Source organism: Sphingobacterium paludis, from assembly GCF_004364125.1.
Taxonomy (GTDB): domain Bacteria; phylum Bacteroidota; class Bacteroidia; order Sphingobacteriales; family Sphingobacteriaceae; genus Sphingobacterium; species Sphingobacterium paludis.
The window spans coordinates 1-57,671 of record NZ_SNZV01000015.1 but is presented as its reverse complement, the minus strand read 5'-3'; the positions used below and the strand labels follow the sequence as shown (position 1 = coordinate 57,671).

Here is a 57,671-nt window from a genome sequence, read left to right as displayed (position 1 = left end):
GATTAAATAACATTAGAAATGTGTAAACCTATAATAGGACGAGTCAATGAAGCAAGCGGAAGTTGGGCAGTAGCCCTACTTTCTGCCCCTTTGCAATACAAATAGGGTTTCTAGTATCCTCCGGGGATACTATTGAGGTTTAATAACAGCCTTGAATGCGATATTGGTATATTGGGAAGTATACACGTCTCAACTTTTTGCCCAAATGGAGGTCTAAGAAGCTTTAATCCGGAGTAGCCTACATTTCAAATGAAAAATCATATTCTAACAAAGCTGAAGGATGTACTTCAAGTCCTCTCGCTAGCTCAATGATAGTAGACAGTTGAACATTAAACTTACCATTTTCGATCTTGGAGATATTACTATCGTCAAGATTACATTTCGACGCAACCACCCTTAAAGAGTACTTTTTTGAGTCTCTAATTGATCGGATATGGCTTCCAAAATCGGCTTTTATTTTATTGTAATCCCGTTCCATGATATCAAGGATGAAGATGCACAGATAAAAAACATTTTTTGCGGTTATATACTACCGCATTTATAATAATTTTACTATATTAGCGAAATGGAGTACTAATATTGATGCTTCGTATTTAATGTTACATCCAAGGCACTTGGAAATCGGCACTTGCGCTGAAAATGTAGGAACCTTTCTGAACAGCAAGATGCGAGAGTTCGGTGCCCATTTCATATCTTTGAAAAAAGATTTGATGGGCCCCTCTTGTATGTTGTTCAGCCTTCCTACAGGCTTCAGCGCATATTAAGAGGGATGCCCATCACCATTTTATGAGATGCACCTTCCCGCTTCATGTCGGTTTCAAGTCCATAACGTACCGATATGTATCTATCAAAAAAACAACTTTACAAAAACCTCATAAAATCCCCAGAATAACTTCTGCCACTATTTTCTATGCACCATTGATAGATCACAACGAACCCTTGCATAGAGAAACCTAACCCTTCGTTCATCTACTAAGACCTAAAAAATAATGCGAAAATCACGCACAGGGGAATGCTATGCTCTTTTGGCAAGCAGCGAAAACCCTTTATATAAAAATATACACATCACCAAATTCAGGACCCTACAAGCGTCAGCTTGGGTTCTTACAGCTATTTTTTGTTTGTTGTTTTCAGTTCTAGCGAGCGCCCAGAGTACCGCTCACCAAACCTCGGGAAATGGGCCGCTAGATAATAAAACGTTGTCTGTTGGCGACAGTGTTCCAGAGGAGCTATGGAATATGGCTTTGGAAGTTGTCAACCACCCATCGGGCAAGCAAACAATAAAACTCGGCGACTTCTCTAACAAAAAAATGATCATACTAGATTTCTGGGCGACATGGTGCGTGCCCTGCATACGATCATTGCACCATTTAGATAGCATCCAGCATGAATTAAAAAACGAGCTTCAAATAATCCCGGTAAGCGCGCAGAAAAAAAAGACCATCGTGCCCTTTTTATCCAATCGAAAGATCAGCTTGATTTCGGTAGTATCCGACTCACTTTTAATTCAATATTTCCCGCATCTCACCGTACCGCATCACGTCTGGATTGAAAACGGTGTAGTGACCGCCATAACGCATGACGCCTATTCATCGAGAGCTAATATTTCCTCCCGTCTTAAGGAACAGGCCGTTAAAACCCTTCCAAAGCATGAATCAACATTATCATACCTTGATAGCGTTCCTGGCAATGGGCTGAGACCCGCCTTGCTTTCGGGCAGCTTTTATCCAAGAATAGATAGGCTGGCTGGAAGTGTATCGCGGGGCAAAAGCTATATATATGCAGAGAATGCAACAGTTGAGCGGCTCTTAACCCTCGCTTTTTTGCACTCAAGCGGCCTCATCGGAACCAAGATTATTTGGGATATCGACACCGCCCTGCGCAAAAACCTTACGGGTGAGGAAATGGAGCTTACCGGTGAGGTGGACGCTGATCAAGCCGTAATGGAATGGCTGGAAAACTTTCAGTATTGCTACCTGCTCAAGCTCGCCGATCCTCCCCCACATAGATCCATGCTCAGTAAACTGATGCAGGATGATGTACGTCGCCTGATAGCCTACCGCTACGGACTTTCTGCGGAGATTATCCAAAGCGAAGAAGGCAAAAGACTTCGGGTATTTAAAGAGGAGGGGCAGCAATGAGGGCACTAGTAATTCTACTATCGCTGTTTTGGGCAGCAGACAGCTTCGGTCAGCGAAGCATCCTAGTGAGCATAAGCGCCATAGATGGCCATAGCGGAAAGGAAATCCCCGACGCATCGCTTATTAAGGTGCACGGCGGTGTTAGTGCGCGCATTGCCTTTGGAGAACCTGTCGAGATGATGCTTGGGGACAGCATACGAATAACCCACCTAAACTACAAAACAGGCAGGTGGATTGTCGATAGCTCATTTGAAAGTGGTAAAAAGGAGCTCCGTTTAGAGCCCCGCTCCAACATGCTTGAAGCCGTAGCCGTTTCCACGGGCTACCAAAACTTGGAAAAGCGCCGGATGACCGGAAGCGCGGTGACGGTAGATAGGGCTTCGCTAGAGAGAAACGTTGGCACCAATGTGATAGATCGCTTAGAGGGACTTGCGAGCGGACTTACATTCAACAGGGCAACGAGCAGCTCAGCGGAGTCACAGCACCGCCCGGAACTGCGCGTAAGGGGAATAAATACGATACACTCCTCTTCTAGCCCACTAATTATATTGGATGACTTCCCCTATGAGGGTGATCTATCTTCTATTGACCCATCATCTATAGAATCTGTGTCAGTGCTAAAAGACGCCTCGGCAGCAGCCATATGGGGGGCAAAGGCGGGAAATGGCGTCATCGTCATTAATACCCGACGGGGCGTTGCCGGAACACCCGTGCAACTCGAATTCAGCTCCAACCTATCGCTGCGCAACCGTCCGGACCTATTGTACTCCAGAAACTATCTCCAGAGCAGCGCGATTATGGAACTGGAAGAACAGCGATTTGCTAGTGGCGCCTATGTGGAGCGGGACTGGACTCCCCTGCCCGCCTTTGTCGAACTGCTGATCGACCGGCGTGATGGCAGGATCAGTGAAGAAACATTTGGCGAGGCGAAGGATCAAATGCTGCGAACCGATCTACGCAGGGAGGCCAGCGAGCACCTTTACCGCACAGGTTTACTTCAACAGTATGCGCTAAATATGAGCGGAGGATCGCATAATGTTGCCTATAACCTCAATATCGCCCATGATAGCGAGCGCTATCACGTTGTAGGCAACGACCGGCGGCGGCTGAAACTATCCTCGTCCAGCACCTTTCAGCTCTCTTCGAGACTGAAACTGCATACAGGTATCAATCTAGCAAGCGTTGGCGAGCATGACAACGGACGCACCATGTCCGGACTATCGCTGGGCACGCTTACCGTATCACCCTACACGCGCCTTGCCGGCGATCAGGGTAACAGCCTTCCTATGGTTTCCCTGTACCGGCTTGCCTATACGCGCCGGGCTGTCGAGAACGGATTATTTGACTGGGATTACCGGCCGCTGGAGGAAACCCGTCTGGCCAACAACCAAAATAGCGCATTTAATCTACGGGGAAACGCTGAACTAAGCTACAAGATAGCAAGAGGATTATCTGTGAAAGCGCAATATGGCTACCAGCGAGACCGTAACGACCGGGAATCGCTATTCTCTAGGGAGTCATTCTACGTGCGCGATATGGTAAACCGCTTTACGCAGGCAGATGGCTCAAGGATCGTACCTCATGGTGCCATTTTTGAAACCTCGGGCGCCACCTACACGGGCCGCTACGGCCGCGCACAGATCGATTACAATGGTAACTTTGCCGTCGATCACTCCCTATCGGCGCTAGCTGGAGCGGAGCGGCGCGAGGAAACCACGCTCTACCGACCCGCGCAACGGCTTTTCGACTACGACCCGCTCACGCGCTCGGGAAGAATGGACATGGATTACCTCAGCACTTTTCCCACCCGGCCGCGCCTATCTGCAAAGATACCGGCTACCGATGGAAATTACCGGCGTGTGGTGGACCGCTTCATATCTTATTATGCTACGGTCAACTATAGCTACCGAGATCGGTATACCTTCTCCGGGAGCCTGCGATGGGACGCATCAAACCTGTTTGGCATAAAAACTAATGATAAGGGCGTTCCACTCTGGTCGGCGGGCGCCTCTTGGGAAATTAGCAAAGAGGACTTTTTTACCAGCAAAAGGGTCGACTATCTTCGCTTGCGTGCCTCCTATGGAGCCAATGGTAACGTGAATAACCTAGTAAGCGTATATCCTGTTGTTATTTTCTCGCAAGACTACGAGACGGGCCTAAGAAGTGGAGCGCTACGTTCAACGGGCAATCCCGGACTACGATGGGAGACCATTAGAAATCTGAGTCTTGGCGCTGACTTTAGGCTCAAGGGAAATTATCTGCAGGGCAGCATCGAATGGTACCGTAAAGCGGCCAGCGATCTGATCGGGTACGACATCATCGATCCAACCACAGGCGTATTTGAGACCAGTGGGAGGTTTGAGATCGATAACCGGATAAACTACGGAAACATGCTTACTAGCGGAGTGGACATCGAACTTCGAAGCCAGTTTTCTACCGGGTCGGTAAAGTGGAACATCGGCTATTTGCTGAATTACACGGCCAATCGGATCACTAGATATAATGTGCTGAAATCCTCCACCATTCAGAACTATTTTACTATTGGGATGGCGCCTCCGAAGGAAGGTCGTACCGCTGACGCGATATATGGCTTGCCGTGGCATGGCCTTGATCCACTTACGGGCGATCCGCAAGTGATGATCGATGGTCAGATGAGCAAGCAGTATGCCCAGTACCTTAATGCCCTTTCGGTAGAGGATCTGATCTTTCAGGGATCTTCGGTACCGCTGCTAACCAGCTCGCTTTTTCCCAGCGTGTCCTGGCGGGGAATCGATCTGACCTTCAATATACTCTATAGCGGCAAGTTTTATTTTAGAAGAAGCGGGATAAACTACAATACACTTTTGAGCGGAGGTACCGGCCACGTTGATTATTATGACCGGTGGATGCAGCCCGGAGATCAGGAGCATACCGATGTACCCAGTATGCCTGCATCGACCAACCTGTCGCGCGACCGGGTGTATGTGAATAGCGAGACCCTGCTAGAAAGAGGCGATCATATCAGGTTAAAGGACATCACCCTCGCTTACGAACTTGCGCGTATATGGAACGCAAAAGGCATCCGTGGGGCACGGTTCTTTGTAAACATGAACAATGTGGGCATATTATGGCGGGCCAACAGCTACGGGATTGATCCACAAGTGCCCAATGCCACCTACCCTGCCCCGCGAATAATGAGTATCGGACTTAAATTAAAACTTTAATGAAAACAAAATTAACCAATCACGTTACGATCATATTGGTTTTCTCACTCTTGCAGGCCTGTAACGATGCAGACTTCCTGGAAGAAAAAAGGGATAGCAATCAGGTGATCCCCCAGACTCTGGAAGATTACAGGGCGCTTATGTACAACAGCCAGCGCATCAATCAGGAGTCGGCGCTGCTGCTCGCTCAGGTTGGCACCGATGAGTACAGTATCAGTGATGTTCGCTGGAATAACATGAGCCAGGTCTATGAGAAAAACGGATCCATCTGGGCGAGCGACATCTTCGAGGGTACGGAAAGTCTGGACTGGAACTTTGGGTATAGGAAAGTGCTATACTGCAATGTGGTGTTAGAAGGAATATCCCGTCTGGAGAGTCAGGGGGCAGAATCTTCCCAAGCAGCTGGTGAACTCAAGGGGACAGCGCTATTTCACCGGGCGCTCGCCTTTTACGAGCTTGCTCAGCTGTTTTGCGACACCTATACAGAAGCTTCCGCAGAATCTACGGCGGGCATCCCGCTAAGGCTAGAATCCGACATAAATATGGTAAGCAGTAGAGCGAGCGTGCGGCAGACCTACGAGCAGATCACTGCTGACCTTTCGCTTGCTGAAAGCTACCTACCTGTTAGCCAAGCGATAAAAGAGCATCCCACCAAAAGGGCCGCTCTTGCCCTTCTAGCAAGAGTCTACTTGCAAATGGGAAAATTTGAGCAGGCACTTGCTGCCGCAGAGCGCGTGCTGCAGCAGGGTGATGATCCGCTGGATTTCAGCAATCTTGAAATCTCTCCAAACTTTATGTTTGATTATCGGGGAGCAAACAATCCAGATGTTATCTTTTACAACGCGCACGGGCAGCTATCGATAGAAAGTCCGTCCAACACATCGGTTAATCCCGAGCGATATGCGGAGTATGAAGATGGGGACCTTCGAAAGCAGGCGTTCTTTCTGTTACGCGAGGACGGCAGCATAGAATACCGGGGCTCGTACACTGGTGGCGTGCGCTCTTTCACGGGCCTAACTATCGGGGAAACTTTATTGATTGCAGCAGAGGCTAGCAGCAGGACAGGACAGTTTTCCAGAACTAGAAGTTACCTTAGCGTCCTGCTGGAAGCAAGGTATATCCCGCAGGCAATGCCTCAGCTCGATACCCTAAGCGAAGAAGATCTGCTTCTCTGCATCACGCAGCAGCGGAAGAAGGAACTTTTCAAACGTGGAATATACTGGTCGGATTTAAAACGGTTGAACCGAGATGGAACATGGCGCATCACGTTACGTCGCGTTATCGGTAGCCTGGAATATACCATACCACCGAACGATCCCCGTTATGTCTATCCTATACCCGAGCAGGTTATACGCATAAGCGGGATAGCGCAGAATAATAGGGAGTAAAAAGAAGCCCCTGTAACCATTTCGCTACAGGGGCTAAAGTTTAGTTGGATCGGTAACTTTCACCAGTTACCTCCAGCTTACCATCATTCTGCATTTGCAGGGCATCGTTCACTGTAGCTGGAAATTCTTCCCCCTGGGGAATATCCAACCGGATAGCGCAATGATCTCCCGAGACTGCTGGACAGGAAGATGGTGCATTGGGGTTCGGTGTCGTGTTGATGGTCTGGCCATCTGTTCCTACCGAGTACCAGTTTTCAACCAGTTTATCGCTGCTTGTCGAAAATGACATCAGCCCGAAGCTGGAAATTGCTATGGCGACCGCTGCGATCGGCAATAGCTTTGCTAATTCTACTTTTTTCATGATTTTGATTTTTAACGTTTAACGTATATATGTTTATCGCGCTGTGAGGTCAGCGCAGAACCCGTGTAGGGATCACCCCCGGTAATCACTCCACGATGCATATGTTTATGTAAATAGTATCCAAGCACGCTTATTGCAAGAAAAAAAATATTGAACCAGAAATGCCAGAACCAACCCAATTGGGAAATCAGCGTGCCGCAGGAGCACGGAACGCCATCCTTTGAAAGCAGTAGGGCATTCCAATATAGTTTGTGAATATCGCCAGAGTTATTGCCGAGGCAAGAAAGCCTTGCCTGGTGTAGCGTGGAACGATCAGTAGGACAACTATGATCAGTTCAACGGCAGGCAGAAGATAGGTAAGCACATTTGCGAGCGCTGTGGAGAAAGGCTGCTTATGTAATCCATCTACAAAAAAACTAAAATTAAGTATCTTGTCTATCGCTGCGGGTATCCAAAGCAGGAGCAATAAAAAAGCAAGAGCGACGATTATAGTTTCTGTCTTCATAATCTTGAGATTTGAATGTCCATCCATCTTATAAAACCAAAAGTACGTCCGCTTATAGAAGTTCTGGGGGGCAGCTTTGGCCTTCGCAGGGGGGCATTTAAGGATTAATTTCGCCTTCGTATCCGCAGAAGGAAAGATGTAGCGCTATGCCACTTGCGTCTTTGGTAATACGCGAAGATCTACCAAGCTATGATCCGGAAAGATCGTTACGGAACTGCTGTGGAGACTTTCCGCTAATCTTGAAAAATGTGCGCCTGAATGATCTTACATCATTGAAACTAAACTGAAGGCTCACCTTCCATATGGGAACGCCCGAGCGGATCATATTTTGTGAAAGGCCGATCAGATAGCTAACTGCATACTGCCGGATTGACTTTCCAAAACGAGCCTTAAAAAGGCGGTTTAGACTTTGCATGGTATAAGGCAGTACATCGGTCAGCACATTAGTGCAGAATTTAGCGCCAGTTTTTCTCACCTCCATCTCCAGTAAATCTTTGGCAATATCTGTATAATAGATGTAGTCCTTTTGCGCGCCGTACTGTATATCGACCTTTCTTTTGGATAGCTTTACGATTTCCTTTAGCTGCTCCAATATCGAAATCTGATGATCTAGGCTACCTTGCTTTAGACTTTGGCAGAGTTCACGGATGTAAAGCGATGAGATTGGTCCGAGTGCAAAGTCCAAACTTGCTCTGGCCAGTGGGCCATCCGCTTTATAAGCTTGCAGCAGCGGTTGTAGAAAGTCAAAATCTTTATCCGCGCCATCATCGAACACGCCAATATCAAAATAAAACACGAACAGGCGCGTCTTTCCGGCCGGGAGATGCAATAAATAATCGCCTGCTGGCGCATATAGATAGGCAGCCCTGCGGGAGTTAACGCTTACAATCTGCGCGCTGGAAACATCGCTCAAACCAATAGCGCTTTCAGCTTGTAACACGTATAGCGCGTAAATTTCCTTTCGAGATACGTGCATCTGGAGCCGCATGGCCGAGGTCGATAGAATTTCATAGTAGTGCAGGTAAGCAAGTCTTCCTTTGAATTCCTGTTCAACGCAGCTCACGCTCGCATTCTTTCGATACCGCAGGACACCTTGCTTGAATCGAAACTTTGGAAACCAAGACTTGCCCGGCATATTTTCCGCCGCCGGACCAAACGCTTGATCAAATGCTATGTGTAGACTTTTTCGCAAAATGTTTCTCTAGAATTTCTCCATGGACTGATGTGATTGCTTTAGCGTTGCTTCATATAAGTAAGGCAAGTTTATAACTGATCGCTTTACTATCGATGCCCTTCAGTCTAAAGCTCTGCAGCATTGCGATTTGCCCACGCAGGATATTTTCGCTATAAACGGGCGGACGACCGCCCCCGCCTCGCTGAAAAACCGGTGCATTCCAGAGGTTTGATCCGACTATAGCAAAGCTAGTGATAAGACAGCTTGAGCTGACTGACACTTTTGGTAATTCTTACTGTCATTTTTAATCATTTTTTAGGGATGATCCTTCCAACCTTTTGTTTGCTTTTAGGTACTAGCAATAAAATTCTTAAAGGAGAACGACAGGATTAATTGAGCGTTGATGGAATGGAAAAGAATTTAGATGAGTTTAGATACTCTTTTTTTTAATCAGCTTCGACGCTGATTAGAGAGAGTATTTCTTAGTGTTACAATAGCAATTAAACCAAGGCACTCATGGTGCCATAGCGCGTCTTAAGCTTTAAAATAAGTATTAAAGATGCTCCAACATAGCGATGCATCATTCTCACAGTTAACATTGCGTTTGATCGCTCTTGACCTATTGGACAGACGTGCGATACTCAGCTAGCAGATCATTTCACCGGCGAAACACGGCCTCATGCAACACCGATTGTTAAACCATATGGCAGGGGTCGGCTTGGGCCGCTTAGTATTGACTCATAAATATTCGCAGCCTCAAGATTGTTTACAGGTGCAATCCACGATAAAATTTACAGGTCATTTAAAAAAAACTAAACATGTTACGAATTCTTCGCTACATCAGAAGAAAGTAAATCATCGACGCCTACCCCGAAATACGCCGACATGTTAACCAAGAGTTCAAACGGTGGTTCGGCCTGTCCATATTCATACTTGGAATATCGCGCACGCGTGATCCCCAGCGCTTTTGCCAAACCCTGTTGGGATTACCCTTTTCTTGCCCTCAGATATTTTACGTTATCAACCCAATACAACGTTGTCCTAAAAATGGAAAGCAATATTACTAATAGATTTAGTATTTCAAATTAGATTTGTAAAAATATGACAAAGGAGGTAATGATGGATAGAGCAATAGTACATATGGACATGGACACGTTTTTTGTGTCCTGCGAACGCTTAAAAAACAGCAAACTGAACGGTGGCAGGACACACCTTACCGTCCGCAAATATCTAAATATCAATAAAATAAAAAAATATCTAAAGAACCGCTCACCTGTTTATTCTCATTTACTTTGATAGATGATTGATCAAATTTAATGAAGTCCATAAATAAAAAGAAGGATTTTAATGAATTTTAGATAATCACATTATATCTGAAAAACGACCGATTGTTGATACTAATAGTAAAATAGTGGCCAATACAAAAGGGAAATAAGAGGTTCGCGGGAGCGTATCTGAATAAATGCTTCGTTTGTGAGGCCCTTCAATGTTTTTCGATGTGTTTAACGGGCATCAATTCCATTTCTCTGTTCTGAACTTTTAATACTTTCATTTCGGTGTTCTACCGGCCAATTCAAAAGACATAAAAAAGGTTGTTCAAACTTCTTTGCTTAATCAACCCCAAGCCACCAATTGTACTTCCGATCCAGATACGCCTTCAGTCCTTTTTGGACGATCGCTTCCCACAGCTTTTTGCGTTTCCCTTCTGAGAGCCTCGGATGCAACCCTTCATACCCAATCTTCGCGGTAATGTTCATATCCGCCACATCCAAAAAGTGGGAAGGTTCCGATCGGTATAGTTGGAAATTGCGATCGGCTCCTGTTTTGCACGTTCTAGATAACGCACTTCATCTGTCACCCGCCAGGCGTAAGACAGGTAAAATATCCTCAAGAGAGCCTCCCTAGGCTGCCAGAAGAGGCGGATGCCTACTATCAAACGTTCTCTACAAGAGGCTCTCAGAATACTTTCTCACACTCTTTCAATATTGCGGCATGCACGACCGAACGATAAAGGTCACCTTGGAAGCCCCCACGGAATTTTGCAAGCTACTGATCGTAAAGGATCAATCGCGGGTGCTCCCGCCGCTTTACGGTACGCTACTGCGCCTAGAGCTCCGTAAAGAGCACCAGGCATAAGCCCTGGAGTAAAAAAAAACGAACAATACACGTATTTTCATAGCCACAAAGGATTACATCCTGTAGCGTTTGATACTTAGCACCACACTTTTGCCTGCATCATTTACCGAATTTAGATAAACAAAGGCTCTATACTTGCGATCAGCAGTCTCCACCCAGACACCAGACTGTGCTTTCATATTTATAGCGTAATTCGGTGCTGCCTGCAGATCAATATTTATGAAATCTTCCTCATCCAGATACACAAATGTATTGTTACCCGTCACGTTCGGCTCAAGCTGTATGTCACGTATGTTCCAAGCCTTGAAGATCTTTGCATCCCGGCCGACACCCGTAGGCAGGGTTAGCCCTGGCCGGTAGATCGCATCGGTGGCCGGAGCAATCAGCGCATGGGCAAATGTGATGCCTGGAATGGTCCTATGTAGGTAAACCAGGTCTATCGCATCGGGGCGGGAGGCCGCTTCCGCAGCGGTGTAGGCCTTCATATCCTCGATTGAGATAAAGCTCCGCTGTCCATCGGCAACACCGATGTTCAGAGCCCGCTCCATGCGGCGAATCTTGTATGGACCCATGTTGTAGGATACTGTCTGCCCATTGCTGCTGGTTGCCGAAAAGACGAAAGAGACCTCTTTATCCACGGACTCGAGAGAAGGCCGGTAGTAGAACCTTAGGGTGGCCGCATTAGTATCTACGCTGAAATTGACCTTGGTCCTCAACCCTTCGTTTGTGGATGGATCCGTGACAATTACCCCTATATCCTGGCCATTGTCATTCGTATGGTAGGAGCGATGGTCTATGTAGGTTTCCCCAGCCCCGGCGATCGATGCCTCCACCTGCGCAGAGACAAGCTTTCCCTCACCTTTCTGGATCGCAATGGCATACATAAATTCAATATCCACGCCCAGCATATTCGGGCCGTTTGACTTCTTTATACAGTCATTCTGTAATCCGCTCTCGGGCAAGGGCACCTGATATTCTTCCTCCTTACATCCAACTATGAACACAATCGCAAGTGCCAATACCACAGATCTATAAGATAATATACTAAACATAATTACTGATCGTTAAAAATTAAAATATTAAGGTGTCGGTTGCTGTACGGTAAGGTTTACCGTATAGGTTTTACGAATTTTCCGATCTCCAGAAATAACGGTCCACTGCAGGGGCGAGGAGAGGTTGGAAAAATTGACGAAACCGGTGATCTTAGGCTCCAACTTCGCATCGGTCACCAGCGAAAACTGCGGATAAAGGCGGCTTATATCGGTGCCGAAATGCACTTCGACATCTATGGTCTGTGCCACGGTATCCACCACGGCAACCTTCGTCCTGACGGTCTGGAAATCTGAGCCCAGGATCTCGAAGCTCCCTACGTAGGCGCTGGTGCGTGTTGTGATCAATAGCCCATCCTCATCTATCGGGTATTCCTTACTGCATTGCGAAAGGAAGATCGATGCCAGGATGAGCAGGAAGGTATATGCATATTTTTTCATGACTGTTAATGTTAAGGTTATCATAATGTTCTCTCTATAAAAATGGCCAGTTTTGCGTCAGCTTGGGGTTACGGTCACGCTCGGACTCCGGGATACGCAAGATATAACACTGCTGGTAGACGCGCTCGCTCGCATTCTGGAAATAGGTGGTCACACTGTTCCCCCAGCTGTTGGTCGTCGTGCGTCCCGGCCCGTAGGGCTGCCCCCAGAACGCCTCGATCTTACGCCAGCGCCGGATATCGAAAAAACGGTGCCCTTCACCGATGAGCTCAATAATCCGCTCCTGCTCGATGGCATCGAAGAAGCTCGAGCTGCTGGCATATTTTTCCGGCTTAAGTGCTGGCAGGTTTCCGCGTGCGCGGATCTTGTTTACCAGATCCACCGCATCGGCTTGCGGCCCAAAGGCCTCATTGGATGCTTCGGCATACATCAGGTAAACATCGGCTAGCCGGATCACCGGCCAGGTGTAGTTACCCTCTTCACGCCCTTGCCCAGGGTAGTTGCGCACAAATTTGCGGAACAGCAAACCTGAATTTGTGCCAGAGTTGTAGCGGATGGTGGTAAACTGTTGTCCGCCGATATTCACCACCCCCCCCTGGTTTTGGTACACCATCGGAAAGAAACGGGTAGATTGCAGCGCGGTCATACCCTGCATTACCTCGTACTCCCATAAGATCGTGGCCTTCATCCGGTAATCGCGATTGGCGTAGCTCTGTGGGTTGAGTGCGGAATTGACCCTTGTGCGCGCATCAGGCACATTATTCGGATTGAGGCGCTCCATCGCTGGCAGGAAGTCCCCGGTGATGGTCGACTGGTAACGGTCGGCAATCCAATAGGATGGAGAGATGTTGACCTCCGAGTTTTCGGTATCCCTGTTCCCAAAATCACGCATCATCTTTTCACTGAGCCCCGAGCCTATTCCCCCATGGGTAAAGCCGATCAGGTTCTCATTAGCATTGTTGGCACTTGGCAGAAACAAGTAATAATAGTTTGGAAGCTTATCGGCCTTCCCCAAAGCATCTGTTTCCCCTGGGGCACCATTACGGAACAGGGCAAGCCCAAACTCGGAAATGACCCTCTTGAAATCTACCGCTGCCGCACGGAATGCCTCATCGGCCTTCGCGCTGCTGGGCTCAAAGGTATCTAGCTCTGGCCAACCATGCTTATTCCAGCTGCCCCAGAACAGATTGACCTTTCCACGCAGCGCCAGGGCGGCAGGACGGCTCATACGGTCGGGCTGCACCGCAGCAACAGGAAGCTTCTCGATGGCATAGTCTAGGTCAGCCAAGATCCGGTTCTTTACCTCTTCAATGGGCGTACGGGCAATCTCAGCGACCTGTGCATTATCGGTAATAGTTTCATCAAGGTAGGGGACATCTCCCCACATGCTGATAAGCCTGAAATACACCAGTGCCCTCATCATCCTGGCCTCGGCAATGATTATCTCCAGGTTTTCCACCGATCCGGGATAGCGCGGCAACATCTGGTTAACATTATCAATAACGTAATTCGCCCTGTTTACCCCTCCGAACAGGAACCGGTACATGTTATCAAATGCTGAGCCATAGCCGTGAGGATTGTAATGGCCATTGGTATTTCCGGTATAATAGGCCAGCCCGGCGGTAAAAGTCCCCGAGGAGAGGCTGCTTATCGATCTGGTACGTACATACTCGCCCATACCGTCATAAAAATAGTCTTTGTTGAAAAGCGGCTTGATATTGGCATACATACCCATCAGACCGCTAGTGGCGTCGGCCTCGTTCTGCCAAAACACCTTGGCGTCCAGCTCGGTGGTTGCCTGCTGGTCCAGGAGATCCTTCACGCAGGAGGCGAAGAACACCGGTGCAGCGATAAAAAAGCAAACAGCCACTCTATATAGATTTTTCATATCCATCATTGTTAAAGGTTAATATTCAAACCCAGTGAAAACGCTTTCACCAAGGGATAGACATCGTTCATGCTGCCTGTTGATTCGGGATCCAGTCCACGGTACGAGGTAAACGTATGCAAGTTTTCCGCCGAGAAGAAGATCCTGAAGCTGTTGAGTTTTGCTCGGCTCAGCAGGGCTGAGGGAACATTGTATCCCACCTGTACATTGCGGATACGCAGGTAGCTCAGGTTGTCCAGCCAGAAGCTCGTGGTGCTCACATTAGATCCCGCACCGTTCAGGCGCGGCCATTCACCATCCCTATTCTCCACACTCCAGGGCTTCTCCCAATGGTCCCAAGAGGCGGCATAGCGGGGACCGATGTCCAGCACATTGTACTGGGTCAGCCAGAAATCCTTCCTACCGGCGGCACCCTGCAGCTGGAGGTTCAGATCAAAGCCCTTGTAGCTGAAACTCGAGTTGAGCGCAAAATTGGTATGCGGCATGCTGCGCTGCGTATTGGGGTAGGCCTTCTGGTCATTTCCATCGATACGTCCGTCGCCGTTGAGATCCAGGCGGATAAGATCGCCCGGCGCGATATCCTGCGGGGTGGCGTTGTACACATCCTGCCAGTCTTTGGCGATACCTATATCTTCGTAACTGTACAGGAAGCCATAGGGCATATCAATGAAGGTCTGCCCACGCAGAAGCTGCTGCCCCCAATTTTCCAATCTATTGCGGTTGTAGGAGGCATTGAGATTCAGCCTGTATGAAAAATCGCCCTTCTTATCGGTCCAGGTCAGATTTCCCTCGATCCCCCTGTTGCGCATCTGGCCGATATTATGGCGCGGTGCCCTGTACATACCAGAGATGTGCATGGAGATATCGAAATTCTCGGCCATACCCTTGGTCACGCGGTCATAATAGTCGAACTCTGCAGACAGCCTGTTGCTGAGTACCACGAAGTCCAGCCCGATGTTCATCACATTGGTCTTCTCCCAGCTGAAAGCGCGGTTTATCAGACGGTCATTGCCAAAGCCCCTATATATGGTCGCAGATCCTGTGGTATTCAACAGGTAATTGTACTGGGTGAGGACTTCGCGCTGTTCGTACAGGTTAGTGACGATATTATTGTTCCCCAAGCTTCCATAGCTCCCACGGAGCTTTCCGCTTTCGATCCCGATATCCTTAAGCACCTTCAGGAAGCTCTCCTCGGTAAATCGCCAACCGACAGATGCCGAAGGAAAGAAGCCCCACTGATGCCCTGGATAAAATTTTGAAGATCCATCATACCTGAAATTTGCTTCCAAAAGATATTTCTGAAAGGCGCTGTAGTTCAAGCGTCCTATGTACGAGCGTAGGCCTTCCTTCGATGAGCTGCCCGTAGCAACCTGCGTGGTCGGCAGCGCCGCATTCAACTCCTCGAGCGAGGGGTGCAGGCGGTCCAAGCGCGAGCCGAACTGATTGCGCGTATGCCAGAACTCCTCACTGTAGACGCCCAAAATGGTCATCTCATGGTCGGTCGTGATCTTCTTGTTGTAGCTCACACGTGCGCTGGCCATGGTCTTGTAATTGCTGGAGGTGGTATTCTCCACTCCGGCATTATCAAGCACATAATAGCGTCCGGTCATCCTATTTTGTTGAAAATTGTATGCTTGGTTGGGGATGTCTGCCTTTACGGTAAACTGGTCTCCATAATTCAGGGAGTAGTCAATGCTACCCTTTAATCCTTCGATAGGCTCCCAGTTCACGAAAAAAACCCCATTGAACTGCTTTTGGTTTCTCTTTGAAATCTCGTTGTTATAAACGGACAGCGGATTGAAAACCTGTATATCTTCGCCGTATGCCATTGCCCCGCCATAGTATCCCGTCACCGGATCGTAGGGCGTGATGCCCGGAACGGCAAAGCGAAGGTCATATCCGCCAGTACCGCGGCTGCCACCGGTGAAACCAGCGTCGATGGGGAATCTGTAGTCGGACCAGTCACCATTGATCTTGGCACCCACGTTGATATTCTTACGGATCTTATAGTCGTAGTTCACGCGCGCATTGTAACGCTTGAAATCGTTGCCTACCTGCAGTCCGCGTTCATCGAGCACACCAGCCGAGATATAGAAATTCGAAACATCGTTGCCCCCATTTGCCGAAATATTGTAATTCTGCTGTACCCCATCCCTGATGACAAGGTCGAACCAGTCTGTATTCGGGTAATTGAGGGGGTCGATCATGCCCAGAGCCATCCACTCCTCGATGGTACCATAGCGGTACCTGGCGTTGGCGTACGAGTTTCGCATGGACTCGCCGTTGCGGAACACCATCAGCGAGCGGGGATAATCGGCCATAAACCCGATCGCATTTGTGGGCTTCTGGGTGGCCAGGCTCATATTGAACGTCAGCGTCGGCTTTTTCCCGGCGCCGGATTTCGTGGTGATCAGGATAACGCCATTCGAAGCGCGCGATCCGTAGACCGACGAGGAGGCTGCATCTTTGAGCACCGATACGCTTTCGATGTCCTGCATGTTCAACCTGTTGATGTTCACATCGGGCATGCCATCCACCACGATCAATGGACCACTGTCCCCATTGACCGTCCCCAGCCCGCGAACAAGCAGCCGCGAGTTGTTGTTCCCCGCCATCCCGCTGGACTGGTTGACGGCAAGTCCGGGAAGAAGTCCGTTCAAGGCGGTGGAAACGTTGGAGATCGCCCTGCTGTTGATCTTCTCATCAAAGGTCACGCTGGCCACGGCCCCGGTCAGGTTGACCTTCTTTTGCGTGCCGTAGCCCACCACGACGACCTCGTCGATGGCCGATACGTCCGGACGCAGGGTAACGTTCAGCACGGTCTGCCCATCGCTAAAAGGCTGTCCGAGATCCAGAAAGCCGATATAGGTAAAATCCAGCGTACCTGTTTTCTGGGGTACATTTATGACAAAATTTCCATCGACATCACTTACCGTTGTTACGTTGCCCCCCCGAAGGCGTATGCCCACACCGGCAAGTACAGTGCCCGCCTCATCAACGACCCTACCCTGGATACGGGTAGTCTGCTGATAGGGCAGATAGGTACGCGCTGTGACCGATCGATCATCGGTCTTGCCGGGCACATCGATCTCGATGCCTGCTGCGGCAGTGTGGCTTTCATGGGCGATTAGGCCGATACTATGGAAAACAAACCACGAACCAGCACCCAACCTTCCTAGCCAGAGCTTCGTTGTTGTATACATCATATGTTTATTGAATTGGTTTATAATGGATTATTCTTCTATTTGCCCCCGTGGGCTATTCTATTCTTTTTCGGATGCCTTATACAGCCCTATCTCAGCAAGCTGGACAGGCTGTAGTGCCTGATTGATCGTTACCCTGATCTTGCGGGTCTTGGTAAGGGGTACTTTCAACAGGCGCTTGTAACCGATCGTAGTGAACTGCGCAAGCTCCTCCCATGTGCTACCGTCCCAATATTCGATAAGACCCTGGGCGCTGTGCTGCCCTTGGGCAATATTCTCCTGCAGAAGGATCCGATCAAAGGAAACCTCCTTTTTTAGGTCCGTCTCCAGGGCCTTGCCCTGGCTCAGCTCGAGGTAACTATCCAAACGCCTATCGCTCAGGGCACGGTCGACTTTGCCACTGGCCAGATCTGTCTTAAAGGTCTCATCAAGTATGGCCCGAAAAGCGTAGAGGTTCTCCACATCCTTCAGGGCGAAGTTCCCCTGCTTGTTGGGCGGTATGTTGAGCAGCAGCAGGCTATTGCGGCCCACCGAGCTGTAGTAAAGATCTACCAGATTTTTCGGAGAGCGCACCATATCATCTTCCTCGCTATGGTAAAACCAACCGGGGCGGATCGAAACATCCGTTTCCGTGGGGATCCAGAGGCTGCCTTCGGGGTCTCCGACATTCAGGTATGCCGGCGACATCTTGCCCGGCGCATCCTCGGGCCTGATGTTTATGGTTGACCACATCGTATCCCCGGCTACCCCTTTTTCATTGCCCACCCAGCGGACATCGGGACCTACGTCCGAAAATATCACCGCTGCGGGCTGCAGCTCACGCACCAGCGCCCAGTAAGCCTGAAAATCGTACTCCATATCCACCGCTTTCTTATCCTTGGCACCATCGAACCACACCTCGGCGATTTCGCCGTAGTTGGTCAATAGCTCCCTAAGCTGGCTTTTGTAAAAGGAGTTGTAGGCAGGGGTACCATAGCTGGGATGGTTCTGATCCCAGGGAGATAGATAGAATCCAAATTGTATACCATGCTTGCGGCATGCCTGCTCGATCTCCCTTACAATATCTCCCTGTCCATTTTTCCATGGGCTTTTTTTGACCGAATGGTCGGTGTAGGCCGTCGGCCAGAGGCAAAATCCATCGTGATGTTTTGCCGTAATGATTGCCATCTTGAATCCCGTCTCCTTCAGGATCCTGATCATCTTATCGGCATCGAAATCCACAGGATTGAAAATCGAGGGATCCTCGGTCCCGTCGCCCCATTCCTTCCCGGTATAGGTGTTGACCGTGAAATGTATAAAAGCGGTAGTCTCCAATTTCTGCCAATCCAGCTGCACTTTGTTGGGGACAGGAAGCTCCTGCGCCGCGGCTCCAAAGCCCAGGCTGCATAAAAGCAATGTTTTTGTTAGGTATCTTCTCATAGGTATGTTTTTCATATTGGTTAGCGCTCGTCACAACGTCCTATCCATCTAGGGCGCCAGAGTGAGCTTAAAGGCCCAGGCATGCACGCAGGGAGCCGTAGCAGGATTGATCGCCGGGGGGGTGATCCGCAACTGGCCCTTGCCCACCTTAAAACGTACCGGGATATCCGTACCTAGCATCTGCACTTTCTTCACACGCTTGCCCAACCCTGGTACGCTGATCTCCCCTTGGGGCCATTTCGTACAGATAACATAGATGTCACCGCCTTTTTTGGTGAAGTATATACCTCGGTCCTGCTGCTTGGGGCGTTCGTGCCAGGCAGTGGTCCCATAGATAGCCTCACCATTGACGGCCAGCCACTGACCTATTGCCAGCAAACGCTCCTGCATCACCACCGGTATCAAACCATCAGCATCCGGGCCGACGTTCAGCAGCAAATTGCCCCCACCGCTGACCTTCTCGATCAACAGATCGATCAACTGCTTGCCCGAAAAATAATGGGCTGTCGTCTCGAACTTATTGTAGCCATAGGAGGTACCGATCCCGCGGCTCTCTTCCCAAGGGTGCTCGATGCTGCCGCTGGTCAGCGTATCGCCTATAAGATCGTACTCCGTGGTATAATACCCGCCATGCTTACTGCGGGTCTCTTTACCCCATCTGTCGTTGATAACAATGGTGTTTTTGACCGAGGATTCATTGTACAGCCACTGCAGGAAAGTCGTACTCTTAAGCTGCTCGCTGGTATAGTCCCACTCTCCGTCGGCAAAGAATACTTCCGGACGGTAGCGCTCCACGAGGTCTTTCATCTGCGGGATCATATGGCCGCTCGCCCAAGCATCCATATCTCCTGCGCTGTAAAGTGGATTGGTCCACTCCAGCAGCGAATAGTAAAGTCCAAAGCGCAGCCCCGTGTTGCGGACAGCGGCCGATAGATCGCCAATTATATCCCTTTTTGGTCCCAGGTCCTTGCTGTTCCAGCCATTGCTCTGCGCACTCGGCCACAGACAGAACCCGTCATGGTGCTTGGAGGTAAGCACGACATATCCCGCACCTGAACTTTTGAAAAGGTCGGCCCATTTCTCAGGCTCGAAGGACTGCGCGCGGAACATAAGTGCAAAGTTGGCATAGCTTGCCCCTTCGCCATAGCGCTGTGTATGGTACGCGGTAAAAAGCTTATTTTTTTCCATTAGACGCATCAGGTAGTGCTCAGCATATTTCTCATAAACACCATCAACCTCATCTACCGGAGCGTAGGCGGGCACCGAATAAAGGCCCCAATGCACAAAAATGCCGAACTTGGCCTCTGACCACCACGCTGGTATAGGCCTAGCGTCCAGCGACCCCCAGTTCCTTTCGAACTGCTGGGCAGCACATCGGGAGGCACTCATGATGAAAACCAGCAGGGCCAGCAGTCCCAAATATTTGATCTTTATTCCCATGACAACCTTAATTTGATGCGTGATAATAGTTTTTGTATCGCAGCAGCGCCTCGACATAGTAATAATCTGCGTAGCTCAATGGCACGTCCACCTCACTGTTGTGAGGTATGGAACCGACGCTATGCATCAACAGAAAGCCCCCATTGGTGCCCTGCTTTGCGGTATAGCGATCGGTAGACAGGTTATACAGGATCCTTTCAGCTGTTTCCCTATAATATCGGGAGAGCTTGCCCTTGACCATCGTTGACATCTCCAGCAGCGCCGAGGCGGTTAATGAGGCGGTCGAGACATCGCGGTAGTCTACATATTGGGCATACTTGCTATCGTCAGGTAGATCCGGCGCATCATAATCCCAATAGGCGATCAGGTCTTTTGGCATATTGGGGTGCTTGAGCATGTAGCTGGCGATTTTTTTGGCAAATGTCAGGTACTTCCTATCGCCGGTGTCCCTGTACATCATCGTGTATCCGTACAGGCCCCATGCCTGCCCGCGGGCCCAGGCAGACTCATCAAAGGCTCCTTGATTTGTTTTTTTCTTTATGACCTTTCCGGTTTTGGGATCATAGTCCACCACATGGTAACAGCTATAATCCTTACGGTAGTGGTTCAACATGGTGGTGTTGGCGTGGATAACCGAAATATCGGCAAAGTGTCTATCACCGCTTAACCGCGAGGCGCTATTGAGAAACTCGAGGTTCATCATATTATCGATGATCACCGGGAAGTTATCGAAGTCCCAAGAACGTATCGCCTTGGTTATGGGGCTGTAGCGTGTGGCCAGCGACTCGGCTCCTTTCAGCAGGATCTCCCTGTAAGCTGCGGTATCGCCCGTGATGCGCATGGCATTTCCAAAGCTGCAGTACAACATAAAGCCCAGGTCATGGGTGGTGGTATTATACTTCTCCTTCTCCAGCAGCCTCAGTTTTTCCCTGGCCAAGTGAAGGAGCGACTCCTCACCGGAATATTCGTATAGATACAGAAGGGTGCCGGGGTAAAAACCCGATGTCCACCAGCCCGACTCGGAATCAAAATTTTTTCCCTTATCGTAAGTCTTTGGCAACATCCCCTCGGCAGAGCGCTCGGCAAGCACCTTGATCTGCTGCACGGCATGCTGCAAACTTGCATCTGCCTGCTGCAGGGTAAATTTCTCCTGCCCCTTTAGCGGACTGAACGCGTAGATGGCCGTTAGTAAAAAACAGAGGGTTATAAGATGTACTTTGTTCATGGTTTCTTCAATTTGGTATAGCTCTATATTTTCTCGGTTATTTTCTCACCTTTTCTGGGGTCAGCAATTCCGTCGTGCCGCTGCTGGGAAGCCTAAATACTTCGCCTTTTTTGTTGGTAAAATAGATGTATGATATAGACTCTTTGCGCCCATCTCCATCTGCCCAGAGTCCATAGAAGTCATTTATGGCATTATTTGGGCGGCGCAGGTAGCCGTGGTTGCGCTCACTTTTGCTGGTAAGTAGTTTTTCGCGTTTCCAGCGTTCTCCACCATCATGGCTTACCCATGCGGCGATCTCCCCGCCGGGGTTAAAGGCCTGTGGACCGGTCTCTGTTGGTCCGATGATGCGCACCCTCCACTTTCCCTCGCTATAGATGGAACCCATATCATAATTGCTGTCCGAGGAGGTGACCACGGTATTTACCCACTTGCTTGATCGCCTCCCCACGTGGAAAAGATGCCAGTCCCGGGGACCGTTCTGCGGACCGGGCTGCGGACCTTTGCTGGTAACAGATAGGATCAATGGATTTCCCTTTTCATCGAAATTAATGTCCAGCAGGTAGTTGTTAAGCTTATCGGGCGTGAAGTCCTGCACCAGGGCGATATTCTCGCGCTCGGTCAACGGACCATCGACCAGCTGCTGATCCAAGGTTCGCCAAGACTGCCCCCAGTCCGAGCTCTCCAGATAATAGAGGTTGGTACGATAGTCGAGTCCCTTCCCATTGGGGTGGAAATCAAAGGCTACACCAATCTTACCGCCTGCCAATGCGCTCACCTGATAGTGACCGCCCTCAATATTTGCCAGTACCTTCCATTCATCCCAGTTTTTACCGTCTTTACTGGTGTTGTAGCCTATCACCCGGCGGTGTTTGGCATCGTACCTAGAAAAAAGCGCCAGGAAGCCTTTATCCTTGTCATGATACACCTGAAAGTAAGAGAAGTTGGTAAACGGCTTTTTCATGCCGCCAACTATTTCTGTCGCCTCTACAAGCTCGAACTCCGCGATGTCGTATGGTCTCTTTGAGCGAGAGATATACGAGGGCCGCTCCACGCCATGCGAAGTGGAAAATATCCATACGTATCCCGATGCATCGATAGAGATTACGGGATTGTCATGTGCATCGATGGTCTTCTTATCGAGAACGATGGTGGGATTGGCTACTTTTTTTGTACGGTGGTCATAATAGGATACGCTGTGCAGCAGGGTGCTGTTGCGCTCGTCCGTGCCCCCATAACAGAAGAATGTCCTGTTGGATTCTTTGGAGTAGATTGCAAAGGGCCGGTGGTTGGCAGGATAAGTTCCGAGACCGCCACTGTACTTAAAGGCATATTCATTTCCCGTTGGCTGGATCATATACCAGATACCCCTAAATCCGTTAGCTTTCGTATTCAAAATGGTTTTAGCAGCCGGTTTTGCTTGCTGCGCAACACCAAGATAGCTAAAAAAAATTAGCAAAAATAGGGTAAAAAGGACTGGTGTAAAATGTGATTTCATAGTTTTTTAATTAGTTAGCGGCTTAGTCAAAATAGTAATCAGCCATAAAAAAAATGGAATAATTCAATTATATATTAGTTATAATCCAACCAATATGATATCTGCAAAACAGGATGACATTTTATGTCACATTTTGCTTACTAAAATGTAATTGCTTTTTATTCCTAATTTATAATTGTATATAGCGTTTAAAATATTCGATATAAAGTACTTAAATAAAATTTAAAATATCGATATACGAGTTCAACCATTATATGTACCAAATAAACACGTCATGAACCACAGAGTACCAGAGAAAGTAAAAATAGATCCGTCCGACACCAGGCAGAAGTTTAAGGAAATTAATATTAAATTATTATGTTGCAGATATTGGATATTAAACGAATGGGATTGTCTTGACCTATCGGTGCCTTTCTGGCGGATTTATTACAATTCTATCGAAGGTGCTAAAATAAGATTTCAAAATCAGCTCGTTTTGCTAAACAAAAGAACACTGGTGATCATTCCGCCAAACACAGCATTCGCGGGCTTCTTATCTGATGAGGACAGCCCTAAAACTTCGGAGAATATTGCTGGGCGGCAGTTCACGGAAACAGATGACATAGGGTCGATAGGCGCTAACTCCAAGGTGGATCACCTATTCATGCACTTCACCTTGGGATTCCCTATGGATTATGCAAAACCCGGAATCTACGCCCTGAAAAAAAATGCGGAGCAAAATATGCTGGTGGAGCAGATCATACAAACCTGCATCCAGCGGAATCACTTCAGTTTCTTTGACTGTCTAAAGATCAATGCCCTTATCAGCTCGTGCGTGCTGCAGCTAGAGAGTATCCTGCCGGAAGCGTACCCTATAGACCAGCGGATATCCTCGGTGATGAAATTTATCGAACATAACAAAAACCGGTCGCTATCAAACCAAGAATTTGCCAGCATGGTTAACATGGCCCCCAATTCTTTTGCCCGCCTTTTTAAGAACTGTACAGGAGTAACCATACAGCAGTACGTGGCAAAAAAGAAAATTGAGAATGCACTTGACCTGATACATCATAGCAACAAAAATATCGATGAAATAGCCTACGAATGCGGATTTGCTGATCGCTTCCACTTCTCGAAGTGTTTCAAGAAAAATATGCATGTAAATCCATCCTACTACAAAAAGAACCTAACGTTTATCTAAGCTATCTAATTAATGTATTTCAATCCACGACAGGATTACAAAACTACTGAGAATGCAGGGAGATTACATCACTATTCCCTACATAATTGCGTGTCCTTTTTAGGTTGATGTGCACTTGGCAGAATATCCAAAAAAACTTTTTCTAGAAATACATAATTCTAAGCATACTTAGGGTATACGAAATCTTGATATAATATTGGCCGTTTGTTGCAGTTCTTATATCATCATGTTATGTGAAATGCTATACCGAGGTTGCTAAGTTAGTCGACGTACAAAGTTTGACCTTTCTTTTTTATAGCAATTCCCTGCCAAAAAATAATCAAGTAAAAGAGAAATACATGCAACCAACTTAATACGCTCACACGTCACGGTCTATTTGAATCCATAAGCTCCTCATTGAATGATCGTTCCAACTTTGTACAGTAAATCACTGATGTAAATAGTATAATAACTATCGCATTGAAGAAGTTAAAGTTACATCTATTCATCTTTTTTCATAATTTAGTGATTGCTAAATATATAAATGTATATTGAAATGAGAAACAGCTTTCTAAGCATTATAATTTGCCTTGTTATCTCCTCGTGCGCAAAAAATGGGTCAATTGTTTCTGAGGATGCACGTATCGACATTTTAAAGATCAAGTTTAATAGAAATGGCAGCAATGTACTTCGCAAAAATGGTTTAGATACCTCAGCAATCAATGTGCAATACGTCACAAACGATATCGCTATCGATTATCCATATGCTAATGTGACCTTTCCAAAAGGGTATCGCATAGTTGAACTTAATGGCGAAAAAATTCTGGAAGTACATCTTTGCAGTGACAAGACATCCGGTGCGAAAACCCTTCTGTCATTAGTCACAGGAAGGACAGATACGATAACTTCAAATTTTTTAAAAACAGAAAATGTTGTTCGGTATTCAAAGGTTTGGTATAACGGCAACCTAGTTTTCGATTCAGAATCCGATATCAAAATAGTGCCCGACTTCATCGAAGTTGAAATATAATAGTGAATAGCAAACATCTGCACAAAAGAGGACTCTGGGCAAATTAAATTAGTTCTATCTAACTTGTCAAGCGACATGTATGTAAGGTGTTGGTTTCTCGAGCATGTATGCATTTATTACCACGTACTCTAGGCTTGTTGTGTAGCTTGATCTTATACAAAGGTCCGCCACGAGTGATGCAGAATATTACTACTACCAAAGCGAAGATTCCATACTGCCTTATCAAAAAATAGTAAAGCTAAGATCTTGCACTGAACGCAATAACTCCTCATATAATCATCTGAAAAAGGTTCGCTTAGTAAATTAGCAATGTAGCAAAAGAATGCCTCCAATCAGCTCGACAGTTAGGAGTACCGGGAGGTTTAACCTTTGCGGTGATGAATTCCAAAACTAATCAACCATTTTGCTTTTTCCATCCATGAATGCTTGATAGGTTTCAACCGCAATTCTATTGAAAGATTGCTATCTCCATAAAGTCTTTTATTACTTAAACGGCATCAACGTACCTAACATCTTATACGCTCACCGTAGAGATCAGTAATTCCGCCCAACGTTTCTATAGATGCAAAAGCCGCTTCTCTTGCCATATAGCAGCCAGTGGTTACGATCAGGGGTTATGCGCGGCATAATGCTACGCCAATCAGAGCAGCGCAGATATGAGCCTGAGATTAGTTTAAAAGAAGAGCTAAGTTTGCCGCCCGAAGGTAGCGTGCGGCAGGGTATTATCAGCAGCGAGATATCCTTAATCTCGTTAAAATTCAATAAGCGTATAGTTGGTAAAATTCAAAATAAACGCAACGCTTGCTGTATGCGTTGATCCAAAAATTTTATGCAAGCTTAGAATTTATAATGCTTTTCAAAGCATTAAGTGAGATAGATTCGGGACTATGTTTTGCAACCCGGAAGCAACCAACGGATTACTATGATAATGCAATCAAAAAAAGTACAGGATAAATTGTTAAACAATCTTGTTAACAGGGGATCAGCAAACCTTTAATGTGTACGTACCAGAACCTGCAATTTAATTGAATTTGAAAGCTTTTACAAGTTTATTCCTAATTAAAATAGCTCTCCATGTCACCATGGAGAGCATCTGCTTATGAAAATATGCCCCGGGGAGGGGCACCTCAATTGCTTAAATGTACAGCTATTATTTGGATTCAAAGGTGATGTGCATCAGTTTCAAACTAAAAAAAAAACGAACATTATTCCCCCGACCTATCATTTTTAATATTTCTTCAACACGATCCTTCCGATAAAATTCTGGAATGGCAAAGGCATTATTTTAATATAGCTAACAGGATTAAGGGTAAATCTCAAAAAAAAGTCTTCGCCGTGCTCTTCGAGGTAAAACATTGGCTTGCTAACGCAGATCCTTCACAAGTCTATTAGCTTTAACATTTTCTAGAGAAAATGCTTAAAAGCCCAAGCCAGAACGAACTTCCCCACTTAATAAGATGAATTTCGCTTCCATTGTACTTGCCGCCAGCAAATACGCCGTACCTTAAGGTGCTGATAAACGCTTTAGTCAAGATCGGGTAAGGGCTTATAATAAACCTTCATCCCGAAATGAAAAATAACTATCAGCTGTCAATATGATGTGGTCATTAAGACGAATATCGAATAGATTTCCAGCTTCACAGATCTTTGTTGTCAATTCGCGATCTGCGCCGCTCGGTTTCAATGTGCCGCTGGGATGATTATGTGCAACCACTATTGAGCAGCTTTTGCAAAGCAGCGCTGTTGAGAAAAGTATCCGCAGATCGACTACCACAGCATCAAGCCCTCCCTTGGCAACGATCTGGAATCCCAGTAGGTTGAGTTGACTCGAAAAACATAACAGGTAAAATGACTCACGGATTTCGAGATCATCTAGGTCCCAAATATTGCGAAGTAATCCTGCTACTTTCTTGGATGAATTGATACAGTGGTATTGATGATCGGCTAAAATTTCTGTTTTCTTGTAGGTCAGTGCTAGTTCATTGGCAAATGCCATTTGTTTTTTGTTCTGCGCTAGGTTGTTTGCTACATTCTTCATGAGATGAGATTTTAAAATTAAAAATTAATTAACACCCCCTCCCCACAAGCTAAGAGGTTGATTAAGCAAACAGCAACAATGGAAAATGAACGCAGTGATGGAGGTTCCATCACGGATGGATACCCATTTTACAGCAGTTGCTGTTTAGGTGTGATGGCTCAAGCCACAGTCGCGTATCAACCTGGCGAAGTAACTTTGTGTGCAATTAATGATTTGATACCCTTGCTTATCTTCTCGATCCAAGTTCTAAACATTTTGCTCAGAGAGACATTAAAGCATATTCATATATTTGTTTTTTCCACTGTAACCTCTGATTAATTTTTTTTTAAATTGGCGACGCTGAATGTATTTCTGAAGACTCTAAAAGTTCAGATGTGCTTCAAAAAAAAGGAAAGCATTAAATTCATATCCCCGTTTAAACCATACCCCTGATACATATACAATAAAAAAGTCTTAAAACATGTAAAGTACTATACAAGCTCACGATCTTACGACCACGTGCCATCGAAGCTATAAGCGTAGGGTTAGGCTAGCTTTCGGAACTTCTTCTTGATTTGAATTTAAAATACCTACGCGAAATACGTATATTTTTCATGGATTTTTTTTGGAAATCTAATTCGTTCCAGATTACTTGTACCAGCTGAGAATAAATGGTGAAAAATACGTAATGAGTAGGTAATTTATGGTCACGCTCTATATAGTAATTTTTCAAGCGTTTTTAAGGAAATATAGTGCATTGTTTTTGTAGCGAATAAGTACATCAACTAAAAACATATTATGACCAATAGAGATTTAACATGCGCAATTAAGGAAAATACTCCAATTTTAAAGAATATAGCCTTGAAATTTACCAAAGACGCTGAGGAAATACAGGAACTCGTCCAGGAAACCCTCGCTCTTTCAATGAAATTTTATGAGAAATATTTTAATAACCCTCGCCTCATCGCTTGGCTTTATGTCATCATGAAAAATGTTTACATTAATAGCTACCGAAGGAACCAGAAACGGATACGTTATGAGAACTATCAGATAAATGGATTTAAAGGTGATGGGTACTTGGAACCATCAACGCATAATCTCGCCAATAAAACCTTTCTGGAAAAAGATGTAAAAAATTTACTGAGCAAATATCCTAACGAATATTATGAGCTTTTTTTGAGATACACGGAGGGCTATAAATACAGGGAACTATCTAAGATCTATTCATTGCCTGAAGGAACTGTCAAAACGCGGATTCACCATATGCGTAAATATTTGCAAAGCCGATTATCTGCGTACAGGAATACAGCTTAGAAAAATAGTACATATCAATACAATAAAATAAGATTGACATGCTTTCAAAGCGAAGTCTATCTTGCGGTATATTAAATCTTAACTAGCATCTGTCTTGATACCTTCGTTTATCGAGACAGATGCTACGGTCTGTGATTGGAGGCTTGTGTACTTGCGCGGATTTGTTCTCGTTGGTTCCAGGACCGTTCTGCTAAATAAACATCCTAAAACACACATGCACCAGCGCTAATACCTTATCATAACCCGGCCATCCGGTTGACGGAAGTATACTATATGCTCGCGGAATGCAAATGGGGAAGCGGAGATATCGCTGGCGCCGCAGAACTCATCAATATCGTGCGTAAGAGGAATTTTACGGCTGGCGTTGATCCAGATCCGGTAACGATAGCCGATCTGGATAAATACCGCTTCCTGGACGATTGGAGCATTGAATTCTTGGGCGAAGGACGGCGGAGGACCTACTTGATCCGGTGGGATGCATTTGCTACCGAAGCTTGGTGAGATCATCAAACTTCGAGTTCGAAGCATCTACACCGCTTTCCGGTACCTACCGAAGCTATATCAGGTAACAACAGTCTCGAACAAAACCCCGGCGACTGATAATCAATTAAAATACAAAAGTTTGCCAAGCCTCAGGTCGCCTGGGGCTTTGCCTTTTTACAATCAAAAGATTTTATTCGTTTTTTGAGACAATTGCTAATGTAAATCTTCATAAATTATAGCAGTTATCAATGGCGTTAAAACAGGGTAATGCCATTGATCCCTTCTTATTTGATATTGGAAAATATTTGATCAATGTGGTTATAAAAATCTTCAGTTTCACCTATGAATATTTTTAAAATATTACCGTCTGGATCAATAATAATTTTTGTCGGAAAGGCAGTTATTTGAAATTTATGAGTTAGATCTTCTTTTTGAGAACTGTTTAGATATTGCGACCAGCTTAGCTGATTTTCAATTATTGCCGATCTCCAATTTACTTCTTCATCTTTACAAGCAATTCCAATGAAATTGATTTTATCTCCATATTTCTGAAAGTATTCTTTCATTTTTGGCATTCCGGCTATACAAGGCGCACACCATGAACCCCAAAAGTCTAGCACTGTATGTTTACCTAACAGATCTTTGGCATTAATTTGCTGTCCATTCTCACTTTTTAAATTGAAATCGGGAGCAATTAGGCCTTCTTCCAAATGTGCCTCCATTTTAAGTCGGTCATTAACCTTTGTAAGGTACTTAGAATTCAATAAATCGTGGTCGAAAAGATTGATTATATTCTCTATTTCTTTGTTATCTATACCTTGTAGGTAATTTGCTAGTATAAAAGCTCCGACTATATTGTCCGTATTCTCAAAGACGAATTCCTTAGCAACTTCCTTTTGAATATCTACAATTCTGTCATATAATTTTTTATAAATTTTTTGTTCAACGTCAGTTTTCCCTTCTACATAGCTTGAATCTATAACACTTCTTGCCATTTTAACAAGAGGGTTGAATCTACTTTTAAATTCATTATACTTGATCTGTGCTTTCCTATCTGTCATCTCCACATTCGTACTGTTTACCTCATCAAATTCGGAGTTAAAGTGCACTTCCCCGTCACCGATAAAAAAATCCTTTTTTACATATTCATTTGATTTAGTTTTAATAGCAACAATGGTAACAAGTTCTGGATGCTTCATGTCTCGTTGAAAATAAAAATCTCCATTAGTAGACATTAGGGTGTCAATTTTAATTCCATCCCCAAAGAGAATCATTAAAGAGTCGTTGGTATGGATTTTACCTTTAACATTTAAACTTTGGGCAAAGATCTCCCTGCCCATGATACATTGCAATATCATAGTTAAGATGAATAATTTTTTCATACAGATTTAGGTATTAAAAATTAATTTAAGAATGCTATTTACTTGAAATAAAATAAATAAAACAATAAATGTTTGGGCGAGTAATACGGTCTGATAGAATGAAATATTTAATGTGTGTTGTACTGATTCCGTGAGGAAATCAAATTTCCAACAACCCAAAGAAATACCAAGGACAAAAAATAGAATACTAAAAACTCGATGTTTAGCAAAATACTTATCCTTCCAATTTTTATATTCAATCCTGTTTAATAAATCTTTTTTAAAATGATCGTTAGAAATAGTCAATTTTCCTCTACTCATTATCTTGGAGAAAAAAGGATCATTTGTAAATTCTTTGGCCATATTTCTTAAAATTTTGATTTCATTAAATGATTGATAATGCTCAGCATATTTTTTCTTCCCCTATGCAGAAGGGTTTTAACATTGGATTCAGACCATCCAGTGATTTCAGTTATATTTTTTATGTTTTGTTCATCTAAATAGAATAAGCGCAAAGCTAAACTTTCATTTGAATTCAGCCTTTTCAATCCTTCCTTGATCAATATGTCTTGCTCTTCTTGTATTATAAGGTTAAACTGGTCTTCATCTAATACCTCGGTATCTAATTCTTCGTAGGTTATATTAAGATGTTTCTTTTTTTTCTTCAGATAAAGGAAAGACTCATTCACTACAATGCGGTAGAACCAAGTGCTGAATTTGGAATTGTTCCTGAAGCTTTTAATATTTTTATATGCCTTTATAAAGGCGCACTGCACAACTTCCTCAGCTTCATATTGATTTTTAAGAATTGAGCTAGCTATTGAAAATGCCATATCTTTATAGTTATCAATGATGTACTTAAAGGCATCAGAATTTCCTTCACAAATTTTCTTTATATAGATTTCCTCCATCATTCTATGGATTACTTTCTTTGAACATAATGAGCAATAATTAATGATAATGCACCACTTATACTCAGAATTCCGATCGGAATAGAGCCGGGGCCTTTTAATAGGCCATTTTTTGCTAAGAGCCCGATAACAAGCAAACCAAAACCTAAGCCGAGTACTACTATCCCCAATTTAAACCAAGGTACTCCCAGTTTCTCTTTATCTATGTAAAGACCCTTCTCAATCATGAGCATTTTTTCCTTATGTCTTGCTTTATGTGCGAAATACCAGGTTAAAAAACCAAACAATAGGAGAATGAATGTCAGGGCAATGAACATAATAAGTTTTTCCATATTACTTTTTGTAGATATGATTCCTAAATGAGGCAAAAGGTTACAGAAAATATAAAATATATCATGCACATTTAGCAGGCTTACCTAACTAGATCTCTATAAGGGATGTATTAATTATTCGATGTTGCGCGTGTCTTTCGTAGATATAACTATTTAACTTATTAAAATTATATTAACCCAGATTTTGAAGTGATCAAAAAAATTCTATTTAACGCTCATTAGCTCGGTAAGGCGGTAGACTTACTTGTTTTTGAAGCCTTCCAGTTCTTCAAACATTGAATAAATATAAAAATACGCATTAAGAAACTAAATATTCTTTAGCGTATAACCACGGACTTATTCCATTTAGGGCTGTATATGGATGGTCTGCATTGTAATCAATCTGCCACTCATAAGCAATAGGATTAACTTCTGTTAGCCAATCAAACAGGTATGCGTCTAGTACATATCCTCTAACTGTTCGATTCAGCCGTCCGATGTAAGCATTTTGAGCGGGCTTTCCAGGTTGTATATATTGCAGTTCAATTCCGTTTTCAGTACAGAAGTCAGTGAAGACCTTTGACAAAAATTCAGGACCGTGGTCTGTTCTAATTCGCCTGGGTGTAGATCTATCCATGATCAATTCCTTTATTTTTTGTACCAGTCTAACCTCCGGTATTGAATAGAATGCTTCATTTATTAATGACTCACGATTATAATTATCGATGATATTGAGCACCGCAAACCTTCTGCCAACGGCCAGCGAGTCGCTTAGAAAATCAATCAACCAAGTTTCATTAACTGATCCGGGAACGAAGAGCTTCTCTTTAATCCTTGAGGGAATGCGGCGTTTGCGTTTGATTCTGAGCTTTAAATTGATATTTCTATAAACCCGAAGTACCCTTTTTCTGTTCCACAAAAGACCTTCTAGACGTATCTTACCATAATAGGTCTGGAACCCGCGGGCAGGATAACGAGCCGCAAGATCCATTAACTTTGAAATAACCGTTTGATCGTTCTTTTTATGAACGTAGTACTACATACTACGACTCATGCAAACAATCTTACAGGCTATGTGAATACTGATCCCTCGCTCTTTCATTGCCCCATCGACCAGCTCCTTACGTTCACAAAGCTTTAGCGCTTTTTTCAATTATATCTTTTAAAATAGGGTGGTCCAAACTCAAATCTGCAAACATCCGTTTTAAACGAGCATTTTCTTTTTGTAGTACTTTAACTCTTTAAGGCGTTGCGCATCCATACCTCTGTACTTTTGCTTCCATTGGTAGAAAGTCGGGGCGGAAATACCATGTTCTCTACGGATATCCTTGGGTGCCTTGCCTAACTCGTATTCTTTGAGATATTGACGATTTGATGTTCTGAAAACTTGCTCTTTTCTCATAATATATAACGAACTAATTTGACACTTTTAATTTTGTCTGAAAAACAGGTAAGTCTACCCGGATATTGCCCATATCTTCATAGCTAAATGTTTCGGCCATTACCGCACGTTCTGAGCCGGCTCCGCTCAGCAGTCGGTTCAGGTTATCATAGCTATACACAAAAGTGCTGTTCGCAGACCCGCCGTGCCCCCAGAGCTGCCGGGCTGTATAGATGATTACAACAGGAACATTATCCGACTTAACAGGGCCAGCCTACGCTACCCAACTTCTATCCGCACGCTAAATCTTCCCCAAGAAGCCATTGAACCTTTTGGGATTCTTCTCGACATCCCCATCCCTAGTACGATATCAGATCCGATCAGGATGATAGTGGATTATCTTGACCACATATAATGGAATCAATAGTTTGTAAAACTGCGGTACAGATATATAATTTAAGTATTTTGTTTTAATAACCTTTTTCAGAAAATCAATACGATCAAATACAGATTATACAAAGCTCTTTAAACCATCTGCGTTCTGTAGGACAAGCATTTGTATCCATTCTGCAATCGGGATTCACTTCAAATTTGCTTTTAATATTTAAAGTAAGTTTTAACCTTACACTATCAAATTATGGTGGGCAACCAGCTATTTGCTCCGCAGCCATCGCAGGATTTGCTAGCATTTCTTGCAACACCGCACATGCTACATACTTCCGAATCGTCTTCGCTTTTTAATTCTTCTGCAAGCTCTTTGTCCCATTCAGGCAATATGGAAAGTCCTGGCAAAGCTTCGTCGCGCAACTTTAGACTAAAAGTTCCGTTGGCTTCTATATAGCAACGCTGCACACTTCCCAAATGACAAATTCCTTCGGATCTTAACTCTGCAAATAGGCGCTGTCTGCTGATATTTACTTTTTTTAATCCTTGAAGATTAACCACTCCATCTTGGATGAGTGTTGTGATATCACCTGTGGTAACCTTTTCCACTAAGGGGCTTTCCGTTGATAGCCAAGAACTGATCCGCTCGAAAAATACGATAACAAGTGCAATTATTATTACGGGGAGTAACCCACGGTCTGGGGCTTGCAACGGAACCCCTACAGCTCCGGCCAATGAGACCATTGCTGCCAACTCGACTTTCGAAAGCATGGAATTCATTCTGCGACCTATCAACCGAACAGAAAAGACAATAATGAGGTATATAAATGCTACCCTTACAATTACCTCTAGAAAGAAAGATGGTGGAACCTCACCAAACAAAAGCCGGGCAGTATCCCCAAAATATATTTCATCAAATTTCATATGATTGCACCAACAAAGTTAACGCCTTGACAGCTTGAGCACGGTTCTTCAGACCTAATCTCTATTACAGCGCCACAGGCCGAGCACACTATTTTTCCTTTTTCGCCCACTACTTTCAGATCATCGCACTCTTGATCCGCCTGCGGAACAATACATAGACCTGCACGAGAATCATTGAAACGTAAGATAGAAAATTGGCCGTACGGTTCCAAATAGACTCTTCGCACCAAACCTAAATTGTACACACCATCATTTCTAAGTGCCGCAAAAAGCTGTTGCTGGGATATCTTATTAGTTTTCATTGTTTCACACTGAATTATGCCGTTTTTGACAAGCATGGCTGCTTTACCATGCGTACTATCTTCAAACTTTGGGAAGATTCTCGATAGCATATTGAACCCTTTGTGAAAGAATAATGCGCAGGATAATACAACTATGCCCAGCAAGATGCCACTTTCAGGTACTTGCATGGGTACCGAGACTATCCCTCCCATTGTGATCATAATGGCAAAATCTGCCAGCGCAAGTTGCCCAGTCATACGTTTGCCCATTAAGTTTAGTACAACGATCAGCACGATGTATATGACTAGCGCCCTAATAAGTACCTCTAGTAAAAATTCAGCAGGTGCTTCGCCCAGCAGTATGCGCTTCCAGTCGGTGATGTCCAGATCGACAGTTTCTAGTTTCATGGATAAATGCTGTAAGATTATTAAAAAAACGAAACCCACTGCTCGTAGACCGATTATACTACTGGCAATGGGTTGTTCGTCATTTTGAACTATTCAAATTATTTAGTGATTTTCTACAAAGTCCTTAAGCTCTTTTAAGGCATCGTCCCATCCCTGGGAGTGCGGATGAACGCCTTCCTCCTCCGACTCATTGCTTTGGGTTACCGATATTTCAGACCCACCATCGGTATCGCTAAACTCGACATCCAGTTTATATAAGCCATCTTTAACGGGCGCATCGTTCAGATACCAATTCCACGAGTACACTAGATGTTTATTTTCTTCGATTTTTTCATATTCGCTTTTCACCATCATATCACCATCGCTACTATCCCCGTCCGAGAAATGATAGGCTACGTCATTTGAGCCTTCCGACTGATCCATCTTTATCAAAGTTTTACCCAAAGGTTTCCACCACTGTTTGAGCTGCTCAAATTCTGTCCATGCCGCAAAAACTTTTTCTGCTGAAGCGTCAAACTTCTGTGTTGCTGTAATCTTATTTTCTGCCATAGTGTAGATATTTGTTTCTAAATAAAACGTCAACTAGTTGTGTTAGTTTCAAATTATACCACTATCAGCTGAAAAAGGTATTTTAATCCACTAAAACGCGTATCTAATCTGGCAGTATGGTATTAATTCTTTACATAGATCTACCAATTGCCCTACGATTTCCCGTTTAATGTTGTTTTTGTACCGCACGTTTCGCTGCCCAGTTTGGCTGTATTTTACCTGCTGTATATCCGGTCGCCAGAGCGCTTCTTCAGCCATGGGATGCCATAGCATATTTACGTCGTGCAAACCCTCATTGTGTGTCAGAAAGATGATCTCGGTAGATAGCTGCTGCTTTGTCTTTTCGTTAATAGAATCGTTCAGCTCGGTAAGCAGCTCTCTCCAATCTTCTAACCAATTCTCGTAGTAAATGACTGGAGCAAATGAGACGTTCACCTCGTAGCCGGCTGAAGCAAAATCGTTCATCGCCTGTATGCGGTCACTTATCGGTGAAGTGCGCACGTCTACCAGTTTGGAAATCTTATGCGGCATCAGGCTAAAACGTATACGCGTTTTTTGCTGAGGATCATATCCTAGCATTTCCGGATTTACAAATTTAGTGGCAAAAGTTAATTTACCGTTGGGAATATGGGTATACAGTTGTATCAAATCTTTCACGTTGTCGCAAATGGTGGCATCAATAGAACAATCCCCGTTTTCTCCAATCTCATACACCCAATATTTCGGATCAATTTCATCGGCGGTAGGCTTGGCGCCCTGACGGCCAGCATGGCGCTCTAGATAACCCATGATCTTTTCAATGTTTACAAACGTGGTGATCGGATTGGCATACCCTTTTCGCCTGGGCACATAGCAATACGAGCAGGACATGGCGCAGCCATTGGACTGCGAAGGGGCAATCCAGTGGGAGCTTCTACTATTGGGCCGCGCCTGCAGTGCTTTTTTGGAACCAAGTATTAGTACGTTCTTTTTATTCCACAGCCAATCCTCTGCAGAACCGGAGAATCCAAACAGCTCGGGGATATCGTTGTGTGATCGTACCTCGATGCGCCTAGCGTCCGGATACTTGGAAAGGATCTCTCGCCCACGGGCAAAATCATGTATGTCTGCTTCGTGGTATATCTCGTGGATATCCACCAAACGCTCGATGGAACTTTTATGCATCATATTCTTTTAACCTATACAACCAAGCTGGACCGAAATAGTTGCAACCAAAATTTTCGGTGTAACAAATTATTTGATGGTATAGTATCATGGCCCGCCCCTGCTGTACCGATATCGTTTTGTTGGCACAAAGAAAATATCATACTTAACAAGCTAATGCCTTTTTGAAGGAGCGATATTTAACCTATTTGTCCGCAATTTGAAAATCTATGCTATTAAGGGCAAAACTCTTAATCATTGACATTAATCTTTACTTGCCACTCAATAAGCCCAGTAGATGCCGATCTGATGAAGAGTAATAAAATCTTTCATGTGTTATACCTTTAGTTTTAGTATATTTGTACACTTCACTAAGCTATTGTATTATCCAAACTCCAACGGATCTTCGTTCCCTTCCTTAAAATTTAAAATATATTGTTCGGTAAACGTGTAGTTTACACTAGTTTGCCACCTTGGGTTGTTTTTATATGCATGATGATTTGGTAAAGCATTATTTGATATGAAGAAAAAAATACTAATTTTTGAAGATGATTTGGCCACAGCCGAGCTTGCCGGCATTGTAGCCGAACAGCTGGGGTTTGAGGTCGCCTATCGAATTAGAACGGATAGCGTGCTCAGTGATGTGGCTGCTGAATCGCCGCACATTATCCTCATGGATAACTGGATTCCCGGTGATGGTGGTTTCGATTCCATACAGCTTTTGAAAAACACTCCTACAACAGCGGACATTCCGATCATATTCTATTCGGCCAATACAGATTTTGCAGGTTTAGCCCAGACCAGTATGGCTGATGCATACATAACAAAGCCGTTTGATATCACAGATCTTGAAGGTATTATCAAGCGCTTAATACCTGATAGTAATATGTAACTACGTAATCGTACATATTCCAAAACATTGCCCCAATAATCAGGTTCTATAGAATATTCATTCATGCTGTAAAACGATTATATATGCCGGAATATGCGCAGGCTTTAAGAAAGATATTCGGTACCGCACTGGACGCGTCCGTCGATGGTGTGGTTATTACCGATAATAAATTACCCGACAATCCCATTATTTATTGTAACCAGGCATTCTGTGATATTACGGGATATAGCATGGATGAGATTATTGGCCATAACTGCCGATTTCTTCAGGCCAATGACAGAAACCAAGAAGTCCGCAGAACTATTGCAGATGCTATAAAGGAAGGGAAAGCCTGTCAAGTGGACATCCGAAATTATAAAAAGGATGGTTCGCTGTTTTTTAATGAGCTGTCTATATCCCCTGTGTACGATGAAGATGGCAACATCACTCATTTTATCGGTATCCAAAACGACATTACCCGCCGAAAAGAAGCCGAGCACAGTCTAAAGCTAGAACGCGAAAATCTTGAGAAGCGTGTTAATGAGCGTACCAAAGAACTTCAGGAGCACGAAGCCTTTTTAAAAGGTATTGTTGAAACCATCCGGGAAAGCCTCATCGTACTTAATCCGGATCTTAAAATTGCACTTGTAAATAAGCATTTTGAGAAATTTTTTAAGATCAATGCCAATGAGCTTATAGATCAAAAGTTGACAGACGTACTGGAGGGATCGTGGAATATTCCAGAATTAGTCAATTTGCTGGAAAATGTCCTGCCTGAACACAATCCGTTTGAAGACTTTGAGGTGGTTCACGATTTTCCGTATATCGGTACGCGACGCCTTATCCTTAATGCTTCCCAAATAACCGTGGGCGGGGCGTACCAAAACTGGATACTTCTTGCCATGGAAGATATCACCGAGCGATATGTTATCGAGAAGAAAAAAGATGATTTTATTGCGATTGCCAGCCATGAAATGAAAACGCCAATAACGGTTGTTAAAGGCAATCTTCAACTTTTGGAAAGAATGTTGGAAAAAGGTGATATGGAAGGTTACAAGCCACGCTTACGGCAGTCTATGGATTCGATGGAAAACCTGAACCGATTAATTTCGAATTTGCTTGATACGTCCATTTTGACATCTGGATCTACTAATAAAACATCCGAAGTAATTAAAGTTATTGATATCATCGATACCCCGCTTGCTCAGGTCGGCGAGGTTTACAAAAGCCACGACTTTGTGTTGTATGGTGATACCGATCTGGAGATTCTTGGAAACAAGGACCAGCTCAGTCAGGTGATAACCAACCTGTTGATCAATGCAGCTAAGTATTCCAAGGATTCCAAGCAGGTTGTCATGCACGTAGGCAGGGTCGGTAATTTTGCTAAGATATCGGTAACTGATACAGGTATCGGCATTGCAAAGGAAAACCATAAGAGGGTCTTTGATAGATTTTATCGCGTGTCGGGTAATGACAACAACTACTTTGGAGCTGGTATAGGATTGTACATTTCACAACAGATTGTTGCTGACCACGGAGGCACTATTTGGGTAGAAAGCGAAATCGGAGAAGGTTCGGTATTTAGTATTACGCTTCCACTTTCGAAATAACCGCTACTATCAATATCACGGTGATAGTGTTCAAAATCATTGAGCACTTATGAGTCCAGGGATTTAAGAATCGCTATTGTTTTGGAATCGCGTTTACCTACGAAGTATTTATCGATGACTTCCGTAAAAGGTGTATCATTGTCACTTACATCCTCAAATAGGGTCATACACGAGCGAAGCTTGAAAGAGTCAACCATTCCAAATATGTCCTCTGCCGAACATTTTTGTAGATCAATAAAATCTGTGTTATCTCTCTCAAATTAGAGCCTAGCACCGGGTGTTTCAAAAAAGCCCTTGCTTCTAGTCCATCTTTAATGGCATAGTATTTAGCCGTATCACTACTTCCCAAACCGGTGATTTGAGGAAATACGTACCACATCCAGTGCGAGCGCTTCTTCCCATCTCGAACTTCTTTTAGAGCTTGTAAATATTCGAGATTTTGTGCCTTGAGAAACCTATCTAGATCTACCCCCATGTTCATATCAATTTGCAGCAAAATACGCAATATCGGGCGATTATATGCCTAATTATTTTCACAAATAGATCTTTAACGAATACTAATATAGCATCCTTATTTTTAAAACAGTTGACAGTGATACGTAATTTCTGTCCGTAATCGAAAAATCCCTTACGCCATACCAACCTAAGGAACACATCACTATTTTAGAACTACTCTAGGAGATGCGCAGCTACTTATAATAAGCCATACACTCTTAAGGTAGTTATCTTGAAAGCAATTTTAGTTCTTGCACTCTAGCAAAACCATACTTGATCTGCCCTCAATACGGATTTTCGAACAAGCTTCGAACTGTGTTTCTTGGTTCTCATTTGAATCATCTGTGTAAAGCTCCAGACACCAAGAGCCTGCATACTCGCTGTTTGGTAGCTGATAATCTATTGCTTCATGATGCGCATTGAAAATTAAGAAGACATGGTCGTCAGTGATCCTATTTCCTTTTTGGTCAACAGATCGAATACCCCTACCGTTTAGATAGACGGCAAGTGATTTTGCATAGCTAGCTTCCCATGCTTCGGCAGGCATAGGCTCCCCTTCAAGTAAAAACCAAACGATGTCCTCAATCCCTGTACTGCGTAGAGGATCTCCGCTGAACCACTTACGCCTGGTAAAGGTTGGATGATTCTTTCTTAGGGCAATCAGCTTTTTGGTGAATTCCAACAGATCTTGGTCTACTTCAGCCCAATTATACCAGCTTAACTCATTATCCTGACAATACACATTATTATTTCCTTGCTGCCTGCGCGCAATCTCATCTCCCCCCTAGGAGCATAGGAACTCCATGAGATAGGAAAAATGTACTAAGCAAGTTTTTGCGTTGCTTACTGCGCAGCTTTTTCACCTGTTCATCATCGGTTGGTCCTTCTATTCCACAATTCCATGAGCGATTTTGGCTCTCTCCATCGTTGTTGCCTTCTCCATTTGCCTCATTATGCTTTTCATTATAGCTCACTAGGTCATTGGTCGTAAAGCTATCGTGAGCCGCGATAAAGTCAATGCTCGCAGTAGGTGTGCGTTTATCATTTTGATACATGTCAGAGCTACCCATTATGCTTCCGGCAAATTCTGCCAGCGTATGATCAGCGCCGATCCAATAGTCGCGTACGCAATTACGGTATTTACCATTCCATTCGGCCAATAGGTTCGGAAAACTACCTACCTGATATCCCCCTTCACCGACGTCCCGTGGCTCGGCAAACAGTTTTACCTGCGAGATGATTGGATCTTGATGAATGAAATCAAAGAATGCACTGAGCTTGTCGACCCATGAAACTCTCTTGCCAATGCCGAAGCTAGATCAAAACGAAATGCATCTACGTGCATTTCCGTGATCCAATACCTCAAACTGTCCATAAAAAGTTGGAGCACATTTGGAAGGTTTGCATTTAAAATATTTCCGGTACCGGTATAATCCATGTAAAAGCGAGGATTCTCTGTAAGCCGATAGTATGAAGCATTATCAATCCCTTTGAATGAAAGCGTAGGGCCAAGGTGGTTAACTTCTGCCGTATGGTTGTATACAACATCTAGGATAACCTCGATACCGGCTTTGTGCAGCTCCTTAACCATATCTTTAAATTCACTTACCTGACCACCATTTACGCCATTAGAGCTATAGCGGATATCTGGCGCAAAAAAACCAATGAAATTATACCCCCAATAGTTTGTGAGTCCCTGGTTTTTAAGTGCTGATCAATGACAAATTGATGAACCGGCAACAACTCAATAGCAGTAATACCTAAATCCAAAAGATATTGAACGGTCGCCGGGTGTCCAATAGCAGCATAGGTTCCTCTGATTTCCTCGGGAATATCAGGATGCGTAAAAGTAAAGCCTTTGACGTGCGTTTCGTAGATAATAGCTTTATGAAGCGGAGTCTTTGGAAGCTTGACATTCTCTCAAATGTAACCGCCATCTACCACAACTGCCTTGGGAATCTGAGAGGCATTATCTTGATCATTAAAACTAAAGTCCTTTTGATCAGGGTGTACATCGTAACCGAAGTTAGCGTCGCACCATTCTACAGCTCCCGCTATTGCTTTAGCATAGGGGGTCGATCAATAGTCTGTTAGCGGTGGACCAGTGTCCGTTAGCTGGATCCTGAGGAACATTTACGCGCTAACCATAATGCTGGCCAGGCTTCAGATCTGGAATGAATGCATGCCATACGTCGTGCTTGTGAACAATCAACTCAATACGCTGCTCTTGCGCATGGCTACTGTCATCGGTAAAAAGGCGAAGTTCGACTTTAGTCGCATCGCGGCTGAATAGGGCGAAGTTAACGCCGTCAGCGGATGGTGTCGCACCCAGCGGGTATGGCGAACCTGGAGAAACCTGTGTTTTCATGAGTCGATAAGATCAAATATGATTATCAAACACCAATTGATTCAACATGGTTATGGAATGAATGCAAATGCGTACAATGATGTTCCATATAGTTATTTATACTATGAGCAAATGAGTGAATATATATCCTTTCACCTTAGCGGCCAAGTAAGAGAAAAGTATATTAATTACCACTTATTTTAATGCAGGAATTTGATTGTATTAAAAATTAAACACACTATAGTGTACATATGTATATACACCTATATATTGATGCGCTTCTACATCAATTAATCATACTTGTGATTTGGTTAAAGGAATGTCATACGCTAAATTTTGAGATGAATCAATAACTAGCTGGTTGATAGATCTTGGAGAATCGCTCTTTTGTTACGAAGTCTTTAGTTTACAGATTACCTCCGCTAAAGAACTAATTAGGAATTAGTTTGTTATTATACTAAAATCACAAAAAAATAGAATATTATGGCACTTAATTCACCAAATGAAGGAACTACAACAAAGGCTATCGAAGAACAAACTTCAAAAATACCATCTGTGGTGTTCCTGGGAGCAGCTGTTGCAGCAATGGGCGTATCCCTTACATTAAAATGTCTAGGAAAAGATAAAAATGCTTTGTTTGTCGGTCAGTGGGCTGCACCCTTTTTACTTTTAGGCATTTACAATAAGATCGTAAAGACCGAAGGTCACGATTAATTTAAACATTGGTCTTGATGCCTCAAAAGTAATTTTGAGGCTTTTTTCGTTTCATATGCTTTTTGCACGATTCAATTATCGCGCATCTCAAACATCCAACCTCGGTCATAGCTGGAATCAAACTAACGACGTCAATATCGGTTAAATACGAAATTTAAAATTTTAGTCCTCTATCAAAATTTTATTAAAAATTTAGTGTTTTCCAAGTTCTATCATAGGATAATGTTTACATTTACCCGTTAACAGAATATATGCAAAATCCTGCCGCACACAACTCCTTTACACAATTTGAAAAGGACTTCGAAGCTATAACAGTAGTTGATGCTGATAGCTTACTAGTATTATTTTCAAATCAAAAATTTGCCACTCTTTTAAATAAGCAAGTGGGCTCAATTGTTACACAAGATTGTAGAGAGGTTCTCGGATCCTTTTGGCAATTGACCGGAGAATTGATCGATGAAGTTGTGATACATCATTCCATTGTAAACAGAATAGTTAATGTACGCTCGAATATCAATAATGACTTATATACTCGCGTTCATGTTCAGTATTCTTTTCTACCTCCAGAGATGGAAGGAGCAAAATGGATTAAGGTGTCTATAGCACTATTACCAGATTGTAATGATCCTTCCAACTTTTCTAAAGATGTATACGAACCGATAAAAGAGCTTGCTTTATCAAATGCCCTTTTGACTAAACTCAACATAGAACTCATAGAAAGTCAGGAGAATTTGCAATCAGCATTTGAGGCCGGTAATATGGGGCAGTGTGGAATCAACTTTATAAATGGGGAAGTTACATTAAGTAATAGAGGGCGATCATTTTTTGGTATTCCGGAAAACATAGAAGTAACCTGGGAAACACTTCTTCAAGCAGTAAATAAGGAATATCACGAAATAGTTAACAACGCATTCTCAGATGCTATTTCTAAGGGAAAGTCTGTTGATAGTACATATTCCATTACTCATCTAATTTCAAAAGAGACCAGGTGGATTAGAGTAAAAGCAAATGTTCATCTTAATCCAAACGGAGATCCTATAAAATTATTTGGGCTGGTGATGGATATTACGGAAGAGAAGAATGACGAGCAGCGTAAAAATGATTTTATCACGATGGTCAGTCACGAGCTTAAAACTCCGCTTACTGTATTACAAGCATATATTCAGATTATACAACGTAGGCTACAGGATAAAACCGATAAGTCAGTTCAAGAATTACTTGCTAAATCGTATGTTCAGATGAACCGAATGTCAAAGCTGATAGCGGGGTTTCTTAATGTATCAAGGTTAGAGTCCGGTAAATTAGATATGCATGTAGAAACATTCGATTTCAGAATGCTTATTATTGAGGTTGTTGAAGAATTTAATGCAACAGTAAATTCACACCACATTCATATTGGCAATTTGCCAAATGTTGCGATAAATGCTGACCGCTATAAGATACAGCAAGTTATAAATAATTTGTTAAGTAATGCTGTAAAATATTCTCCACTAGGTAGTGACGTTCATATAGAAGCCGAAGTAAAAGACTTGGAATTAATTGTACATGTTATAGACCAAGGGATAGGTTTGAGTGAAGAAGCGATAACTCAAGTGTTCGATAGATTTTATCGAGTTGAGTCAAAGGCTACCGAGAATGTCTCTGGATTTGGGATAGGACTTTACATCTGTAAAGAAATCATTGAAAGGCACGGTGGAAAGATTTGGGTTGAAAGTTCTCTCGGAGCGGGCACAACATTTTCATTTACTTTACCCTTAAATATCTCAACACTCTAATAAGAGTGATATTTCTGCATCTGTTCGACTTGGAGACGAAAAACTATTGATGAACATAAGTAACGCTGGCGGTTATTACATGAAATATTTCAGTACCTTCGTTTAGACCATATTTATGAATGTTTTACTATGAGCGGCAGCAATAATCCACTAGGTCAAATGGTGATACTTGGTAAGGCACGAACTAATTTCTTCAACAGGTACATGGTAAAGTATGGTAAACTACCACACACCGTTGATCTTTGGCTTATAGCTAAACAGCTCGAAATTTTCTCATATTTTTTTGGAAAACTATTAATCATGCAAAAGATTTTTATCAGATGCTTGAGGACTATAATGATTGATACCTAATCACTTGCACCATTATTTGCGAGATAGACAGATTGCTCATAAGCTTCGTTTTGTGAGACAGATCACTTTATGTATGTTGAAGTAATCTAACAACTTTATGTCTGTAGAATTTTGGTAGCACTAACACGTAGATTTTAAAGATTTATTACTTTTCGAATCTTTTGGTTTTGTCGTAATCCTTCGTTTTGTGAGACAATAACATGTCGGGAATTTTTTCTAAAATGGATGATGGATTTTTTTGGATAATATTTGTTGTCGATAATTTTTGATTAAATACTTTAGATAACAACTTTCGGATATGATCTTGTTTCGGAAGAATTTAATACACACTAGCAAAAGCAAATATCAGTTAAATCGCAGAAACATTTATCTCGTGCTGGTTCATCTCCGATACTTTCAAAATTTTTGCTCACAGCCGAAATGCTTGATCTATGAGCAAATGTAGAATCACTATTTTTGATTCGCCGAGGCTATCAGCAAGTCTTTATTTTCGAGTAAATAATCTTTAACTGTTTTCGCAGGTCTCCCCAAGATATACGGAATATCATTTTGAACCATGGACATATACGACATTCTTCCATCAAGCATTTGTCTAACAAATTCGATATTTGCGCTTGCGTACCAATGGTCAGCACCGTTAGCTATCCATGTTTCAATCAGTTCTTTAAACTCTTCAAGTCCTTTTTCTTCGCACTTGATTTCAAGTCCGGTCACCTCGCTCATCAGCTGTGCAATTTCTTTTCCATTATGGCTTTCGACACTTAACCAATAATCCTTGCTGGCGTGTAGCCTCGGGCCATCCACAAGAACTTTTGCGGCAACGGCAGCAATATCACTAGCCGCAATATAACCAACCCTGCGATCTTCCCAGTAAGTGGTATAGGTAAAGTTTTTTGGTAGGTAAGCACCCGTAAGGGCTTCCATGAACATATTGGGATGGAGGTGTGTCCATGCCATACCGCTTGCCTCAATGTATTTTTCGATCATCTGATGCCAGGCAAAGTGAGCATCAGTTGTATCCCATTCAGCGAAGACGCCCACATGTACAATATGACTAACACCTGCTTTTTTCGCTGCATCCACTAATGTTTTACTCTGCGTGAGCATGCCAACCGTGTATCCCGTTAAAAGAAATACGCTATCAACACCGGCAAGAGCAAAAGCAAACGTTTTCGGATCATCAAGGTCAAGAAACTTGCAGTCTTTTCCTTCGGCTACAATTCGCTCTACCTCGTTCTGCTTACGAGAAGTGATCCGAATATTAACAGGTTTATCTTCTAGGTCTTTAACCAGTTGACTCCCGATTGTTCCACTGGCACCTAAGATCAGTACTGTGTGATTTTGCTTATTTTCCATTTGAGGTCGTTTTTGTTTTAAATGTTAATGTCCAATGATCCTTATCCGATTTTTCTAAATGCTGGCTTCGGAATCTCCAGATGTTCTCTTAAGGTATCGCCTTCATAATCAACCTTAAAAACACCGTGCTCCTGTAGGATCGGAACCACCAGTTCGATAAAATCTCTCAATCCGTGGGGGTGGTCCTGCCTGACCATCAGCATATCCATCGCACCGGATTCATACCATAACTGCACCTGGGCGGCGACCCGCTCTGCCGAACCAAAGAAGAGCGGTACAGGTATGCTGTTCCTGGGATTAAATGCTAGCAATTGCTTGTATTTAGCCACCGCTTCTTCATCGGTATGGCCTACGATTGGATTTTGGCTGGTGATCACAATAAAGTCCTCCGGGCGACGTCCTTTTACGGTTAACCGTGCCCTGATGCCATTTGCTACTTGCATGGTGGCCTCCATTGTCTGACCATGTATAAATGCTCCGTCGGTATAGCTTGACGCATGATCCATAAAGGTGGCCGAACTGCCAGCGGTATAAAGTACAGGCCTGCCCTGCACCGAACGGCTCAGGTTTAAAGGTCCATCGACCGAAAAATATTTTCCCCGGTAATTGAGCGTATGCATTTTACCAGGGTTCAGGTAAATACCACGTTCCTTGTCGCGGATGAACGCATCATCCTCATAAGTATCCCAGAGCCCAATCAGGATCTCCATGAATTCCTTGTTCATCGGGTATTGATCAGCCTTGGTTAAATGACCGCGACTGAAATTGACCATGCCGCCGGGATTGGAGGTCACTGCGTTCACCGAGGCCCGCCCTCTACTAATCTTATCGAGAGACAGAACCTGTCTGGCCACGTTGTAGGGATCCGTATAGGAAGTAGCAATGGTGGCTGACAAACCAATCTTCTCCGTTTTCATGCTAATGGCCGACATGATGGTCGACCCTTCGAACATGCTGAGGTAATGCGGGATATTGCCCGGCCCCACATGGCTAACATCGACCAGGAAAAGCGTATCGAACTTTCCAGCCTCGGCGAGTTGCGCCTGCTGCACATAATAATCTATATTTTCACTGGCGTCCGCGGGCATATCCGGATGCTGCCACCCCACAAAGTTCCAGCCGAGGCCATCAATATTTGCAGCTAGCTTTAATTTTTTCCTTTCACTCATTTTGGAATTTTTTGGTCAGCACGGGAAGCTTCCGAATTGATATCGCCCATAATCTCCGAAAAAAGTTTAATCGACTTTATCCGGTCTTTCTGGCTGTGTGCAGGGCTTACAACAATCAGTTCGTCAACTTTAGTCTCGTTCAGAAATGCCTGCACGTGTTCTTTTACAGTTGACTTGCTACCTACGAAGGAATATTTCAGCATTTGATATACTGCCGGGTGTTGCAGCATAGCTCTCAATTCCTCTGTCATGACAGTTGGAGGATGTAGTGCAGTTGTGGTTCCGGTAAGTACCCCAAAGAACATCCTGATCAATGTGGTAAATAAACGTTCGGCTTGCTCATCTGTATCTGCAACAAATACATTGATCCCCGCTATCGTGTAAGGGCTTTCTAAAACTGCAGATGGTTGGAATTCTTCGCGGTAGATTTGCAGGGCGTCAAGTAAATGCGTAGAGGCAAAGTGGCTTGCAAATGCATAAGGCAAGCCTTTTTGGGCTGCTAAGTGTGCACTGTCGGTGCTAGATCCCAATATATACAGGGGTACATCAGTTCCTTCCGCGATAGCTGCCCTCACCTTTGAACCACTATTGCCAGGAGAAAAGTAATTTTGAATTTTCTCAATTTCTTTAGGGAAAGAATGAGCAGCCTGCATGAAATCTGACCGGATAGCCTGGGCAGTTGCAATGTCTGTGCCAGGTGCCCTCCCTAGACCCAGATCGATGCGTCCAGGATACAAATGTGCCAGCGTACCAAACTGTTCAGCAATAACCAATGGAGAATGATTGGGTAGCATGATGCCACCCGAGCCTACCTTGATGGTTTCGGTGTTTTCAGCCGCATATCCGATCAATAGTGACGGCGAAGTACTGCCTATATGCTCCGAATTGTGATGTTCGGCAAACCAGATCCTTTTATAGCCCATCGCTTGCGCTTCTTTGGCCAATGCTAGGGAATCATTCAGCGTTTGTTTGATGGTACGGCCCTGTGGTAAAAGTGCCAATTCTAGAATGGAATAAGCAATACCTTGATTTTCCATCTTTTTAATTGTTTGTCGTAACAAGTCTTACCTCAATATTATTTCTGGTAGCATTGGAGTAGGGACATACCTGATGTGCGCGTTCGGTGAGCCACCTGGCTTCTTCAATGGATACATCTGGAATATTTACTGCCAGTTCTACTTCCAGGCCAAATGCACCGCCTTCTAAAGGTCCTATTGATACCTTTGCAGTAACGGACGTTTCACCAGTATTTACTTTTTCCAAACGAATAGTGTGGTTCAGTGCGCTATCAAAACAGGCAGCATACCCCCCTGCAAATAGTTGCTCTGGATTTGTGTAATCATCGCTTCCACCCCCCATGGCTTTAGGTGCTCTGACCTGTAGATCTAAAACTCCGTTATCACTTTTTACCTGGCCATTTCTACCTCCTGTAGCAGTAGCCTCTGCCGTATATAGTACTTTCATTATTATCTCCTTTTAAACATAATCTATTCTCTTATCCCCATCTCATGTAAACGGTTACCTGCTAAAATCTCTTCGTACGAAGGCCAGGAATCCAATTTTCTTAAGTTGTCCATTATAAAATCACGGATTGCCGGGGCTTTTCCTTTTTCGGCGTTAGCAAGTGCCTGTTTCAGTTCGGCTTCATTCAATTCCGTACAGTAGGCTGGCGTACCGGGCTGCTGTCTCCAGGATTCGGAAAGACTTCCGCCATCAACGGTATCAAAACCTGTGACATCAACCAGTTGAGCAACTACTTTCTTATGTTCGGGGTTATCTCCGGCTATAGAAATTGCAACTCTAGCTAATGAGCCAGCTGGTTTGCCTTTGTGTTTCAAGGTGCCTTCCAGCATATTATTGAACACCTTTACAATCGGGCGATCAAGTATTTTCGAAATATACTGGCTTTCAGATAGCTGCTCCAGCTCAATAATCTCACCGTCCCTGAACGGATAATAGTTTGAAGTATCCATCACTACCACGTCCTGAGGAACTTCTTTCAATAAGTTCTTTGGCAGATCTTTATAGGCATTGAAGGGCATTGAGAATATGATGGCATCTACGTCTTTGACTACCTCCTGTATAGTTGCTGCTGTTGCGCCCAAACTGGCTGCTATTTTTTCCAGTTCAGACATTTCTCTGGTATTGGTCACTTTTACACCATGTCCTGCCTGAGCAAATTTTTCAGCTAAGATACTTCCTATCGCACCCGTTCCGATAATTCCTATTTTCATATTTTTCATGTTCTTTTATTAGTGATTTTTATTGGTGAAAAGTGACATTATGGGAGATAGGGTTCCGCTCCATTTTAAACGAATTGCCCGGTGCATTCGGGTCGGCATAACCAAACGAGATTCCAAATAACATTTTAAGTTCGTCTGGCACGTTCAATATTTCCCTTATATTACCTGCAAAAAAGCCCAATGCTGTCTGCGGGATACCAGCAAGACCATGGGCTGTAAGAGATAAGAGAAACGTTTGTCCATACATTCCTATATCTCCCCCTACCCGAACATTGTCGCCAAAAGACGGCATGAACGGTATAGCGATATGCGGCGCATTAAAAAATTTATAATTTTGATCTGAAACTTCTTTTCGTCCTTCTTTGTCATCACGTTTAACATCAAATGCCTCATACATTGTCTTACCCAGGTTAAAGTAACGCTCCTTGTAGCGGCCATGGTATTCATTCGTATCGAAAGTAAAGTCAGGTGACAACCGCTCCGCTTCGTTTTCTCTTAATAGTGCCTCGGCCAGTTCTTTCAATTTATCTCCGGAAACAATATGTGTTTCCCACGGTTGGGTGTTGCAATTAGAGGGCGCCAATTGTGCATCTTCCAATACGGAAGTAATGATCGGATCTGGCACTGGTGTATCTAAAAAACCACGGCAGGATTTTCTCAAACGAATTACTTTTTTGAACGCATCAGTATTTGGCTTTATTTGTTTTAGTGTTTGCATAAAAAAAGATATTTTCTCAAGTTTAGATGCGAATCTAGACACAAAATGCTTTACTTTGTATAGTGCTTTCCAAAAGGAAAGTGATTTATTATTTTTAAAAGACAATTTATGCCAGTAAAGAGAGGATATAACGATTGCATAAAAACCATCATACCAGTACGTGATTTTTTGGATGTAATGAGTGGGAAGTGGAAATTTCCAATAATTGTATCTATTGGAGTAGGCAATGATAGGTTTGTGGACATTCAGGAAAGTATCCCTGGTATCACTCCAAAAGTTCTAGCCAAAGAGCTGAAGGAGCTGGAAAAACATCAACTTATTAAAAGAACTGTGCTAAGTGAATATCCAGTAAAGATTATTTACACTCACGAGCCTTATGCGGATACCTTGACACCTATAATTTATGCAATGAAAGATTGGGGAATAAACCATCGCAAAAAAGTGATTGGCACTTAGATAGAATAATTCAATAAACACCTCATAATTCCATAAGTTATTGGATGTAAAACTAGAACAATATGTTATTCGAAGTCTCTTATTCTGCCTGTGCCTGAATTTCGCTTTTTTCAGACATTTTCCTAACTTAATCAAACCTGTAAATTCGTTCAAAAGATTGATGTAGCGGTGAATTCCTTCGTTTTGTGAGACAGAAATGAAATGTCTTTGTTTATTTTGATTGGACTACCATAGAGCCAATAAAGCCTTACAACATGAAATTCCGCATTCTAATGATCACAAATTTACTTTGCCCCATTCATAGATATCATCAATTATAGGCTTCAACATCTTTCCTTTTTCTGTTAAGGTATATTCTACAGTTGGAGGAACCGTAGCATAAACTTTTCTAGAAACAATATCAAAGCTGGCCAATGTTTTTAACTCTTTGATAAGCATTCTGGTATTTATATGTGGGATGGATTTTTCTAGCTGACTAAACCTATGAGTGCCTGAGAATAAGATATACACAATTGACATCGACCATTTGCCGCCAATAATTTTCAAGATTTCTTGTAAAACACATGCATTATCAGATGTGACGGTATTTTTACTTTCCATAAATTGTTGAATTACAGTTAAGTGTACAAATGTGTAAGTACTCTACATAATTGTACCTACTTGCAAAAGTACTGTAATGAATGTTAATTTGAAACATTAAACTGAAAACATTTGACGATGAAAAAATCACTATCAAACAAGGTTGCGCTAGTAACCGGTGGTACCAAAGGAATTGGACGTGCAACTGCAGATAAGCTGTCTCGAGAAGGTATTGATGTAATAATTACAGCTCGCTCAGAACCTCAAGACAATGATCTTAACCATTATTTTATCAAAGCTGACCACTCAAAAGCGGATGTTGGACAAATTATTCTTAAGGAAATTCAAGAGAATTTTGGTAAAATAGACATTATAGTAAATAATGCGGGGGCCAACCTCACACCCGGCGGTGGGTTCAATTTCATTAATGATGAGGATTGGGAAAATGAAATACAACTAAACTTAATGTCAGCCGTGAGAGTCAACAAAGCCCTAATACCCCTCATGTTAAAGCAAAAAAAAGGGATAATAGTGAATATTTCCATGAATCCCGCTATACAACCTATCTGGGAAATGACAATGGCATATTCTGCATCTAAGGCAGCGCTTAATTCATACAGCAAATCATTGGCTTCCGAATTGGGACCTTCAGGTATTAGAGTAAATACTGTTTCTCCAGGATTAGTTAAAACACCTCAAATGCAATCATACGTCGATTCAATAAGTAAGGATTCGGGCGTATCGCCTGAAGAAATCATTAAAAATATATTAGATAAACTTGGAAATGTACCATTAGGAAGACCCGCCGAACCTAGTGAAATCGCTGACTTAGTAAGTTTTCTTTGCTCGGATGAATCTACATACATTACTGGGTCAATCTATCAAATTGATGGAGGATCTCTAGCAGTAGTTTGATAGCAAAAAGAATGGCATAACCCTTTACAAATACGTACCTAGGATAACAATTGCTTAATTAGATAAAAACGCTTGAAGTTAGGAATCTCAAGCGTTTTTTATGCTGTATATATCTGTTCGTTTTGTGAGACAAATCTTGAGTTCGCAAATCATAATGATGATATAATTTGCATCTACTAAATAACAATCGTAATATTGCGATATAATATGGGACTTACAAGAACTGAAATATTTACTGACGAGCAGAACTTGCTAGCAAGCTTATTTAAAGCGCTGGCTCATCCGGCAAGAATTGCGATCCTTCAGAGGATCATTTTATCAAATACTTGTATTTGTGGAGATTTGGTAGGTGAGCTTGGATTGGCACAAGCAACTATTTCCCAACATTTGAAAGAGCTTAAATCAGCTGGACTTATCCAAGGTACAATTGAAGGAGTGAGTGTATGCTACTGCATCAATCCCAAAGTATGGAAACTACTTGAAAATAAGCTTGGAGAATTTCTAGGCTCCTATAAAGGTACAACCGAGTGTTGTTAACTTTTTTTGCCATCATCAATCGTAAAATTGCAATAATACTATATAATATGAAGATATCAGATGTGAAGCAAATCCTTTCCAATGCAGAGGGCGTCAACTTTAAATTAGAAAGCGGACAATCCGTGCCCGATCACTTTCATGTGACTGAAGTTGGCGTTATAAATAGGGATTTTATTGATTGTGGAGGCACTGTCCGTCACGAAAGAGTAACGAATTTTCAGCTTTGGGATGCGGATGATTATGAGCATCGTTTAAAACCAGGAAAACTAATGGATATTATCTCACTATCAGAAAAGGTCTTGGGTATGGATGATCTGGATGTAGAGGTTGAATACCAATCAGAAACGATCGGCAAATATGAACTCGGATTTGATGGCAAAGATTTTATTTTGCTATCCAAAAAGACAGCCTGCTTGGCACTGGATAAATGTGGTGTTCCAACTGAAAAACAAAAAGTTAAATTGGTAAACCTCGCTAAGGGAGCATCAGAATGCACACCTGGAGGCGGATGCTGTTAAGACTTGTATTATGAAAAAAGTATTAGTTCTCTGTACCGGTAACAGTTGCCGCAGTCAGATTGCAGAAGGCTACCTGAGATATTTCGGCGGGGATAAAGCGCATATTTATAGCGCGGGAATTGAGACCCATGGTGTCAACCCCAGAGCCGTTCAGGTTATGAAGGAGGAAGGGATAGATCTCTCTGGTCATACCTCCAACCATATTGACGAATACACGGGTGTTGATTTTGATTATGTTATCACGGTCTGTGATAACGCCAAGGAGAGCTGTCCGTACTTCCCGACGGGTGCACAGAAATTCCACTATAATTTTCCAGATCCCGCTAAAGCGCAAGGTTCTGCGGAAGAAATAATGCACCAATTCAGAGCAGTTCGCCAGTTGATCAGAGATTACTGCTCGGATTTTGTCAGCAAAAACCTAGCCTAGTAGTTTATAAGGTATTTATAGATAAGCATATGTCAGTAACGAATTGCGCTCCTGTAGCGCAAAGAAAGAAATTAGGATTTTTGGATAGATACCTCACGCTATGGATCTTCATTGCTATGGCTATGGGTGTGTCCATAGGCACCTTTGTTCCTTCATCCTCGTCTTTTATAGGATCGTTTTCCACTGGTACAACTAACATCCCGCTGGCCATCGGTTTAATCCTGATGATGTATCCTCCCCTTGCCAAGGTTAAGTATGAAAATATAGGAAAGGTCTTTAAAGACGTACGTGTACTCAGCGTATCCCTTGTGCTCAACTGGATAGTAGGCCCGCTACTGATGTTCTTTCTTGCTATTACCTTTTTACATGACTACCCTGAATATATGGTAGGTCTTATTCTTATCGGTCTGGCGAGATGTATCGCTATGGTGGTGGTGTGGAATGAGCTCGCTGAAGGTAACAGAGAATATGCTGCGGGATTAATCGCGCTTAATAGTCTATTCCAAGTACTGTTGTACGGAGTCTTTGCCTATATTTTCATTTCGCTACTTCCTCCATATTTCGGGGTGCAAGGATTAGAGATTGACATTACAGTTGCTGAAATTGCGACTAGTGTTGGAATATATCTGGGTATTCCTTTTGCTATGGGAATACTTAGTAGATATACTCTAATTAAATTAAAGGGAGAAAATTGGTTTGAAGATAAGTTTATACCTGCTGTATCTCCCTTGACCTTAGTAGCGCTGCTCTTTACGATCATCATTATGTTTAGCATAAAAGGTAAACTGATCGTTCAGATCCCAATGGATGTTTTGCGTATCGCTGTTCCGCTAATACTATATTTCTGCATCATGTTTGTTATCAGCTTTTTTGCTGGTCGTTATTTTGGAGCCGATTACTCTAAGAGTACTTCCATCGCTTTTACTGCTACTGGAAATAATTTCGAACTAGCTATTGCTGTAGCTATCGGCGTATTCGGAATAAATTCCGGCCAAGCATTTGCAGGTGTTATAGGTCCTTTGGTAGAAGTTCCTGCACTGATTGCCCTTGTTAATCTGGCATTCTGGTTTAGAAAGAGATATTACGGTGCATCGACCTTATCTGAGGAATCTAAGTATTGATAAAGAACGACTCATATGAAAATCGCTTTCTTTTCTGATATTCATGCAAACCTACATGCTTTTAAGGCTATGCTAGAAGATTTGGACAGCCAGAAACCTGATACTGCTTATTGTCTGGGCGATCTAGTAGGATATCACATCTATCCGAATGAGGTTGTCGGTGAAATACGCAAACGGGGTATTGCTACGCTAAAGGGAAATCATGATGAAAAAGTCGATAGCATCGACTCTACACCGGAATCTTTGAATGAGAAAGGTGAGAACTATGCATATCACCTAATAAGCGAAGATAATCGAGGCTATCTTAAAAAACTTCCAGCCCTCATAAATACCGAGTTTACATTCGTGGAAGCGACTTTCAAGATTGCTTTGGCTCATGGAAGCACCAGACGTATCGATGAATATATTCTCATTGATACTGATGAAAATTATGTGCTGGAACTCTTGGATGAAGCAGATGCAGACATACTTATTGTTGGTCATTCCCACAAGCCCTACCATCGGATTATACAGACCGTACAAGGAGTTTTTAAACATGTAATAAATTTGGGTTCGGTAGGAAAGCCCAAGGATGGCGATCTCAGGGGATGCTATGCACTGCTTACCATAGATAATAACAGTTCATTATTACTTCGCAACAGCATCAACGTTGAATTTAGAAGGATTAGCTATGATTTGGAAGCATCCGCCAAAGCTATAGAAGAAAGTCCATTACCTGCAGAATTTGCCCTAGCTCTAAGATCAGGGCGATAGTCAGTCTAGTTATTCTTCGTTTTGTGAGACGGATGTCTGCAGGGCACACCTGTAGCGAAAACAAAATGGCGCCAACTTTGCAAATACTTTGTTAGGTTAATAATTGGTTAGTTAGATAAAAACGCCTGAAGTTCCCCACTTCAGGCGTTTTTTATGTTGCAAGAATTTATCTGTTCGTTTTGTGAGACAGTTGCTCCAATTTACGTTGAAATCTTTATTTGTGTTTTTAGCTGTAGATTATTGGGGAATTTTCAATACTTAATAGTTAACACTAAAATATAGAAAAATTCCTGATCGAATATAAAAGCATTCTCAAACCGGTCTCTTTCTAATAATAGATCGCATGTTTAAAAGCCTGCGATCTATTATTTTAGTAATTTTACGCAAGACTCTCTCCTATTAATAGATGAGTGCTTAGCACGATCCTGTTCCATAGATTGATCGTAGTTACTGCCACGATAATGTCTGCAATTTGGGCTTCGCTAAAAAATTGCAAGGCGTTTGTGTAGGTTCCATCCGATAAACCATTTTGATGGATTAGTGTTATTTCTTCCGTTATTGCCAACACTACCTTTTCTTCGTCTGTAAATATATCCCCAGCTTCTCTCCAAGCACTCAACAGGAAAATGCGCTGATTTGTTTCGCCACTTTTAATTGCATCATGGGTATGCATATTAATACAAAACGCACAGCCGTTAATTTGCGAAGCACGAATCTTAATGAGTTCTTTGGTTGTTTTGGAAATAGTACACTGGGAAAGATAGGTTTCTAAACCAATCATTGCTTTCAGAGCACTTGGAGCTACTGTTTTAATGTTAAATCGCTTTTGCATTTTATTTTGTTTTAAATGTTCAATACAAAATTGAAAAATGCTAATACGGAAAAAGTTAAACTGGTTTAAGAAAGGTGCCTCTTACGGATTTCGCTTAAATATTCCGGGGTAAATCCCAAATATGAAGCAATCAAATATTGAGGTACACGTTGTATAAATTCTGGATAATTTCTAACAGCCTGCCAATAAAACTCTTCTTTCGAGAGCGAAAAAAGGTATTTAACACGCTTTTGAGCCGCGGCATAAGCTCGTTGGTATACAAAACGGAAATACCGTTCCATTATGGGAAATGCCTGTAATAATTGTTCTTGATTGTCCTGCGATATATAAACTATCGTACATGGCTCTACGGCTTGAATATAAAAATCTGAACGGGCTTTGTGTTCATAAGCAAAGTTGTCGGTAAGCCACCACGTTTCTATCGCAAATTCAGTAGTTTGTTCGGTTCCTTTCTCGTTAATGTAAAACTTACGTAGCAAACCTTTTAAAACAAAGTAATGATGTCTACAAACTTGGCCTTCTTCTAGTAGGTTCTCTTTTTTTGCAAAATCTCTGATATCAAAAAATTTTTTTATTTCTTCAAAATCGTTATCTGAAACTTGAGCAAATTTTTCTATATGTTTTTTTAGAATATTCAACATCCTATTTGAATGAGTTTAGGTTTTTTAGATTGCGGTAACAAGGAGCCTACTTTATACCCTAATGGTTCCTATATCAAGCGCTTGGGTCTATTTCAACGACATTAAATGGATGCTTTTTTATTCTTCTTAAGCATCAAAAATACACTTATAATGAACGTGAGAAGATAAAGAACTCCTAAAGCGGTCTTACAAAATGTTAAACTCTGAAAGTCAAATTCTCTAAGCAATGCTAGTCCAATAGGAAGCGCAATCAAGGCAAATATTAGGTTGAAACCGATTTTATTTTTCATACTACCGACTTTTGATTACATCGATTAAATTTCCGAATTATACGGCAATAGTTAAAATAAATTTATTAGTAATCTATTCTAAGGAGACTTTGTCTGATCGACACTATCTGATTACACTATATAAGTTCGTTTTGTGAGATTCTGTGTTAACATGCAAGTGTAGCATTGATTATTTTTTATAATTTTACAATTTAGGCGGTCTTGTACCAGCCTGTTTTAGGGTGGCTCT

General features: G+C 43.2%; 57 protein-coding genes and 1 pseudogene (1 of these 58 running past the window's edge). 19 read left to right on the top strand and 39 right to left on the bottom strand.

Annotation, left to right across the window (positions count from 1 at the left end; all coding sequences use genetic code 11):
• Positions 1–6, top strand: partial view of an IS3 family transposase gene (locus B0I21_RS19535; RefSeq protein WP_133642180.1) — the 3' end only. The gene continues 951 nt to the left of window position 1, outside the view; only the last 6 of its 957 coding nucleotides appear in the window; its start codon lies off the left edge, out of view; the stop codon is at positions 4–6.
• A gap of 232 nt (positions 7–238) precedes the next feature.
• On the opposite strand, the gene B0I21_RS20630 is transcribed toward B0I21_RS19535, so the two are convergent.
• Positions 239–478, bottom strand: coding sequence for a helix-turn-helix domain-containing protein (locus B0I21_RS20630; RefSeq protein ID WP_133642179.1), 240 nt, complete (start codon positions 476–478; stop codon positions 239–241).
• A 511-nt stretch (positions 479–989) separates the two neighbouring features.
• Between B0I21_RS20630 and B0I21_RS19525 the strand changes: the two genes are divergently transcribed.
• From B0I21_RS19525 to B0I21_RS19515, 3 genes are read left to right on the top strand one after another with little or no spacing between them, the layout of a single operon-like run.
• Complete coding sequence (locus B0I21_RS19525; RefSeq protein ID WP_133642178.1) at positions 990–2,141, top strand: TlpA family protein disulfide reductase; 1,152 nt, start codon at positions 990–992, stop codon at positions 2,139–2,141.
• Positions 2,138–5,344 (top strand): SusC/RagA family TonB-linked outer membrane protein, encoded by a 3,207-nt coding sequence (locus tag B0I21_RS19520; protein ID WP_133642177.1) that lies wholly within the window; start codon positions 2,138–2,140, stop codon positions 5,342–5,344. Before B0I21_RS19525 ends, B0I21_RS19520 begins: the two co-directional genes overlap by 4 nt.
• Complete coding sequence (locus B0I21_RS19515; protein ID WP_133642176.1) at positions 5,344–6,732, top strand: RagB/SusD family nutrient uptake outer membrane protein; 1,389 nt, start codon at positions 5,344–5,346, stop codon at positions 6,730–6,732. Before B0I21_RS19520 ends, B0I21_RS19515 begins: the two co-directional genes overlap by 1 nt.
• Positions 6,733–6,772: 40 nt before the next feature.
• On the opposite strand, the gene B0I21_RS19510 is transcribed toward B0I21_RS19515, so the two are convergent.
• The 13 genes from B0I21_RS19510 to B0I21_RS19450 all read right to left on the bottom strand — a co-directional run bounded on the left by B0I21_RS19510 (position 6,773) and on the right by B0I21_RS19450 (position 23,068).
• Positions 6,773–7,093: a hypothetical protein gene (locus B0I21_RS19510; protein ID WP_133642175.1), complete on the bottom strand. Its 321-nt coding sequence runs from the start codon at positions 7,091–7,093 to the stop codon at positions 6,773–6,775.
• A 187-nt stretch (positions 7,094–7,280) separates the two neighbouring features.
• Positions 7,281–7,598 (bottom strand): MauE/DoxX family redox-associated membrane protein, encoded by a 318-nt coding sequence (locus B0I21_RS19505; RefSeq protein WP_133642174.1) that lies wholly within the window; start codon positions 7,596–7,598, stop codon positions 7,281–7,283.
• Positions 7,599–7,785: 187 nt separating this feature from the next.
• Entirely contained in the window at positions 7,786–8,790 is a 1,005-nt protein-coding gene (locus B0I21_RS19500; RefSeq protein WP_133642173.1) for a helix-turn-helix domain-containing protein, read from the bottom strand.
• A gap of 803 nt (positions 8,791–9,593) precedes the next feature.
• Entirely contained in the window at positions 9,594–9,746 is a 153-nt protein-coding gene (locus B0I21_RS19495) for a helix-turn-helix domain-containing protein (protein WP_133642172.1), read from the bottom strand.
• A 636-nt stretch (positions 9,747–10,382) separates the two neighbouring features.
• Entirely contained in the window at positions 10,383–10,529 is a 147-nt protein-coding gene (locus B0I21_RS20230; protein WP_166637912.1) for a hypothetical protein, read from the bottom strand.
• A 432-nt stretch (positions 10,530–10,961) separates the two neighbouring features.
• The gene (locus B0I21_RS19485; RefSeq protein ID WP_133642170.1) at positions 10,962–11,960 is read right to left on the bottom strand and encodes a DUF4466 family protein; all 999 of its coding nucleotides are present in this window, start codon (positions 11,958–11,960) and stop codon (positions 10,962–10,964) included.
• Positions 11,961–11,987: 27 nt separating this feature from the next.
• The gene (locus B0I21_RS19480; RefSeq protein WP_133642169.1) at positions 11,988–12,398 is read right to left on the bottom strand and encodes a hypothetical protein; all 411 of its coding nucleotides are present in this window, start codon (positions 12,396–12,398) and stop codon (positions 11,988–11,990) included.
• 34 nt (positions 12,399–12,432) lie between these two features.
• On the bottom strand, positions 12,433–14,286 hold the full coding sequence (locus B0I21_RS19475) for a RagB/SusD family nutrient uptake outer membrane protein (protein WP_133642168.1): 1,854 nt from the start codon (positions 14,284–14,286) through the stop codon (positions 12,433–12,435).
• Between the two features lie 11 nt (positions 14,287–14,297).
• Positions 14,298–17,489: a SusC/RagA family TonB-linked outer membrane protein gene (locus tag B0I21_RS19470; protein ID WP_243836303.1), complete on the bottom strand. Its 3,192-nt coding sequence runs from the start codon at positions 17,487–17,489 to the stop codon at positions 14,298–14,300.
• 60 nt (positions 17,490–17,549) lie between these two features.
• Complete coding sequence (locus tag B0I21_RS19465) at positions 17,550–18,908, bottom strand: alpha-L-fucosidase (RefSeq protein WP_133642166.1); 1,359 nt, start codon at positions 18,906–18,908, stop codon at positions 17,550–17,552.
• Between the two features lie 48 nt (positions 18,909–18,956).
• Positions 18,957–20,348 carry an alpha-L-fucosidase gene (locus tag B0I21_RS19460; RefSeq protein WP_133642165.1) on the bottom strand — a complete coding sequence of 464 codons (1,392 nt, stop codon included), beginning with the start codon at positions 20,346–20,348 and terminating at the stop codon, positions 18,957–18,959.
• A 7-nt stretch (positions 20,349–20,355) separates the two neighbouring features.
• Entirely contained in the window at positions 20,356–21,573 is a 1,218-nt protein-coding gene (locus B0I21_RS19455; protein WP_133642164.1) for a glycoside hydrolase family 88 protein, read from the bottom strand.
• Between the two features lie 37 nt (positions 21,574–21,610).
• Positions 21,611–23,068 carry a BNR-4 repeat-containing protein gene (locus B0I21_RS19450; protein ID WP_133642163.1) on the bottom strand — a complete coding sequence of 486 codons (1,458 nt, stop codon included), beginning with the start codon at positions 23,066–23,068 and terminating at the stop codon, positions 21,611–21,613.
• 274 nt (positions 23,069–23,342) lie between these two features.
• On the opposite strand from B0I21_RS19450, the gene B0I21_RS19445 reads away from it, so the two are divergent.
• Positions 23,343–24,248, top strand: a complete 906-nt coding sequence (locus tag B0I21_RS19445; RefSeq protein ID WP_133642162.1) for a helix-turn-helix domain-containing protein — start codon at positions 23,343–23,345, stop codon at positions 24,246–24,248.
• Between the two features lie 535 nt (positions 24,249–24,783).
• Positions 24,784–25,257, top strand: a complete 474-nt coding sequence (locus B0I21_RS19440; protein ID WP_133642161.1) for a hypothetical protein — start codon at positions 24,784–24,786, stop codon at positions 25,255–25,257.
• A gap of 1,546 nt (positions 25,258–26,803) precedes the next feature.
• On the opposite strand, the gene B0I21_RS19435 is transcribed toward B0I21_RS19440, so the two are convergent.
• Positions 26,804–27,295, bottom strand: coding sequence for a JAB domain-containing protein (locus B0I21_RS19435; protein ID WP_133642160.1), 492 nt, complete (start codon positions 27,293–27,295; stop codon positions 26,804–26,806).
• 777 nt (positions 27,296–28,072) lie between these two features.
• Here B0I21_RS19435 and B0I21_RS19430 point away from each other — a divergent pair.
• Both B0I21_RS19430 and B0I21_RS19425 read left to right on the top strand, forming a co-directional pair.
• The gene (locus B0I21_RS19430; RefSeq protein WP_133642159.1) at positions 28,073–28,588 is read left to right on the top strand and encodes an RNA polymerase sigma factor; all 516 of its coding nucleotides are present in this window, start codon (positions 28,073–28,075) and stop codon (positions 28,586–28,588) included.
• A gap of 255 nt (positions 28,589–28,843) precedes the next feature.
• On the top strand, positions 28,844–29,089 hold the full coding sequence (locus B0I21_RS19425; protein WP_208292401.1) for a RagB/SusD family nutrient uptake outer membrane protein: 246 nt from the start codon (positions 28,844–28,846) through the stop codon (positions 29,087–29,089).
• A gap of 266 nt (positions 29,090–29,355) precedes the next feature.
• Here B0I21_RS19425 and B0I21_RS19420 read toward each other — a convergent pair whose 3' ends face one another.
• From B0I21_RS19420 to B0I21_RS19380, 10 genes are all read right to left on the bottom strand, one after another.
• A complete protein-coding gene (locus tag B0I21_RS19420; protein WP_133642158.1) occupies positions 29,356–30,453 on the bottom strand; it encodes a TlpA family protein disulfide reductase in 1,098 nt (365 codons plus the stop codon).
• A gap of 347 nt (positions 30,454–30,800) precedes the next feature.
• Positions 30,801–31,346, bottom strand: coding sequence for an RNA polymerase sigma factor (locus tag B0I21_RS19415; RefSeq protein WP_243836301.1), 546 nt, complete (start codon positions 31,344–31,346; stop codon positions 30,801–30,803).
• 8 nt (positions 31,347–31,354) lie between these two features.
• A complete protein-coding gene (locus B0I21_RS19410) occupies positions 31,355–31,675 on the bottom strand; it encodes a hypothetical protein (RefSeq protein WP_133642157.1) in 321 nt (106 codons plus the stop codon).
• Between the two features lie 298 nt (positions 31,676–31,973).
• The gene (locus tag B0I21_RS19405; RefSeq protein ID WP_133642156.1) at positions 31,974–32,645 is read right to left on the bottom strand and encodes an integrase core domain-containing protein; all 672 of its coding nucleotides are present in this window, start codon (positions 32,643–32,645) and stop codon (positions 31,974–31,976) included.
• A gap of 213 nt (positions 32,646–32,858) precedes the next feature.
• Positions 32,859–33,056 (bottom strand): transposase, encoded by a 198-nt coding sequence (locus tag B0I21_RS19400; RefSeq protein WP_133642155.1) that lies wholly within the window; start codon positions 33,054–33,056, stop codon positions 32,859–32,861.
• 13 nt (positions 33,057–33,069) lie between these two features.
• Positions 33,070–33,216 (bottom strand): hypothetical protein, encoded by a 147-nt coding sequence (locus B0I21_RS20335; protein WP_208292400.1) that lies wholly within the window; start codon positions 33,214–33,216, stop codon positions 33,070–33,072.
• Between the two features lie 449 nt (positions 33,217–33,665).
• Positions 33,666–34,343 carry a DUF421 domain-containing protein gene (locus tag B0I21_RS19395; protein ID WP_133642154.1) on the bottom strand — a complete coding sequence of 226 codons (678 nt, stop codon included), beginning with the start codon at positions 34,341–34,343 and terminating at the stop codon, positions 33,666–33,668.
• A complete protein-coding gene (locus B0I21_RS19390; protein ID WP_133642153.1) occupies positions 34,340–35,032 on the bottom strand; it encodes a DUF421 domain-containing protein in 693 nt (230 codons plus the stop codon). Before B0I21_RS19390 ends, B0I21_RS19395 begins: the two co-directional genes overlap by 4 nt.
• A 102-nt stretch (positions 35,033–35,134) precedes the next feature.
• Positions 35,135–35,581, bottom strand: coding sequence for an SRPBCC family protein (locus tag B0I21_RS19385; protein ID WP_133642152.1), 447 nt, complete (start codon positions 35,579–35,581; stop codon positions 35,135–35,137).
• Positions 35,582–35,671: 90 nt separating this feature from the next.
• Complete coding sequence (locus tag B0I21_RS19380; RefSeq protein WP_133642151.1) at positions 35,672–36,748, bottom strand: spore photoproduct lyase family protein; 1,077 nt, start codon at positions 36,746–36,748, stop codon at positions 35,672–35,674.
• Positions 36,749–37,244: 496 nt separating this feature from the next.
• Here B0I21_RS19380 and B0I21_RS19375 point away from each other — a divergent pair, with 496 nt between their 5' ends.
• Both B0I21_RS19375 and B0I21_RS19370 read left to right on the top strand, forming a co-directional pair.
• Positions 37,245–37,616, top strand: a complete 372-nt coding sequence (locus B0I21_RS19375; RefSeq protein ID WP_133642150.1) for a response regulator — start codon at positions 37,245–37,247, stop codon at positions 37,614–37,616.
• Between the two features lie 83 nt (positions 37,617–37,699).
• Positions 37,700–39,205 carry a PAS domain-containing sensor histidine kinase gene (locus B0I21_RS19370; RefSeq protein ID WP_133642149.1) on the top strand — a complete coding sequence of 502 codons (1,506 nt, stop codon included), beginning with the start codon at positions 37,700–37,702 and terminating at the stop codon, positions 39,203–39,205.
• 47 nt (positions 39,206–39,252) lie between these two features.
• On the opposite strand, the pseudogene B0I21_RS19365 reads toward B0I21_RS19370, so the two are convergent.
• From B0I21_RS19365 to B0I21_RS20440, 5 genes and pseudogenes are all read right to left on the bottom strand, one after another.
• A pseudogene (locus B0I21_RS19365) lies at positions 39,253–39,680 on the bottom strand (DUF1810 domain-containing protein).
• 264 nt (positions 39,681–39,944) lie between these two features.
• Positions 39,945–40,442: a GlgX family protein gene (locus B0I21_RS20455; RefSeq protein ID WP_243836299.1), complete on the bottom strand. Its 498-nt coding sequence runs from the start codon at positions 40,440–40,442 to the stop codon at positions 39,945–39,947.
• 31 nt (positions 40,443–40,473) lie between these two features.
• Entirely contained in the window at positions 40,474–40,860 is a 387-nt protein-coding gene (locus tag B0I21_RS20450; protein ID WP_243836297.1) for a hypothetical protein, read from the bottom strand.
• Between the two features lie 65 nt (positions 40,861–40,925).
• A complete protein-coding gene (locus tag B0I21_RS20445) occupies positions 40,926–41,345 on the bottom strand; it encodes an alpha-amylase family glycosyl hydrolase (RefSeq protein WP_262708497.1) in 420 nt (139 codons plus the stop codon).
• Positions 41,346–41,840: 495 nt separating this feature from the next.
• Positions 41,841–42,068 (bottom strand): hypothetical protein, encoded by a 228-nt coding sequence (locus B0I21_RS20440; RefSeq protein ID WP_243836284.1) that lies wholly within the window; start codon positions 42,066–42,068, stop codon positions 41,841–41,843.
• A 462-nt stretch (positions 42,069–42,530) separates the two neighbouring features.
• Between B0I21_RS20440 and B0I21_RS19355 the strand changes: the two genes are divergently transcribed.
• Both B0I21_RS19355 and B0I21_RS19350 read left to right on the top strand, forming a co-directional pair.
• Positions 42,531–42,761 carry a hypothetical protein gene (locus B0I21_RS19355; RefSeq protein ID WP_133642148.1) on the top strand — a complete coding sequence of 77 codons (231 nt, stop codon included), beginning with the start codon at positions 42,531–42,533 and terminating at the stop codon, positions 42,759–42,761.
• Positions 42,762–43,012: 251 nt separating this feature from the next.
• On the top strand, positions 43,013–44,536 hold the full coding sequence (locus B0I21_RS19350) for a sensor histidine kinase (protein WP_133642147.1): 1,524 nt from the start codon (positions 43,013–43,015) through the stop codon (positions 44,534–44,536).
• 801 nt (positions 44,537–45,337) lie between these two features.
• On the opposite strand, the gene B0I21_RS19345 is transcribed toward B0I21_RS19350, so the two are convergent.
• From B0I21_RS19345 to B0I21_RS19320, 6 genes are read right to left on the bottom strand one after another with little or no spacing between them, the layout of a single operon-like run.
• Positions 45,338–46,243 carry an NmrA family NAD(P)-binding protein gene (locus B0I21_RS19345; protein WP_133642146.1) on the bottom strand — a complete coding sequence of 302 codons (906 nt, stop codon included), beginning with the start codon at positions 46,241–46,243 and terminating at the stop codon, positions 45,338–45,340.
• A 41-nt stretch (positions 46,244–46,284) separates the two neighbouring features.
• Positions 46,285–47,412, bottom strand: a complete 1,128-nt coding sequence (locus tag B0I21_RS19340; protein ID WP_133642145.1) for an NtaA/DmoA family FMN-dependent monooxygenase — start codon at positions 47,410–47,412, stop codon at positions 46,285–46,287.
• On the bottom strand, positions 47,409–48,449 hold the full coding sequence (locus B0I21_RS19335) for an LLM class flavin-dependent oxidoreductase (RefSeq protein ID WP_133642144.1): 1,041 nt from the start codon (positions 48,447–48,449) through the stop codon (positions 47,409–47,411). Before B0I21_RS19335 ends, B0I21_RS19340 begins: the two co-directional genes overlap by 4 nt.
• A gap of 4 nt (positions 48,450–48,453) precedes the next feature.
• Entirely contained in the window at positions 48,454–48,876 is a 423-nt protein-coding gene (locus B0I21_RS19330; protein ID WP_133642143.1) for an organic hydroperoxide resistance protein, read from the bottom strand.
• Positions 48,877–48,899: 23 nt separating this feature from the next.
• Positions 48,900–49,655, bottom strand: a complete 756-nt coding sequence (locus B0I21_RS19325; RefSeq protein ID WP_208292399.1) for an NADPH-dependent F420 reductase — start codon at positions 49,653–49,655, stop codon at positions 48,900–48,902.
• A gap of 19 nt (positions 49,656–49,674) precedes the next feature.
• The gene (locus tag B0I21_RS19320; protein WP_133642142.1) at positions 49,675–50,373 is read right to left on the bottom strand and encodes a nitroreductase; all 699 of its coding nucleotides are present in this window, start codon (positions 50,371–50,373) and stop codon (positions 49,675–49,677) included.
• Between the two features lie 108 nt (positions 50,374–50,481).
• On the opposite strand from B0I21_RS19320, the gene B0I21_RS19315 reads away from it, so the two are divergent.
• The gene (locus tag B0I21_RS19315) at positions 50,482–50,829 is read left to right on the top strand and encodes a winged helix-turn-helix transcriptional regulator (protein ID WP_133642141.1); all 348 of its coding nucleotides are present in this window, start codon (positions 50,482–50,484) and stop codon (positions 50,827–50,829) included.
• 276 nt (positions 50,830–51,105) lie between these two features.
• Here B0I21_RS19315 and B0I21_RS19310 read toward each other — a convergent pair whose 3' ends face one another.
• A complete protein-coding gene (locus tag B0I21_RS19310) occupies positions 51,106–51,429 on the bottom strand; it encodes a winged helix-turn-helix transcriptional regulator (protein WP_133642140.1) in 324 nt (107 codons plus the stop codon).
• A 117-nt stretch (positions 51,430–51,546) separates the two neighbouring features.
• Between B0I21_RS19310 and B0I21_RS19305 the strand changes: the two genes are divergently transcribed.
• The 6 genes from B0I21_RS19305 (at position 51,547) to B0I21_RS19280 (ending at position 55,679) form a co-directional block, all read left to right on the top strand.
• The gene (locus B0I21_RS19305; RefSeq protein ID WP_133642139.1) at positions 51,547–52,323 is read left to right on the top strand and encodes an SDR family oxidoreductase; all 777 of its coding nucleotides are present in this window, start codon (positions 51,547–51,549) and stop codon (positions 52,321–52,323) included.
• Between the two features lie 207 nt (positions 52,324–52,530).
• Entirely contained in the window at positions 52,531–52,860 is a 330-nt protein-coding gene (locus B0I21_RS19300) for an ArsR/SmtB family transcription factor (protein ID WP_133642138.1), read from the top strand.
• A gap of 47 nt (positions 52,861–52,907) precedes the next feature.
• Positions 52,908–53,378 (top strand): DUF6428 family protein, encoded by a 471-nt coding sequence (locus tag B0I21_RS19295; RefSeq protein WP_133642137.1) that lies wholly within the window; start codon positions 52,908–52,910, stop codon positions 53,376–53,378.
• A 10-nt stretch (positions 53,379–53,388) separates the two neighbouring features.
• Complete coding sequence (locus tag B0I21_RS19290) at positions 53,389–53,805, top strand: arsenate reductase ArsC (protein ID WP_133642136.1); 417 nt, start codon at positions 53,389–53,391, stop codon at positions 53,803–53,805.
• Between the two features lie 29 nt (positions 53,806–53,834).
• Positions 53,835–54,926 (top strand): ACR3 family arsenite efflux transporter, encoded by a 1,092-nt coding sequence (arsB, locus tag B0I21_RS19285; protein ID WP_133642135.1) that lies wholly within the window; start codon positions 53,835–53,837, stop codon positions 54,924–54,926.
• A gap of 15 nt (positions 54,927–54,941) precedes the next feature.
• The gene (locus tag B0I21_RS19280; RefSeq protein ID WP_133642134.1) at positions 54,942–55,679 is read left to right on the top strand and encodes a metallophosphoesterase family protein; all 738 of its coding nucleotides are present in this window, start codon (positions 54,942–54,944) and stop codon (positions 55,677–55,679) included.
• Between the two features lie 379 nt (positions 55,680–56,058).
• On the opposite strand, the gene B0I21_RS19275 is transcribed toward B0I21_RS19280, so the two are convergent.
• Together B0I21_RS19275 and B0I21_RS19270 are read right to left on the bottom strand one after the other, a co-directional pair.
• Entirely contained in the window at positions 56,059–56,511 is a 453-nt protein-coding gene (locus B0I21_RS19275) for a carboxymuconolactone decarboxylase family protein (protein WP_133642133.1), read from the bottom strand.
• A 65-nt stretch (positions 56,512–56,576) separates the two neighbouring features.
• Positions 56,577–57,152, bottom strand: coding sequence for a Crp/Fnr family transcriptional regulator (locus B0I21_RS19270; RefSeq protein ID WP_133642132.1), 576 nt, complete (start codon positions 57,150–57,152; stop codon positions 56,577–56,579).
• Positions 57,153–57,671: the final 519 nt, after the last annotated feature.

Excerpts from the sequence above, each read along its gene's own strand:
- B0I21_RS20230 (WP_166637912.1), bottom strand. The coding sequence starts at position 10,529 with ATGAACATTACCGCGAAGATTGGGTATGAAGGGTTGCATCCGAGGCTC.
- B0I21_RS19375 (WP_133642150.1), top strand. The coding sequence starts at position 37,245 with ATGAAGAAAAAAATACTAATTTTTGAAGATGATTTGGCCACAGCCGAG.
- B0I21_RS19470 (WP_243836303.1), bottom strand. The coding sequence starts at position 17,489 with ATGTATACAACAACGAAGCTCTGGCTAGGAAGGTTGGGTGCTGGTTCG.
- B0I21_RS19475 (WP_133642168.1), bottom strand. The coding sequence starts at position 14,286 with ATGAAAAATCTATATAGAGTGGCTGTTTGCTTTTTTATCGCTGCACCG.
- B0I21_RS19395 (WP_133642154.1), bottom strand. The coding sequence starts at position 34,343 with ATGAAATTTGATGAAATATATTTTGGGGATACTGCCCGGCTTTTGTTT.
- B0I21_RS19400 (WP_133642155.1), bottom strand. The coding sequence starts at position 33,056 with ATGAGAAAAGAGCAAGTTTTCAGAACATCAAATCGTCAATATCTCAAA.
- B0I21_RS19385 (WP_133642152.1), bottom strand. The coding sequence starts at position 35,581 with ATGGCAGAAAATAAGATTACAGCAACACAGAAGTTTGACGCTTCAGCA.
- B0I21_RS19390 (WP_133642153.1), bottom strand. The coding sequence starts at position 35,032 with ATGAAACTAGAAACTGTCGATCTGGACATCACCGACTGGAAGCGCATA.
- arsB (WP_133642135.1), top strand. The coding sequence starts at position 53,835 with ATGTCAGTAACGAATTGCGCTCCTGTAGCGCAAAGAAAGAAATTAGGA.
- B0I21_RS19405 (WP_133642156.1), bottom strand. The coding sequence starts at position 32,645 with ATGGATCTTGCGGCTCGTTATCCTGCCCGCGGGTTCCAGACCTATTAT.
- B0I21_RS19505 (WP_133642174.1), bottom strand. The coding sequence starts at position 7,598 with ATGAAGACAGAAACTATAATCGTCGCTCTTGCTTTTTTATTGCTCCTG.
- B0I21_RS19455 (WP_133642164.1), bottom strand. The coding sequence starts at position 21,573 with ATGAACAAAGTACATCTTATAACCCTCTGTTTTTTACTAACGGCCATC.
- B0I21_RS19295 (WP_133642137.1), top strand. The coding sequence starts at position 52,908 with ATGAAGATATCAGATGTGAAGCAAATCCTTTCCAATGCAGAGGGCGTC.
- B0I21_RS19325 (WP_208292399.1), bottom strand. The coding sequence starts at position 49,655 with ATGAAAAATATGAAAATAGGAATTATCGGAACGGGTGCGATAGGAAGT.
- B0I21_RS19275 (WP_133642133.1), bottom strand. The coding sequence starts at position 56,511 with ATGCAAAAGCGATTTAACATTAAAACAGTAGCTCCAAGTGCTCTGAAA.
- B0I21_RS19440 (WP_133642161.1), top strand. The coding sequence starts at position 24,784 with ATGAGAAACAGCTTTCTAAGCATTATAATTTGCCTTGTTATCTCCTCG.
- B0I21_RS19300 (WP_133642138.1), top strand. The coding sequence starts at position 52,531 with ATGGGACTTACAAGAACTGAAATATTTACTGACGAGCAGAACTTGCTA.
- B0I21_RS19340 (WP_133642145.1), bottom strand. The coding sequence starts at position 47,412 with ATGAGTGAAAGGAAAAAATTAAAGCTAGCTGCAAATATTGATGGCCTC.
- B0I21_RS19515 (WP_133642176.1), top strand. The coding sequence starts at position 5,344 with ATGAAAACAAAATTAACCAATCACGTTACGATCATATTGGTTTTCTCA.
- B0I21_RS19280 (WP_133642134.1), top strand. The coding sequence starts at position 54,942 with ATGAAAATCGCTTTCTTTTCTGATATTCATGCAAACCTACATGCTTTT.
- B0I21_RS19310 (WP_133642140.1), bottom strand. The coding sequence starts at position 51,429 with ATGGAAAGTAAAAATACCGTCACATCTGATAATGCATGTGTTTTACAA.
- B0I21_RS20440 (WP_243836284.1), bottom strand. The coding sequence starts at position 42,068 with ATGAAAACACAGGTTTCTCCAGGTTCGCCATACCCGCTGGGTGCGACA.
- B0I21_RS19415 (WP_243836301.1), bottom strand. The coding sequence starts at position 31,346 with ATGATGGAGGAAATCTATATAAAGAAAATTTGTGAAGGAAATTCTGAT.
- B0I21_RS19420 (WP_133642158.1), bottom strand. The coding sequence starts at position 30,453 with ATGAAAAAATTATTCATCTTAACTATGATATTGCAATGTATCATGGGC.
- B0I21_RS19480 (WP_133642169.1), bottom strand. The coding sequence starts at position 12,398 with ATGAAAAAATATGCATATACCTTCCTGCTCATCCTGGCATCGATCTTC.
- B0I21_RS19355 (WP_133642148.1), top strand. The coding sequence starts at position 42,531 with ATGGCACTTAATTCACCAAATGAAGGAACTACAACAAAGGCTATCGAA.
- B0I21_RS19290 (WP_133642136.1), top strand. The coding sequence starts at position 53,389 with ATGAAAAAAGTATTAGTTCTCTGTACCGGTAACAGTTGCCGCAGTCAG.
- B0I21_RS19270 (WP_133642132.1), bottom strand. The coding sequence starts at position 57,152 with ATGTTGAATATTCTAAAAAAACATATAGAAAAATTTGCTCAAGTTTCA.
- B0I21_RS19510 (WP_133642175.1), bottom strand. The coding sequence starts at position 7,093 with ATGAAAAAAGTAGAATTAGCAAAGCTATTGCCGATCGCAGCGGTCGCC.
- B0I21_RS19345 (WP_133642146.1), bottom strand. The coding sequence starts at position 46,243 with ATGGAAAATAAGCAAAATCACACAGTACTGATCTTAGGTGCCAGTGGA.
- B0I21_RS19350 (WP_133642147.1), top strand. The coding sequence starts at position 43,013 with ATGCAAAATCCTGCCGCACACAACTCCTTTACACAATTTGAAAAGGAC.
- B0I21_RS20630 (WP_133642179.1), bottom strand. The coding sequence starts at position 478 with ATGGAACGGGATTACAATAAAATAAAAGCCGATTTTGGAAGCCATATC.
- B0I21_RS19320 (WP_133642142.1), bottom strand. The coding sequence starts at position 50,373 with ATGCAAACACTAAAACAAATAAAGCCAAATACTGATGCGTTCAAAAAA.
- B0I21_RS19315 (WP_133642141.1), top strand. The coding sequence starts at position 50,482 with ATGCCAGTAAAGAGAGGATATAACGATTGCATAAAAACCATCATACCA.
- B0I21_RS19435 (WP_133642160.1), bottom strand. The coding sequence starts at position 27,295 with ATGAAGAATGTAGCAAACAACCTAGCGCAGAACAAAAAACAAATGGCA.
- B0I21_RS19465 (WP_133642166.1), bottom strand. The coding sequence starts at position 18,908 with ATGAGAAGATACCTAACAAAAACATTGCTTTTATGCAGCCTGGGCTTT.
- B0I21_RS19520 (WP_133642177.1), top strand. The coding sequence starts at position 2,138 with ATGAGGGCACTAGTAATTCTACTATCGCTGTTTTGGGCAGCAGACAGC.
- B0I21_RS19430 (WP_133642159.1), top strand. The coding sequence starts at position 28,073 with ATGACCAATAGAGATTTAACATGCGCAATTAAGGAAAATACTCCAATT.
- B0I21_RS19330 (WP_133642143.1), bottom strand. The coding sequence starts at position 48,876 with ATGAAAGTACTATATACGGCAGAGGCTACTGCTACAGGAGGTAGAAAT.
- B0I21_RS19305 (WP_133642139.1), top strand. The coding sequence starts at position 51,547 with ATGAAAAAATCACTATCAAACAAGGTTGCGCTAGTAACCGGTGGTACC.
- B0I21_RS19370 (WP_133642149.1), top strand. The coding sequence starts at position 37,700 with ATGCCGGAATATGCGCAGGCTTTAAGAAAGATATTCGGTACCGCACTG.
- B0I21_RS19410 (WP_133642157.1), bottom strand. The coding sequence starts at position 31,675 with ATGGAAAAACTTATTATGTTCATTGCCCTGACATTCATTCTCCTATTG.
- B0I21_RS19380 (WP_133642151.1), bottom strand. The coding sequence starts at position 36,748 with ATGATGCATAAAAGTTCCATCGAGCGTTTGGTGGATATCCACGAGATA.
- B0I21_RS19335 (WP_133642144.1), bottom strand. The coding sequence starts at position 48,449 with ATGGAAAATCAAGGTATTGCTTATTCCATTCTAGAATTGGCACTTTTA.
- B0I21_RS19450 (WP_133642163.1), bottom strand. The coding sequence starts at position 23,068 with ATGAAATCACATTTTACACCAGTCCTTTTTACCCTATTTTTGCTAATT.
- B0I21_RS19460 (WP_133642165.1), bottom strand. The coding sequence starts at position 20,348 with ATGGGAATAAAGATCAAATATTTGGGACTGCTGGCCCTGCTGGTTTTC.
- B0I21_RS19525 (WP_133642178.1), top strand. The coding sequence starts at position 990 with ATGCGAAAATCACGCACAGGGGAATGCTATGCTCTTTTGGCAAGCAGC.
- B0I21_RS19485 (WP_133642170.1), bottom strand. The coding sequence starts at position 11,960 with ATGTTTAGTATATTATCTTATAGATCTGTGGTATTGGCACTTGCGATT.
- B0I21_RS19445 (WP_133642162.1), top strand. The coding sequence starts at position 23,343 with ATGAACCACAGAGTACCAGAGAAAGTAAAAATAGATCCGTCCGACACC.